This is a genomic window from Clostridium sp. UBA6640 (assembly GCF_002455975.1).
In the GTDB taxonomy this organism is placed as follows: domain Bacteria; phylum Bacillota; class Clostridia; order Clostridiales; family Clostridiaceae; genus Clostridium_J.
The window spans coordinates 1-44,786 of record NZ_DKLM01000140.1 but is presented as its reverse complement, the minus strand read 5'-3'; the positions used below and the strand labels follow the sequence as shown (position 1 = coordinate 44,786).

Here is a 44,786-nt window from a genome sequence, read left to right as displayed (position 1 = left end):
CTCATTCCTAATTGTCATTTATTCATTACCAATTGTCAATCAGTTAAAATTATTTTAATTTTATATTAAATAATCTTTATAAGGATCTATTAACAAGACCATTATAATAACTAGCCAACATGATAAAAAATGAGTTAGACTACTGATTAGCTATTATTTATCTTAAAAATTTTGATATTTATAACATAAAATATTAAAAAACCCTTGATTTACAAAACTTCATTTTTTGAAATCTAGCAATATCAAGAGTTTAAAATTCCATTTCTAAATGATATTTAAATCCAGGAACAATAAATTAATATTTAGCTCTATATAGCAAATTTTCTTCTCAAATAATTTTCTAAAGTTATTTCCTCAGCATTTTCCTTTAGATTAAATCTTAATTCTCCCCTTTTTACTGATATATCTTGATTAATTTTTAGTTTTTTCAACCCTAATATTTTTAAAGCCTCATTAAAATATTTTTTCTTATTAGCATAAAGCTTTGATATATCTTTAGGATTTATAGAAATACTTTCAACATCACTATGACTTTTAAAATATTCTACTATTAATTCTTGATATATAGAACTTTCTACTAGTTCTCTAAAAGCAGGATGAAATGGACCTTCCACTATTTCCTTACCATAATTTATCTCTTCTGTAGGCTGAAGTCCTATTCTTATAACCTTAATACCACTTCCTACATACATCCCATATATTATCTTGCTAATTTCAACTGCCTCTTCTAAATCATAAGGCTGATACTCTCCTCTTTCTAATAAAGTTTCCATAGGTGTATTTTTTATCACCAGCGATGGATAGATTCTGCATATATCTGGTTTCATCGCTATACTTTTTTGAGTAGTTAATATATCCTTTTCCCTATTATCCCCAGGTAATCCCAACATAATTTGATGCCCTAAAGTAAATCCATATTTTTTAATTAGCTTTGATGCTTTTACTACATCATCAGAACTATGTCCTCTTCCAGATTTTATTAAAACCTCATCATCAAGTGATTGTACTCCTAATTCTATTATATCAGCAGAATGTTCTTTAAGATTAGCTAATATCTTGTCATCTATGTAATCCGGCCTTGTTGATAACCTTATATAATCTATCTTATTACAATCTTTATAATTCTTTGCTACGGAAAGCAGCTCATTTTGTTTATTTATATCTATAGCTGTAAAAGTCCCCCCAAAAAAAGATACTTCTACAACTGAACTTTCTCTATCTATAGTTTTTAGATATTCTTTTATAGTATTTTCTACAAATTCTCCATTAATTTTAAAGCAACTTCCTGTAATGCTATCTTGATTACAAAATACACAGGTATGAGGACATCCTTCATGTGGTACAAATATTGGGATTATGTAATGAAGTTTATTCATATATTTCCTCCTTAGTTAAAAGCACTTCCCTGGCAGCATTTTGCTCTGCTTCTTTCTTGCTATAACCTACCCCACTACCTTTAGATATACCATTTATTAAAACTTCAACATAAAATAATCTTCTATGTGGAGGACCTTCATATTTAATTAGATTATAAATTATAGACACTTCTCCATTTTTCTGAAGAATTTCTTGAAGTTTCGTTTTATAATCAATAATTATTTGATTTTTTAAAGCCTTATAGATTATATTTTTAAAATTAGTTAATATGAATTCTCTTACATATTCTAAACCTTTATCTAAATAAATAGCAGCAATTATAGCTTCTACAGCATCTGCTAAAATAGATACTCTAGTTCTTCCACCAGTCATTTCTTCGCCCTTACTCATGGTTATATAAGAGCCTAAATTCCATCCTTTAGCTATTTCATAAAGAGAATTTTCACAAACAATTAGTGATCTAACCCTTGTTAAGTATCCCTCACTTTCATTTGTATTGTTTGAAAACAAATGTTGAGAGATTACAAGTTGAAGTACTGAGTCTCCTAAGAACTCTAACCTCTCGTTGTACTCTACATCTTTTTTTTGATTAGCATAAGAACTATGGGTAATTGCTATTTGTAATAATCCTAAATTATCAAAGTTTAATTGTAATTTATTCTGCAATTCTAATGTACTAGGTCTAATCTTCATTTCTTTGCTCCTTCTTAGGAGTTTATTCCTCAATTTATTACCTTATTAATAAATTCAAGAAAGAACTCCTTGATTTTATTTCTTTTATATGAAAATAAAGTCCCGCAATTAGCGGAACTTAGATTTTATTCTTCTACACGTGCTTTTATGTATTCGACTACATCACCCACTGTAGATATTTTTTCTGCATCCTCATCAGGTATCTCTATATCGAATTCTTCCTCTAATGCCATTATTAACTCAACTATATCTAATGAATCAGCACCTAAATCATCTACGAAAGACGATTCCATTTTAATCTCATCTTCCTCTATGCTTAATTGCTCTGCTATTCTCTCTCTTATTTTTTCAAACATAATTATTCAGCCTCCTAATAAATTAAAAACATTTCAATTAAATATTAATAGTTATATTGAAAGTAATCAATAGATTTTTAATATATTTTAATAATATACTTCAATTTAATAATATTATTCATGATATTTTATTCTTTTACTCTTTTTCTGTTCCTAAATTTTCAAGTTCTGCTTGTATTTTTTCAACAATTTTATTATCATATGCTACTTTTGCTTGTCTTATCGCATTTTTAAAAGCTTTTGCATTTGAACTTCCATGAGCCTTAACACAAATTCCATTAACACCTAAAAAAGCAGCTCCACCATATTCTGTGTAGTCAAGATCACTTTTAATCTTCTTAAAAACAGGTTTTAAGAGCATACCACCTAATTTTGTTGTAAAGGAACTCATTATATTTTCTTTTAATATTGAAAATATGCTAGCAGCTACCCCTTCATACATTTTAAGTACCGTGTTTCCTACAAAACCATCACATACTAGTACCTTAACATCGCCTTGAGTAATATCTCTCGGCTCAACATTTCCAACAAAATTATAACCTGTAGTCTTTAAGAGCTTATGAGCATTCTTAGTAAGCTCATTACCCTTTTCTTCTTCTGCACCAATATTTATAAGTCCTATAGTAGGCTCTTTAGTATTTAATACATTTTCAAAATAAATTTTTCCCATTAGAGCAAATTGAACTAAATAATGAGGTTTACAATCTGCATTTGCACCTACATCTATAATCATAAATGGACCATTAATTCCTGGCATTACTGGTGCTAATGCCGGTCTATCAATACCTTTTAATCTACCAACTATAAGGGTACAACCTGCTAAAAAAGCCCCTGTACTTCCAGCAGATATAATTCCATCTACCTTTTTTTCTTTAACTAATTGTAGTGCCTTAGAAATACTAGAATCTTTTTTTCTTCTAATAGCTCTTACAGGTTCTTCATTAGGGCTTATAATCTCTGTAGCATTCACTATAGCAATCTTTTCTTTATCATAGTCGTATTTGCTTAACTCTTTAGCTATCTCTTCTTCTGGACCGGTTATAATGAGTTCTATATCATTATATTCTTTTACTGCTAATACCGACCCTTCTACTATCGCTGAAGGTGAAAAATCTCCACCCATTCCATCTACTGCAAATTTCATTTTTAACCCTCACTTAATTTTATCAATTTTTCTATAAGTTACTAACTAAAAAAAATTATATATAAGTTCTCATTATAAATATTATATATTAAACTTTGTAAAAAATTCTACTTTATTCTTACATTTATAAAAATATTATATAAAAAATAAAAGAAAGTCAAGTGACTTTCTTTTTTATTTCTCAGTTGAAACAACTTCTCTATTTTTGTAGTGTCCACAGTTCTTGCAAACTCTGTGAGCAAGTTTCATTTCATGGCACTGAGGGCATTCAACCATTCCTGGTAAACCAAGTTTGAATGTTTGCGCTCTTCTTGAATCTCTTCTAGCTTTAGAAAATTTTCTCGCAGGATTTCCCATAGTAACACCTCCTTACGTGTTTGAAAACAATTCTTTTAACTTTGCCAACCTCGGATCAAGATCATCTTTTTCACAGTCACATGAATTATGATTTAGATTCGTTCCACAGTGTTGGCACAGGCCTTTGCAGCCTTCCTTGCAAAGTTTTTTTACAGGAAGCTCTACACAAAGATTGTTCTCTATTATTTGGTAAATATCTATTTTATCATTCTTAATTGAGATAATTTCTCCATCTTCATCTTTAATAGTATCAGATAACTTTTCATTTATATCCATATTTACATTATAAGAAAAGCTCTCACTACATCTTGAACAAGGTAATAAAACCTCAGTTTCAACATTTCCAGTTAATTCATAGATATTATCAATTAGCTTGATTATTCCTTTGAATTTTATAGGCTTAGTGAACTTTATAATTTCACCATTGTCATCAAAACTTTCTTTAGATATCTCTAAGTCAAGCTCTTTTCTTCCATGTTTCTTATTTTTTAATTCTGAAAGGTCAATGTTCATAATTTTTAACATTTTTAACGCTCCGAAAAAATATTACAAAATATTCTTCTCATATGAATAAATCATCATACATAATGCGAATTTAATCGCATAGCTTGAGCAAAGCTACTACGCCCCTCCTTATGTTTATTCAAGATTTTATACTATTTTCAAACACAAACTATTATATAAATTTTAACTTTAAAAGTCAAGAATTATTTATACGTTTAAAAACATATTAAGGAAAGGCAGTAGCTAATTATTATTTAAAAACTATTTAGAAGTTAACTCTTGAGTATCTCTTGCTATTACTAATTCTTCGTTAGTTGGTATAACGAAAGCCTTAACTTTAGCATCAGCAGCACTTACATCTACAGCTTTTCCTCTTACATTGTTTTTCTCAGAATCAATTTTAATTCCCATGAATTCTAAGCCTTTGCATATATCTTCTCTTGTAGCTGGAGAATTTTCTCCTAATCCTGCTGTAAATACAATAGCATCAACTCCGCCCATAGTTGCAGCGTAAGATCCTATCATTTGTCTTACTCTATAGTTATAAACATCTAATGCAAGTTTAGCTCTTTCATTTCCTTCGTCAACAGCTCCTTCTATATCTCTAAAGTCACTACTTACTCCTGAAATTCCTAGAACTCCTGATTCTTTGTTTAATAAGTTATTCACTTCATCAACACTCATATTTTCTTCTTTCATTAAGAAAGTAACTATAGCAGGGTCAATGTTTCCACATCTTGTTCCCATAGCTATTCCTTCAAGTGGAGTAAAGCCCATGCTTGTATCTACTGATTTACCATTTTTAACTGCTGATAAACTAGCACCATTTCCTAAGTGACAAGTAATAATTTTTATATCTTTTATATCTTTGCCCATCATTTCAGCAACTTGGCCAGATACGAATTTATGAGATGTTCCATGGAATCCATATTTTCTTATTCCATGCTTCTCGTATAACTCATATGGTAATGGATATATAAACGCTTCTTTTGCCATTGTTTGATGGAATGCTGTATCAAATACTGCAACCATTGGTGTGCTTGGCATTAATTCTTTACATGCATTAATTCCTATTATGTTTGCTGGATTGTGAAGTGGTGCAAGTTTTACACACTCTTCTAATTCGCTCATAACCTCATCATTGATGATAACTGATTCAGCATACTTTTCTCCGCCATGAACAACTCTATGTCCTACAGCATTGATTTCTGACATGTTAGATATAACTCCATGTACTTTATCAGTTAAGCTATCTATAACGTGTTGTATAGCCTCTTTGTGACTTTCCATTGGAACCTGAATTATGTATTTATCTCTTCCTGGAACCTTTTGAGTTAATATTGAACCCTCTATTCCTATTCTTTCTACTAAACCTTGTGCTATTGCTTCCTCATTTTCCATGTTAATTAATTGATACTTTAATGAAGAACTTCCGCAATTGATTACAAGTATTTTCATTAATAACTCCTCCTTTAATGACACCTTTGTTATTTAGTAATTCTTCTAAAATTACTTTTAATAAATTTTTTATTAAAAGCTCACAACCTTTAGTATATAATATAACTTTTACTTATTGCAAGACTGTTGAGCTTGTATAGCAGTTATAGCTACAACATTAACTATATCATCAACGCTACAGCCTCTTGATAAATCGTTAATAGGTTTTGCAAATCCTTGACAAACTGGTCCTATAGCTTCAGCATTTGCAAACCTTTGAACTAATTTATATCCTATGTTTCCTGCTTGTAAATCTGGGAATACTAGAACATTAGCATTTCCTGCTACAGAACTATTTGGTGCCTTTTGTTTAGCAACCTTATCCACAATAGCAGCATCTAATTGTAGCTCTCCATCAATTTGTAAATCTGGTCTTTGACCTCTAGCTGACTCTGTAGCTACTCTTACCTTGTCAACATTTTCATGTTTAGCACTTCCCATGCTTGAAAATGAAAGCATTGCAACTTTAGGCTCTATTCCACATAGTGCTTTAGCATTATCTGCTGTACTTATTGCTATTGAAGCTAATTCTTCCGCATTAGGATTTGGATTAACTGCACAATCAGCAAATAATAAAGTACCCTCTTTACCATATCCACAGTTTGGAACTTCCATTACGAAGAAACTTGATACAACTTTTATTCCTGGAGCTGTTTTTATTATTTGAAGACCAGGACGTAATAAATCACCTGTACTATGTACTGCTCCTGAAACTAATCCATCTACATCGTCCATTTTAACCATCATTGTTCCAAAGTATACTGGGTCTTTTACCACTTCAGTAGCTTTTTCTAGCGTTACTCCTTTGCTTTTTCTAAGCTCATAAAAAGCTTCAGCATATTTTGATGTTTTATCTGAAGTCTCTGGATCTATTATCTCTATGCCTTCTATATTTACACCAAATGTTTTAGCATTAGCTTTAACCTTCTCTTCAGCACCAACTAGAACTACCTCTGCTATAGCATTTTTTTTAATTAACTCAGCAGCTTTTAAATTTCTTTCCTCTTCGCCTTCTGGCAAAACTATTTTTTTCATATCTGCTTGAGCTAAATTCCAAATTTTGTCTACAAAACTCATCACGAAATCTCCTTTCGGTTTTAAACCATTAACATCCCTTATTAATATAACCCTTTTTTACTATAATTTTCAACCTAAAACGAAAATTTTATTAACATAATATAATTCTGAAAATTGCTACTTATAAAGCTTCCTTTACTAATACAATAGGTTTGAAATGAAATAATTAGTCAAGAATAAGTAAATATTCTCTATTAGATAAAAGACTAATATTTGATAATGGTTATAATATTTTAAAATTATGTTAATGAATTACTATATAAAATATAGTAACATAATGACTAGTTATTTTTTTCAAGATATCTTATAATACAAGTTAAAAATGTGATTATGGAGAAGTCTTGAATTGTTTTATTTTTGAAGTTACGCAATAACTTCTTATAAAAAACTAGCAATGGAATTGATAGCAAAAATCTATTTAAAAGAAATTAGTTTATTAAAACTAATTTAAACCATAATTATCAATTTTATTCTTAATTGATCTATAAGATATGAGGTGAAAATCATAATGAAAGTATGTGGAATTATAGTTGAATACAATCCATTGCATAATGGTCATGTTTATCATATAAATAAAACTAAAGAACTTACAGGTTGTGATATACTTATAGCAGTAATGAGTGGAAATTTTAATCAAAGAGGCATTCCCTCTATAGTAGACAAATATAATAAGACAAAGATGGCACTAGATAATGGAATAGATTTAGTTTTTGAGCTTCCTACTATTTATAGTGCTTCTTCCGCAGAATTCTTTTCTTTTGGGGCTATAAGCCTTTTAAACAGCTTATCTATAGTTGATAGTATTTGCTTTGGAAGTGAACATGGAGATATATCTATTCTTATGGAAATTTCAAAAATACTTGAAAGTGAATGTGAAGATTTTAAAATTATTTTAAAAGAAAATCTAAAAAAAGGTACTTTATATCCTAAAGCTCGTTCACAAGCTTTATTTTCTTATTTACAAAAAGAGAATTATAATATAGATAATCTAGAAGAAATACTAAATTCTTCTAATAATATACTTGGAATTGAATATATAAAAAGCTTATTAAAACTAAATAGTAACATTAAGCCTTACACAATTAAGCGAGAAGGTGCTTCTTACAATAGTATGACTCTTAATAATGTATTTTCTAGTGCTACATCTATTAGGGAATACATAAAGAGTGAAGCGTCCATAGAAAAGTTAAAGGCTCATGTACCAACTTCTGTTTTTAATCATCTTCAAAAACTCCAAAGTGAAGAATATAATTTTACTTTTGATGAGTCAATGTTACCTTATATTAAGTATAAGAGTTTCTTAGATAAAAATTCTTTAGAAAAAATTCCAGATGTTTCTGAGGGATTACATAATAAAATATATAGCTCTCTTTGTGAAGGAAATAACTATAATGACATAATAGAAAGGATTAAATCTAAAAGGTATACCCGTACTCGTATTAGTAGAATACTTTGTCAGTACTTTATAGGGTTTGATAATTTTGACTCCAACTTCCTTAGAAATGAACCTTGTAGCTATGCTAGAATTTTAGGTTTTAATGAAAAAGGAAAATCCATACTCAAATCTATAAAAAGTAATAGTAATATCCCTTTATATACAAAACTTCCTAAAAACTTAAATGAGACACTGAAATTAGAACTTCAGGCTTCTAGAGCGTATAGCCTATTAAATAAAAATTATAGATATAATGAAGATTATTTAACTAGCCCATTAAAAAAATCCTGACTTGTCTCAGGATTTTTTTGCTTGATTGCTAAATTAATAAACAATCATAGATTTATCTGCATCCTTGAAATGCAGTATGATGGAATAGTAAATAAAATAGTAAATTTATAATTTATTAAAATTAACACATAAGTTGTCCCTTTAATAAATATATTTTATATATGTATATTATACTTTAGGGAGTTGCATAATATTGAAACTTATGTATATTTTTCTTTTAATTATTTTATTATTTATACTTTATAAACTTATAAAAGGCTATGGATTTAATGCTATACTCACTATTTTAGCATCATTACTTATTATTTATATAATAGCTAATCCAAAAGAATGTATGGGATTTACTATAGATGGTGTTAAACTTTTTTTTAACTCTGTATTTCCATCATTATTTCCATTCTTAGTATTAATAAATATGATTATTTCTTTTGGTGGAATTCAAATTTACTCTAAAATACTTGGGAAAATAATCTCTTATCCATTAGGACTCTCAAAAAACTGCAGCTTAGCAATACTTATTAGCACCTTTTGTGGATACCCTTTAGGTGCTAGATATTCTAGCGATATATATGAAAGAAATTTAATAGATTTCAAAACTTACGAAAGGCTTTTAAATATTGCTTCTAACGGAAGTCCACTTTTTATAATAGGAGCAGTAGGGACAGCAATGCTCGGGAATATTTACATGGGATATTTATTGCTATTATCAAATTTTCTTTCTTGTATAGCCATGGGTTTAATACTTCCTAATAGGTATAAAAATAATAATTCTACAAGTAGTAAAAATGTATTTGTGTATGGCAATAATTTAAACATAGGTGTAGCCTTTAAAAACTCTATAGAAGATGCCATTAAAAATGCACTATCTATAGGTGGATTTATAGTTATTTTTTCAGTAATTATAAACATAATAAAAGGCAATGTTTTATTTAACATTACCTTAGAAAAGATATCTGCTCTTACAACCATTCCTTTTGAAGTCATTCAAGGCCTAATTTTGGGAATGATTGAAATAACAAATGGCTGCAGTATTATAACTAAGTCTTCTATTGATTTAAATACTAAATTGCTTTTATTAAGCTTTTTAATTACCTTTAGCGGACTTTCAATAACTTCCCAGGTTTACTCTTTAGTATATAAATTTAAAGTTTCTATGAAAAAATATTTGTTTTATAAAACAATACAAGGTGCTATTAGCTCCTTAATAACCTTATTATTATGTAAATTACCACTTTTTAATTTTTCTCAAGAAACCTTTTTACAAAATGGCTATTATAATATAAACAGCTCTCAAATATATTTGATAGTCATACTAGTTATATTATTTCCTTTAATTGTAACAAAAATAGAGTCTTAATTATTTCAAAGGATTAATAATAAAAACTACTACATCTTTAATATTTAAAAGTTTTAGTAATGCTTATAAATTGCAGCTGTAATTTATAAGCATTATTTCATATTCCCTAAATCTTTAATATTTTCTCTAACAATAGAAGTAGTACTTGTAATCTCTTTATGCATATTTCTAAGCATAGCATCTACTTCCTTGTTAATTTTTATAATTATAGCTTCTCCATTAATATCTATTTCTTTCTGAAGATTGCTTAAGGTTTCATCCGCATAATTTAACACACTAGCTTTTAACTCCTTAGCATATTTATTAGCTTCTAACTTCACTTCTCTTGCTTCAGCATTAGCTTCTTGAAGAATTTCATTTGCCTTATGTTCCGCTGCTCTTATTACATCAGAATTTTCAAGTTCTCTTTGAATTCTTCTTTTTGCATCCTCTCTTATACCCTCTGCCTCTCTTCTAGCATTATCTAATATTTGTTCTCTAGCTTCAACAATTTCCTTCGCTTCTAAAAATTGTTCTGGCAAGTCTGCTTTTAATTCACTTGTAATATTAAGCACTTCTTTTTTATTTAAGCTTACTTTTCCAAGTAAATTGCTAGAAGTTTTTACTGTCTGTTCAAGATAATCTATAAGTTCTAAAATGTTGTTAATCTTTTTGCCCACTGTTATCCCCCCTCTTAATTTTAGCTCTTTTCTTTAAATCTTCCTTAATTTCATCAGGAACTAAATCTTCAAGACACCCTCCAAATAGTGCAACCTGTTTTGTGGCAGAAGAACTTAAATAAGAATATTTAGAGTTCGTCATCATAAACACAGTTTCCTTTGTTTTATCTAATTTCTTATTCATAAGAGCCATTTGAAACTCATAATCAAAGTCAGACATAGATCTAAGTCCTTTAACTATTACATCAGCCTCTTCTGAATTCATGAAATCTACTAATAATCCGCTAAAACTTTTAACTCTAACATTTTTATAAGGTGCTATAACCTTCTGTATATGTGCTACTCTTTCATCAATTTCAAACCAACCTTTTTTATCAGGATTTATTAATACTGCAACTATTACCTCATCAAAAACGTAAGATGATCTTTTTATTATATCTAAATGTCCATTAGTTATAGGGTCAAAGCTTCCGGGATAAACTGCTCTTCTCATTTTTATTTCTCCTTATACTCATAGAAACATACTGTTGTATTCCCATACTTTCTTTTATCAATTAATATTATTTCGTCATTTCCCTCGTATATAATTTCACTTGAATCTATCTTTGTAACAATAAGTCCCTCTCTTTGAAGAAGATTATATTTTGAAATCAACTCCACTGCTGGTGGTATCATCTCCTTAGCATAAGGTGGATCTATAAATATAAGGTCAAAAACTTTTTTCTCTTTTCCAAATTTCTCAAGATACTGATAACAATCTCCTTTTAAAGTAGTACATATATCTTGAAATTTTAAATTTTCTACATTCTGCTTTAAAAGATTATAACTAATATCTCCTTTTTCTATTAAATAGCTATGTTTAGCCCCTCTACTAGCAGCTTCTATTCCTAAGCTTCCTGTACCTGAAAATATGTCAATAGACACTGCATCTATAACCCTATTTTGTATTATACTAAATATTGATTCTTTTACTCTATCTAAAGTTGGTCTGGTTCCCATTCCCTCTGGTGGTAATAACTTTCTTCCTCTAGCTTTTCCAGCAATAACTCTCATTCATTTCCTCCTTAGATTTTAATTAAAGATTTTACTTTAATAATCTTACTATAATTATAAATTATACATTATTTAAAGTCTTTATATAAGATTTAATAGTATTTTAAATCTTATATATCTTTATATTCTAATTTATTAAATCTAGTTTATATTACTCTATAAACAGATTCTATAACTTTTTATAAATCTTTATTTTTAACTTATATTTTCTTAATTTAGTTAAAGCAAATATATTTAGAACTTTTTTCAAGCATTTTTCTTATTTCTTCTTTAATTTTCAAATCTTCATCTTTACTACTAAATATTATGTTTTTAGCTTCTTTATTAGCTATCTTAAAGAGCTGAAAATCTTCTACTAAATCTGCAAGTAAAAGTCCACTTTCACCGGATTGCTTAAATCCAAATACCTCTCCGCCTCCTCTAATCCTTAAGTCTTCCTCAGCTATAAAGAATCCATCATTACTATTTTTCATAGTCTCCATTCTTCTTCTCGTAGTATCACTTTTTATATCTGCTATTAATATACAATAGGATTTGTAACTTCCTCTTCCTACCCGCCCTCTTAACTGATGAAGTTGGGATAATCCAAATCTTTCGGCATTTTCAATTATCATTAGAGTAGCATTAGGTACATTAACACCTACTTCAATAACTGTAGTAGAAATTAAAACTTTAATATTTCCCTCTTTAAAACTTTCCATTATTAAGTTTTTCTCTTTATTAGGCATTTTACCATGAAGTATTTCAATTTCAATATCTTTAAAGTATTTTTCTTTTATCTCTAAATATAAACTTTCTACAGAACTTAGGTTTAAATCTTCATTTTCTTCGACTAGTGGACATACTATATAAACCTGGCGTCCTTCTGCAATTTCTTTTAACGCAAAGTTATATACTCTATCTCTTTCTTTTTTATCTATATAATAGGTATCTACTTTCTTTCTTCCTGGTGGAAGAACATCTATGGTAGATACATCTAAATCTCCATAGAGATAAAGGGTTAATGTTCTTGGTATAGGAGTAGCACTCATTACGAGTATATCTGCATTTTCTCCCTTACTTCCTAGTTTATTTCTTTGATTTACTCCAAAACGATGTTGTTCATCAGTAACAATCATACCTAGTTTTTTAAATACTACATTATCTTCAATGAGAGCGTGAGTTCCTATTAAAAGGTCTATTTCTCCATTAGATAGTGCTTCCTTAATTAATTCCTTATTTTTAGCAGTAGTACTTCCTGTTAAAAGTTCTATTTTTATATTAAAACCTTCAAAAAGCCTTGTAGCTTCATAATAATGTTGCTTTGCTAAAATCTCTGTTGGAGCCATCATTGCCGCTTGGTATCCATTTTTGATAATATTGAATAATGATATCAATGCAACTATAGTTTTTCCACTTCCTACATCACCTTGAACTAATCTATTCATAACAATATTTTTCTTTTGATCTATTAAGATTTCTCTTACTACCCTACTTTGAGCTTCTGTCAATTCAAAAGGTAGTTTTTCCTTAAGAGTTGTGAGTTCATTACACATTTTAAATGGTACTCCGCTGCAGTTTTTATTAAGCTCCTTAAGTAATAAGACCTTCATAGAATATGTAAATAGCTCTTGAAACTTTAATCTTCTTTTAGCTTCTTTTAAGCTATTACTATCCTTAGGACTATGAATATGTCTTATTGCCTCATCTAAAGAAATAAAATTATAGCTTTCTATAATTTTTTCAGGTAAATTTTCAATAATTTTTGTATGAGATAAAATCTCGGTAATAGCCTTATTTAAAAAATTATTACTTAAATTATCCTTAAGAGAATATTTAGCTAATATTTTATTATCATCTAAAGTCACGTTTCTAAGTATCTTAGGACTATTCATTTTAACTTCATTATTAAACTTTTCAATTTTACCACTTAATATGTACTTTTCATTAATTCTAAAACTATTTTTAGCATAAGGCTGATTAAACCATTGGCCTTTGAAAGTTTTATTATTAGCTTTAAATATTATAGTAGAAAGAATTTTATTATTCTTAGTTCTTATATCTCTTAATATACTTACTACCCTGCACTCCAATATTACTTTATCTTTTTCATTAAATTCACTAATATCGCTTCCTACAGTTATTAATTCATAATCCCTGGGAAAATATAAAAGTAAATCTAAAACAGTATAAATTCCACATTTATTAAGTTTTTCGGCCATTTTAGGTCCTACACCCTTAACATAACTAATATCATTATATAAATTCACACCATTCACTCCATATATATAGATAAACTACTCTAAAATTTAATGTATGTCTGAATATACGTTACAGTTTGATATATTAATTCACAACTTTTAGATTAATGCACAATTCACAATGCACAATGCACAATTAAGGAAGAAATTATTTTTTAAAAAAATAATTTCCTAAAACATATTTTTGACTAGCAATATAAAATTGCTAGTGCTTATGACGAACGCCGCTTACCGCTACGGAATAAATTCTAAANNAAGCTTACTGCCCACTATAAATATATCATATATAGAAAAAAAGCCCTAAGGCTTTTTACTCTACAGATGTAATAAAATAATATAATGGTTGCTTTCCATCAAAGCACTGAACATCCATATCTGGATATTTTTCTTCTAACTTTTCTACAAGTTTATTTACCTCTTCAACACTACAATCTTCTCCATAGAATATAGTAATAAGTTCGCTATCCTCATTTATCATGCTAGAAATCAGCTCTTCACAAATATCATATATATCAGTTCCTATTTTACTAATTTTACCTTCTAGAAGTCCAAGAATATTACCTTCTTTTATAACTCTTCCATTATCTTCAGTATCCTTAACTGCATAAGTTACTGAACCTGATATAACATTCTTACTACATTCTGTCATATTTTCGCTATTTTCTTCTGGTGAGGCTTCGCTATTAAACATTGTTATAGCAGTAATCCCCTGTGGTATCGTAGTTGTTGGTATAACTATTACATTTTTATCTACTAATTCTATAGCTTGATTTGCTGCCATTATTATATTTTTGTTATTTGGAAGTACAAAAACATTTTCCGCATTTACTTTATTTATACTTTCAACTATGTCCTGTGTGCTAGGATTCATAGTTTGACCGCCCTCTATTACTACATTGACGCCTAAATCTTCAAAAATATTTTTAATACCTTCTCCTCTAGCAACGGTTACAAACCCATATTTTTGTGGTGGCTCTACAGGAGTAACTGTCTCAGCAGCGTCACCTTCTTCATAATCCATTAAACTTCTATGCTGTTCTCTCATATTATCAATTTTAATTTTTGATAACTCTCCAAACTGAACAGCTTTTGAAAGTATCCTTCCAGGATCATTAGTATGAATATGCACCTTAACAAAATCTTCAAGTCCTACTAATACTATTGAGTCCCCTTGTTTTTCAAGTTCTTCTTTAAACTCTGGAATATTAACTCTCTCAGATAATATTATAAATTCTGTACAATATCCAAATTTAATATCTGCAGAATCAATATGAACTTCTGGACTTGCAATTTCTACTACTTTATTTTCTAAAATTTTAGTGTTAAGGTCAACCTTAAGATCATCTTTTAAAGCTTCATGCATACCCTTGAAAAGGATTAATAATCCCATCCCGCCAGCATCCACAACTTTGGCTTGCTTTAACTGTGGTAACATTTCAGGTGTTTTGTTTAACATTTCTTCGCAATTCTTGCAAATTTCTTCAAATAAACTAGTTACATCTTTAGCCTTACTTGTTTTTATTCCTTCAGCTGCAGCTCTTATTATTGTAAGTATTGTTCCTTCCGTCGGTCTCATAACCGCCTTATAAGCAAAATTAGCACCTTGCACCATACTCTCTTTAATGTCTTCTACTGATGCCTCACTTTTGTCTTCAAGTCCTTTTGCTATGCCTCTAAATATTTGAGAAAGAATAACCCCTGAATTACCTCTAGCACCCATAAGTGCTCCTCTTGCTAACTTTCGAGATATCTCCCCTACTGTTTCTTTATCTAAATTTTCAACTTCACCCACTGCTGTTTTAAATGTCATAGACATATTTGTTCCTGTATCTCCATCTGGTACAGGGAATACATTGAGCGAGTTTACATATTCCTTTTGCTCCTCTAACTTATTAGAAGCATTTCTAATCATATTGCAAAAATCATGCCCATTTATTTTTAAGTATTTCAATGCGATACCTCCTAGACCCTCACACCTTGAACATTTACTGTAACTTGTGAAACCTTAAGTCCTGTAAAGTTTTCCATGTTGTATCTAACCTTCTGAATTATATTATTAGCTATTACTGAAATTTTAGTTCCATACTCTACTATTATATATAATTCTACTGTTAAGGATTCATTCTTCGTATTTATTTTGACACCTTTGCTTAGGTTTTCACCCTTTAAAAGCTCCCATAATCCATCTGTAGCATTTTTAGAAGCCATACCAACAACACCATAGCATTCCATTGTTGACACACCTGCAATGTTTGCCAAAACTTCTTCTGAGTAATATACGTTACCTATTTGATTTGTTATGCTAGCTTTCATAATAACTCCTCCTTAATAACACTATATAGATTATTCTATATTATAAAGTGAATTAATTCAACAATTTTAATTTGTAATTAATAGAATTTACGTTAATTATTTTACATTTTGCTTGCATAGTTCATAGCGACTATGTTAAAATATTGTATGTTTGATTTAAACAGTGTTGGTTATTTTAAGGAGGTGTTTATAATGTCAAGAAGATGCGATATATGTGATAAAGGTGTTGTATCAGGTTCTCAGTTCAGCCACTCACACCGCCAATCTAAAAGAAAATGGGCTCCAAATTTAAAAAGAGTTAAAGCTATAGTTAAGGGATCTCCTAAAACTATTCATGTATGTACTAGATGCTTACGTTCAGGTAAGGTTCAACGTGCTATATAAGCTTAAAAAATGCAACTCCAATAAAGAGTTGCATTTTTTTATGTTTATTTTTTTCTAACAAATATACTAACTATTTTAGATAAAAATTTCGGAAGCTTTATTGCAAATATTTTCATTATTTCCCCCCTATAAATTAATTACGATCCTCCATAATTTTCCAGCCTAAACCTATAATTATACATCCCATTGCAACAATCCATCCCCAAAATGGAATTAGCATTGCTAGTAGTATCCCAAGTCCTACAGCTACTACTATTGCCCCAATTCTCTTTCTGGTTTTCCTGCAAAAAAACTTAGACATTTCATCTCCCCCATAGTTATTACTACTATTTAATATATGTTATTTTTTTACAATTGATACAAGTATTCATCGAAGTAGCTTTACAGAAATTAAACGCGTTAATTCTATAAACAATAAATTCTAATTAATTTTTTATAATGTTATATTTTTAAAATAATTTAATAACAAAAGTGAAATACATATATAAATATGATAAAAAATTTAAGATGTTTTTTTAATTAGATATATGAAGCTTAAAGTTCTCCATAAGAGAAATCAAAATATCGCAATAGACCTTTTAATAACATTTCAATCTCATATTCTAATACAAAAATAATATTATTTAATAAGTATTTTAAAATAAAGCACTAGATATAAGGATATAATGCAAAAACTTAATATATACTCTGGAAATAATCTTTCTATAAAAATAGCTTAAATCCTTAGAAATTAAGGATTAATAATTAAAAATGAAAAATTTAGGATGAAATTCACTTTTAGTGAATTTCTAAAATGAAGTTTATTAAAAAAACTCCGAAGGCTTTGACGGTGGAGTTTTAACCATAATTCTTCATTATTCATTCTTAATTTTTAATTCATTGCAAAAATTTTATTATGGAGATTAAAATCATGTATAAGTTAAATTTTCATTAAATAATCCTATATAATTGCTCTAGCGCTTTATTTTAGAATAAATTTGCATTTTAAATTTTATTTTCAAACTTTATCACCATCTAAAGTCAATAATTTTTTATGATTTTGATTTATTTACCATTACATACTAAATTATACAATTTATAATTCACTTAAGTTGACTAATGCTTCAACCTCTCCTACAACTTTTATTTCCATGAATACATCTAGCGAAAAACAAAATGCATCTTTAACCAATATAGGAGCTTTTCTTATTTCAGAACGAGTTTTCAGAGCTAGTTCTAATTCACTTGTTTCAATAGAGTCCGGTATACATAATGTGACTTCTTCATTTTTTTCCACAAATCTTTTTATTCTTTTTTTCTTACGTTTACCATCTCTAAATTCAATATTATATGGAATTCTCAGTGTAAATTTCACTTTTGAAAAATTTGGCCTCTCTTTAATTTTTTCTCTTATTTCTGTTCTATTTACTATAAATCCATTATGAATTATAATTTTTTGAAAAGTAAAAGGTTCTCTATAAGTTTTAGGAATATTCACTATAACTTTTGGCAAAGATATATCTTCTTTATAACTTGAAAATACTTTTTTAACTATTATAGGAGACAATTCAACTTCATCTTTTTTTTCTTCCATATTAGTTGAATCAATGGCATTTTCATTTTCAATAAGTGATTCATTTAAAACCATTGTAATATCATAAGGTTGACTATTAATTTCTTCTATAAGAACAGTATTAACTATAGAATTAGTCGCTGTATCAATTATATCTAATGCTCCATGACCACCACAATTTCTATCAGTTACAAGAAGCTTATCTTTATTTGGAGTTAATAATATACTTTGTGGTTCTGGCAATGTAGTTGCAATAAATCCTTCTAATATATTAGTTGTAATATTTATTATCTCTACCCTATTAAGTCCTTTATTAGCAGCATATAAAATATTATCTTTAAGTGCTAAACTTGTTATAGAAGAATTTGTTGGTAGTTCTATTTGAAAAACTTCTTTTTTCTCAATATCTATTGTAGAGATACTAGCAGAGTTCTTAGCTCTTCCACCACGATTTGCTACGTATATAAATTTACTATCGTCATTTATTAAAATATAACTTGGTTTTACTCCTACATTTTTAATTCTTGTTAACAATTTAAAATTAGATGTATCATAAATCTTTAAATCTTTACGTAATGAATCTAGAACTACTAAATGTTTTCCATTTGAATCCAACTTCAAGCTCTCTATAGCGATAAACCCTAAGACTCTTGCTATTTTTCTTTCCGTAAATATATCGTATACCAGTATTTCTGAAGTGTTTGATATATATATTCGTCCATTTACTATATCTATTTCTAAATTGCCATTACTCAGGATATCTAATATTTTTATTTCATCATTTAAATTACATATAACTGCAACAGGATTTTTATCACTACCGACATAAATATCACCATTTTTATGCGCTGATATCCTAAAAGGTTTATACGGAAGATTAATAGTTCTTATTATAGTATTCACTTCTCCATCAATAGCTGTTATAGTGTTATTTCCTAAATTTGATACATAATAAATTGTTTCTTTTATCCTTTCTACCGTTGACATAGCATCTAGTTCTCATCCCTCCTGCCCCAAATTTTGCTTATAATAGATTTATTTATTTCAGCTTCTAAATCTCTTTGCAATTTATTTTTTTCTTTATTAACTTGCCTCAACATTAAATTAATCTTTTCCTTTTCTTCAGTTACCATGCTTAATTGCTTATCTACTGTTTCTAATGTATCTTGTAACTCTTCTTTCTCGCTAACTACATTCTGATAGTCTTTTCTCATAGTTTCATTTTCTATAGTTATCTGTTCTAAATTTTGTTCTAATTCCTTCCTTTTATTATTCATTACTTCTAATTCATTATTTATATGTTCCTTATGAAGATTAATTTTATTTAAAAATTCTTGTAATTTTTCTTTTTCTTTCTGTAATTTTTCTATCTCAAGATTTAAATTTTTATTTTCCTTAATTGTTTCTTCTAATTTTTCTTGTAAATCATCCAGTTGCTTCACTCTTTCTTTTAGTCCATCTTGAGACTCCTCATGTACTTGCTTAAAAATATTACATTTCTCTTGAACCCTTTTATTTTTATAAATTATATTACTTAATTGCTCTTCCAGTTGCCCAATAATATTTTCTTTTTGTTTTAGCTGTAATTTCAAGTTAGCTACTATACTTTCTAATTCTTTATTTTGCTCGCTTAAATTTGATATATCTTCATTTGTAAAATCTTTTTCCTCATTGATATTTAATACTGAACTATTATTCTTCTCACTTTCTTCTTCCTCTAAATTCTTTAAAGGACTTTCAGGTAAAAAAAATTTTATAGGATAAGAATTTGTGCCTAGAATTTTAGTACCCTTTATTTTTTCATCATCATATCCAAATATACAGTTGTACAATAAAATTTCTTTTTCTTCTTCAGTATCTAGTCTAAATGGTGCATTCCACTCATTTTCAAATGAAGAACAAATTATATCCTTTTCCTCTCTCCACATTGCCCATAAAATATTGTTTTTTTCAATTAATATAGGATCCGTAATTTCTGTTTTTCCTTCAAAAAGTTTATCATATTTCATTTCTTCGTTAAAATCTATATATACAGTTTCTAATGAATACATATCCTTTTCCTTAGATAGATTTAAAATATGAATCTTATTTTTTGAAAACATAGTGGAAAAATTTATTTTGCTACCTTTTATATCATATAATTTCTTAGGTAAAGTCCAATTAGACTTTTTATACACAAAATTTTTTACTTCTATTTCTGGTTCCTTATTATTGATAAAAAATATAGAAATATTATTTCCTTTTACTATCTCTGCATGATAGTGATTATCTGCATTTGGTATAAGCATAATGTTGTGAATACTATTAATTATGGCATTATCTTCTCTCCATATATAGTGCATAAGACTTCCTAGCGAGGGGTTATTTATATTTTTAAGTATGAAAAATGCATTTATATGATTTTCTACCATAATTAAAGTAAGTTCTCTTATTTCATTCTCACTAGTTTCAAAGTCATAAAGTACTTTTCCTAACCACTGATCTTTATTCCAAATACAATATTTTAATTTTCCTTTTTTACTATATATAATGTGAATATTTTGATCTTTATCTATAGCAATATTAAACTCTAATACTCCTGTAGCAATTTTACTTTCATTAGTCCATCTATCTTCTGAATACATAATATTGTAAGCTAAGTCCCCATTTTCTTTTAAAATAAACTTCCATAAATTATTTTCTTTATCATAAAAAATCCAAGTATTAGTATTTTCCATATATTTCACCTCTTTATAAAATTATATTTTTTTATTTATATATATATGACCACATTTAAACTATCACACAATTATTTAATTTACATACAATGTAATGTAAGTAAGAATATCCTATGTAAAAAGGAGGAAAATATATGGCAATTACTAGTGATAATTTCTCACCACGTCCTGGGCTAGTAAATAAACAAGGATACCTTCCTGACCCAGTTGAATTGGTATGTATCGAAGTACCTAAAGTATTTGACCAATGTTTAATTAAAAAATGTCTTGAATTTAAAGAAGGTCCTGATACAAGTTGTACTGACGAAGAACTAAGAAGTAATCCACTAAGAAATCCAAAAAGATTTTTAGGATGTAGAGATTTTAGTATTAAACTTTTATCTGTAGACAAAATTCCTATTAACGGTAAGCCAGGATATAAAAAAGTTATTATTTCTTTTATGATTTCATTTTTCGCAGATTTTTTAGATACATGTGGTACTACTCAATGTGAATTATTTGAAATAAATAGAACTGAAGTTATTTCTAAACTTTATTGTCCTGACTCAATAGCTAAAACCACTTCTAGCAGTATATGCCCTGATGAAGATGAAGATTTCGATCCTGAAATTATAAAACTTGAATTAGTAGCAGACTGTCTTGATGGAGTATTTACTAGAGATTGTGATTGCTGTGATGTATTGGATATAACTTTAGGCTTCCATTTAATAGTAAAATGTGAACTTATTGTTCAATTACTAATTCCTGCTTATGGTTACTGTCCAGTACCTAAACAATGTAAAGAAGAACAAGAGGAAAATCCATGTGAAATATTCTGTAAATTACCACCACCAAAATTCTATCCGGATCAAAAATTAAGACCATTGTTCTCTGACGACTATGATGATTGTTGCGATTAATTAAAAATAAGTTTTCTATAGTAAAGTAACACACTTGTCCAATGTCTCATATAATATAATGAAGAGTTTTAGATAAAATATTTTCAAATAACTTATAAAAAATAAAAATTATGTAAAAGTATAAGGGAGGCTTATTTATGAATTCAAAATCTAAATCTTTTAAATGCGAAGACAGATGTGAAGACAGATGTCATGACAGATGTGAAGAAAGATGCCACTGTGACAGATGTGAAGAAAGATGTCACCATGACAAATGTGAAGGCAGATGCCACCATGACAGATGTGAAGACAAATGCTGCTGCCATGAGCATAAATGGAACTGTAATATGGAGTGCTGCAACACTTGTCATTGTGTTCCAGGTCATCCTCTACCAGGTCCATCAATATTATCTTGCGGTACAGGAACTGGCTTAGCTATTCCAGCAGTTACTGGTACTGCTCCATTTAATCCTATACCAGTAGCTAGTCTTACAATTGATACTACTTGCTTATGCAGACCATCTGTAAAAATTGATTTTACTAGTATAATTAATTATCAAGCGCTTCTTACTTTAGGAGCAGGTCCATTACTAACTACTCCATTTACAGTAACTTTCCAATTGAGTAAGACTTGTAATGATGGATCTAAAATACCACTAGGAAGCTGGACCTTTACAATAGCACTATTAGCAGTTGCAGTAAATATTACAGAAACCTTTGCTTTCACTTTCTGTGAATGCAATACTTGCCCAGGCTGCTGCGTTTACACTGTAGATATAGTTCAAGCTCTTAGAAGTACACTAGCTGGTACTATTACTGTTACAAGTGAATCTGCTTCAATCGTTACTTCTAGCCTTACAGCAATAGCAGCTTCTTCTTGCTAATAATTTTAAACTTAAGTGTAAATAAAATGATATATTTTAAATTTATGGGAGTCCTCTACCAATGAGGCTCCTCATCTCCATTTATAATACAAAATTAATATAAATATTAAAATAAGCGGTATTTAAAATATTATAATTAGAGCTATACAATTTATAATTACAGATTTACATTTATCCTTATAGGTTATGTAAAAATTACAAACTTTTAGAATTAAAATTACTATAAAAATTAGCATATAGTTACTTGTTACCTAGTTCTTTGAAGTGCAATATAATGGCACAAAGATATTTAATATATTTACCGGTATAACTGTATTGCTTACCTCCCTTATTCAATTCATAATTAAAAATATTTATTAGATAAAGCTGAGAAATTTAGAATTGATTTATCTTTTAAGCGGCACAGTTACTTCCTATAAAGAACTATTAATTATATTGCTAGTAAAAAATTATCTAAAGAAATTAGTTTGATTAAAACTAATTTCAATTACAATTTTTAATTTTGAATTGTGTATTATTTTAAATACTCCATTAAATAAACTGTTCCCTAGAGGCTAAAAATTTAAAATTTATTAAAATATTAAGGAGGCATATTTATGAATTCAAAGTCTAAATCTTTTAAATGCGACGACAGATGTCATGATAAATGTGACCATGACAAATGCTGCTGCCATGAGCATAAATGGAACTGTGATATAGATTGCTGCAATACTTGCCACTGTGTTCCAGGTCATCCTCTACCTAGTCCATCAGTATTATCTTGCGGTACTGGAACTGGCTTAGCTATTCCAGCAGTTACTCCTGGTAGTCAATTTAATCCTGTACCAGTAGCTAGTGTTACAATTGATACTACTTGTCTATGCAGCCCAGCTGTAAAAATTGATTTTTCTAGTATAATTAACTATCAAGCACTTCTTGTTTTAGCAGCTCCTGTAATAACTACTCCATTCACAGTAACTTTCCAATTGAGTAAGACCTGTGATAATGGTAGTAAAATACCACTAGGAAGCTGGACTTTCACAATATCACTATTAACAGTTGCAGTAAATATTACTGAAACCTTTGCTTTTACTCATTGTGAATGTCATGCATGCCCAGGCTGCTGCGTTTATACTGTAGATATAGTTAACGCTACTAGAAGTGCACTACTTGGCGTTACTGTTACAAGTGAATCTGCTTCAATTGTTACTTCAAGTCTTACAGCAATAGCAGCTTCTTCTTGCTAATTAGTTCTTATGCTTAACTTATAGATAAAATGTTATATTTTAAATTTATGGGAGCCTTCTGTTAATAAGGCTCCTAATTTGTTTTTTATAATATATTTTAAAGTTAATACAGCTACTAATATTTTAATTGTATTAACTCTCTATTATCATACTTAATTAAATTGTCGCTAATGAAAACTATACTTTACCTCAAGAAAAATCTTCTATAATAAAAAATTTTAAACTTCTTAATTCATATATCAAGGTAACACAGTTATCTAATAATCCATATAATATACTACACATTTTAAAACAATTTACAAAGGTAAAATTTATTAAAATATTAAGGAGGCATATTTATGAATTCAAAATTTACTTGTGGTAATAATCAAAATTGCTGCAATACTTGTGCTTGTACTCCTGGGCATCCAATACCTGGACCAACAATGTTATCTTGTGGTACTGGAACTGGATTAACTATTCCAGCAGTTACTCCTGGTACTCAATTTAACCCTGTACCAGTGGCTAGTGTTACAATTGATACTACTTGTCTATGCAGCCCAGCTGTAAAAATTGACTTTACTAGTATAATTAACTATCAAGCACTTCTTGTTTTAGCAGCTCCTATAATAACTACTCCATTTACAGTAACTTTTCAATTGAGTAAAACCTGTGATAATGGAAGTAAAATAGCCCTAGGAAGCTGGACTTTTACAATAGCAATATTAGCAGTTGCCGTAAACATTACTGAAACCTTTGCTTTCACCCATTGCGAGTGTCATGCATGTCCAGCATGTTGCGTTTATACTGTAGATATAGTTCAAGCTACTAGAAGTGCATTACTTGGCGTTACTGTTACAAGTGAAACTGCTTCAATTGTTACTTCAAGCCTTACAGCAACAGCAGCTTCTTCTTGTTAATTAATTCTTATGCTTGACTTATAGAAAAAATGTCATATTTTCAATTTATAGGAGTCTCTATTAATGAGACTCCTAATTTGTTTTTAATTCAGTACCTTAAACTTATAGAACACTCCTTCAAAAGAGACTTCTAATTCTTCTTATTGTATTTCCTTTGATTTGGTAAAAAACTTCTGGATTGTGCATATAATGCAGTAGGCATTTGTATTTTTTACAAATGTAAAATTTATAAAATAGGGAGGAATATTTATGAATTCAAAATCTAAATCTCTTAAATGTGAGTATTGTAAACCTAATCCCTGCAAATGTGCTGCTGATAAAGATATAGATTTAATGCATCTACTATATAGCCCAATGCTTTTATCTTGCAGTAGTGGAAATGGGTTATCTATTTTTCCTAATACTTCTACTCCTATAACCATAGCTAGTATTACTATTGACACAACTTGTTTATGTAAGCCAGTTGTAAAAATTGATTTTAACAGTACTATTAATTATCAAGCATTTATATCTGGTGGTACAGAAATTACTCCATTCACATTAATCTTTGAGTTAAGTAAATTTTGCGATGACGGAACAAAAGTTTCCTTAGGAAGCTGGACTTACTCTATTGGATTTCTATCAGCAGCAACAGATATTACTAATTCCTTTAATTTCACTTATTGCGAATGTACTACTTGCTCTGCTTGCTTCGTTTATACTGTAGATATAGTTAAATTTAATAACAGTATATTATCTGGTGGAGGTAGCATTACAGAGAAGATTTCAATTATTACTTCAAACCTTTCAGCATTAGCAACTTCTTCTTAAAGAATTAATCTTAAAATTTATCTAATAAGTAACATATTATATTTAATAGAGTTTTCTCTATAATATAAAATAAACTTATAAAATTATTTTAAACACATATAAAGAATATCTTAATCTTAAACAATGATTCTAAGATTATAATAAACTCTTTAAAATTGTAAAATAATTACTATTTGTTACAATATATATTTGTAATATTTATATAGTACTAAAAACTATAAAAATACTAAAGAACAACATAGGTTAATATGACTATTTGCTATGCAAATAGTCATATTAACCGTTAAATAAAATTTAATTTTACAGATATATATTTTTAGTAGAGAAGCTATCAATACTGAAAACTTCCTTCTACTCGCGCAGTTATCTCAATTTCACCAGGCATTACTGGAGTACTAGCTGTATAAGTTTTCATCATAGCTCTACTTTCAAACTCTTGTATAGGAGCTTGTTCTTTTATGCTATTAGGAATTGTATTTACTGACACCTTTAGTGTATCTCCAATGATTATAGCTTTTTCTACTGCATCTATAACAGCTAATTGTAAAGCTTTATTATAATAATATCTAGGATCAGAAATTGTAAAACTTATGTTTCCCACATTGTTTGCTCCAATGCTAACTGAAGCATCAATTATTTCTCCTACTCTTCTTATATCCCTTATAGTCACATTAAAAATATTAGTTACCTTATAATTTCTAAACACCTGCTTACCTTCAATATAATCATATTGGGGCTCAATATTATAAATTGAGGTTTTTATGTCTCTCCTTGGAATTCCCATTTCTTCGAGTTGGTTTATGATCCTATTACTTATCATTATATTTTCTCTCTGAGCTATTTCTAAGTTTTTATCTTCTGTTATAACTCCTAAGTTGACAATAGCGATATCTGGTTCTGCTTGTATACTTCCAATACCAACTACCCTTATGTTCCCTTGACTATCCCTATTTTGATTATAATATGGTTCAGTATCATAAAAATTAGAATGCATCATAACCACTATTCCTCTTTATAAACTTGCTTATCTTATATAATATGAAAATATATAATCTTAGTTACATTTTTTTCCATACATATATCAAAATACAAATTATAAATTTTTTAAGCTTTTAATAGCTGATTGCAAAATATCTTACAAATAATATATTTTAAAAAGGTATGAAATAAAGAAATATTTTCTTTATTTCATACCTTAATATTAAGCTTTATCAAGTTTTTTACATTTATAAATTGAAATGATAAGCTCCCTTTTAAAACATAGTTTTATATATTATTTAATGAGAAGGAACTTTAATTAATATAATGCTCTATATAGCTCATAAATTTCTTCCTTACTAAGTTCTACATAGTTATTTGCTAAAAGTCTTTGCTGACTATTTATTACATTTTCAGTAAACTCTTTTATTTCCTTTTCTTCCATACCGTAATCTCTTAAATTCTTCCTACTAATCAAATTATTTAAAAGCATTTCTAATGAATTGTATACATCTTCTCCCTCTTTAACTTTTAATAAATCTGCAAGCAGAGTATTTACATCTTTTATTTTTCCCTCTGGATTTCTTTTATTATAATATTTAAACACTTCAATAAAGAACTCATAGTTTGCTTCCCCATGAGGCACATGATACTTTGCTCCAAGAGGATATGAAAGTGCATGGACAGCTCCTACACCTGCATTACCAAAGGAAATTCCTGCATAATTGCTAGCTATTAAAAACTCTTCTATAATCTCTGTCCTATATTCTTTTCCTTTTTCTATTATTTCTTTATAGCCATTTATTATCATTTTTATTGCTTCTGTGCTATACATCTTAGTATATGGATTAGCCTTTGGTGAAACTAAAGATTCCATAGCATGGATAAGGGCATCTATGGAGCTATAGACAAAGAATTCATAAGGTAGTCCCTTAACTAGTTCCGGTATAAGAACTGCATAATCCGCATATAGTTCTGGCACTGCTAATCCCATTTTAGTTTTCTTAGCTTTTATTTCAGCAATGGATATATTGGTAACCTCACTACCTGTACCACAAGTGGTAGGTATAATTATAAGCTCCTTGTTTTTAATTGCTGGTATCTTCTTTTCAAATAGTTCACTAACTTTTTCAACTTCTTTAAGTGCTAATAATTTTGATATATCTATAATGGAGCCTCCCCCTATAGCTATAACCCTTTTAAATTCTTTAGGAGCAATTTCTGCCATTATTTCATCTATTATATCATCAGAAGGCTCTTTTAAATTATAATCCTCTTGAAAAATATAAGGACATTTTAAAGCTAACCCTTCAAGGAAAGTACTGTATAAAAACTTGTTTGTAAATATTAAATCCTTATCTCCAATAGAAAAATCTTCAATAAAATTTTTACAACTATCAAATTTAATAATCTTTGGCTTAATTTCTAATAACATCATAAAATCACCTTCTTAATATATTATTGTGCCCATATTTCTTCATCTGTAGGTATCTTAGCATCTGCATTATAGAAACCTATTCTTGATATATTTATTAAATGTTTATAATCTAAGTTTTCTGATATACTGTTATTTCCCCAAGATCCGCATCCTAAAGTTGTAGTTGGTGCAAAGCCATTATATAGACTTCCTCCTGCAGTAGTTGATGAAGGCTCATTAACTACAAGTCTACTTACAGTTAGTTTTCCTCCTGCATATTCTATATGTTCTTTATTATTTGAGTGTATAGCACAAGAATGTCCCTTTCCTTCTACATTTAGATTAGCTTGAGCTATTTCTACTGATTCTTTAAAACTATCATATTCAAAACTAACCATTACAGGACACATTTTCTCTTTACATAGTGTATCTTCTGTACCTTTTCCTCTTGCTTTTAAAATTATTACCTTAGTATCCTTTGGAACCTCCACTTCAGCTAAATTTGCAATAAATTCAACACTTTGTCCAACAATTTTTCCATTTATAGTTCCCTGGTTAAATAATACCTTCTCAAACTTTTCTATTATTTCATTATCTTCAGTATAATAAGCTCCATTTCTTATAAATTCATCCATTATTTCTTTATAATTTTCTTTAGGAGCTATTATGCTCTGTTCTCCAGAACATATTATTCCATTATCAAAAGTTCTGCCTGCTATTATTTTAGGAACTACTTCTTTTATATCAACTTCTCTATCTATAATGCACTGAACATTTCCTGCTCCAACTCCATAAGCTGGTTTTCCACTACTATAGGCTGATTTAACCATGCCCATGCCACCTGTAGCTATTACTACATCTACTTGTTTCATAAGTTCTGAAGTTAAATCTATAGATGGCTCTTCTATAGTTTGTATCAAATTCTTTGGAGCACCTAACTTCTCTATAGCTTCATTAAAAAGTTCCACCACATATTTAGTACATTTCTTTGCTCTAGGATGAGGCGCTAAAATTATGGCATTTCCGCCTTTTAAAGCAAACATAGCATTACACATAGGAGTAACTATAGGATTTGTACAAGGTGTAACAGCTCCTACTATACCCATAGGTTTTGCTATTTTAATAAGTGCTTTCTCTCTCTCCTCCCCTATAATTCCTATAGATTTTTTATCTTTTAGATTATTCCAAATAACCTTAGACTTCCCTTTATTCTTTGTAACCTTGTGATCATATACTCCCATTCCTGTCTCTTCTACAGCCATTTTTGCTAACTCTTCAGCTCTATCATATATTACTTTTCCAATTTCTCTAACTATTATATCCACTCGCTCTTGAGTAAAATTTTCATACTCTTTTTGAGCAACTCTTGCATTACTTATTAGGTTTTCTATATATTTTTTATTCTCCATCTGAAGCTTCCCCTCTTCTTCTACTCTAACTTTATCTAATATTTCTTTAACATATGAACTATTTCCCATTAAACACTTCTCTCCTTATATTTTTTAAAATCAACTTGCAGCAACCATCTTTACCCCCGTATTAAAAGCTAATAGATTCTTTTCAATACTAGACTTTGGAACATTATCACATATGGCCTTTTCTAGATTTTCATAATCTATATCATTAGTTAGTGCAGCTAATATTCCAAGGCATAATATATTTATTGCTTGAGTATTCTCTAGAACTTCTTCTATACAATTAAAAATATCAAATTTTCGCACATTTTTTTCTTCAGAAATATCTATACTATTATCAGTTATAATCATGGTATCTTCATCACAAAAATTTTTAAATTTATCCAAACCACTTTGACTTAAAGCCAATATTATATCTGCTTTTTCTACTCTTGGATAACATATATCTTCATCAGAGATAATCACATCAGCTCTACAGCAGCCACCTCTAGATTCTGGTCCATAATTTTGAGTTTGAACTACATGCTTACCCTCTAGTACTGCTGCTTCTGCTAAAATTACTCCTGATTTTACAATTCCTTGTCCCCCTAATCCAGTGAAGATTATTTCTTTTTTATTCATTCTCTTCTCCTCCTAAAACTACTTTACAGATATTGAATACAAAATAGGCATTAACTATTTCTTTTCAAATTGTCTTATATATTCTTCTATATATTCAGGTTCTGCAGTATTCTTAAATATACCTATTTCATATGTTTCCTCCTGCTTATCACTGGCCTTTTTTCTTAAATGATTTATCATATCAGAAGGTCTTCTTAGTGAATTTCTTCTTCCGAACTGAACTGGACAAGGTGTTAAAGCTTCTATTACAGAGAACCCCTTTTTATCAAAAGCCTGTTTTATAACATTTACTAGATGTTTATAATGTCCTACAGTACCTCTTGCTATATAAGTTGCTCCTGCAGCTTCACACAATTTACATATATTGAAATCCCTACATACATTTCCGCTTTCTGAAGTAGTAGTTCTAGCATTTAGTGGTGTAGTTGGAGAACATTGTCCTCCTGTCATTCCATATATATTATTATTGAAAACAATTACCTTCAAATCTATATTTCTTCTACAACCGTGAATAAGGTGATTCCCACCTATAGCAGTACAATCTCCATCTCCAGTTAAAACTATTACCTCTAGCTCAGGATTGGCGAGTTTTATACCCTCTGCATAGGCAATAGCTCTTCCATGTAAGGTGTGTACTGTATCAAAATTCATATATTGAGCAGCTCTTGAAGAACACCCTATGCCTGATACTATACAAATTTTATTTTTATCTATATTTAGAGAGTCAATGGCTTCAACTAGTGCACTTACTATTATTCCATTGCCGCAGCCTGCACACCAAATATGAGGAAGACGATCTTCTCTCATATATTTTTTAACTAATGCTTCTTTCATATGTTCCCTCCATAATTGCACTTTCTAATTCCTTGGTCTTAAAGATTTCACCACAATATTTATTAATACCTATAACTTTGCATCTATCTCCCACAATTCTTTGAATTTCAAAGATTAATTGCCCAGCATTCAATTCTGGCACAAATATTTTATCAATGTTATTTTTTTCTATGATTGATAATAGTGCATTATCTGGGAAAGGCCATATGGTATAAGGTACAAATAAGCCTATAGTGTCCTTACTATCATTTTGAACTATTCCTCTACAAACTCTAGCTGTAGAACCAAAAGCTACAATTAGTGATTTGCATTTATTTGTTTTTACTTCATCATATTTAGCTATATCATCTTTATTTTTCTCTATTTTATTTAATAATCTTGAGGTTAACTTTTCCGCAACTTCATTAGAGTTAGAAGGATATCCCCATTCATCATGATTTAATCCAGTTACATGAAATTTATATCCTTCACCTATTGCAGCCATTGGAGGTATTAAATCCTCTGTATTTTTGTATTGCATATATCCTTCTCTTGCTTCTTCTAAACTAGGTTTCTTTCTATTTATAATTTCTATATCTTCCTTTAAATAAACACTTTCCCTCATATGTGCTATGACTTCATCAAGTAGTAAAATTACAGGAACTCTATATTTCTCTGAGTAATTAAAGGCTTCAATAGTTAATTCATATGTAGAAGCCACACTATCTGATGCCATTACTATAATTGGATGATCTCCGTGAGTCCCCCATTTACTTTGCATTATATCTCCCTGAGATACAGAGGTTGAAAGTCCTGTACTTGGACCTCCTCTCATTACATTCACTATCACACAAGGAATTTCAGCCATGGAAGCATATCCAATTACCTCTTGTTTTAAGGAAAATCCAGGACCACTAGTTGCAGTCATTGCTTTAACTCCAGTCATAGATGCTCCAACTACAGCAGCCATTCCTGCTATCTCATCCTCCATCTGTATAAATACCCCATCGACCTCAGGAAGCTTTACAGAACTCAGTTCCGCAATTTCACTAGCTGGACTTATAGGATATCCACCATAAAATTTCATTCCAGCCCTTATAGCGCCTTCAACACAAGCCTCATTTCCTTGTATTAATACTAACTTACTCATCACTGTCTCTCCTTATATTTATGGCAAAGTCTGGACATATGTCTTCACATATGCCACACTTTATACACTTTTCTTCTTGAATTACTACAGCCTTCATATTATTTTTTTCAAGTACCTTCTTTGGGCAATTGTCTATGCATAGTTCACAGCCCTTACACCACGCTTCATTTATATATATCATTATTCTAGCTCCTTCAATTATTTATGAATTTTATGATAAATAAAATAGTCAAATTGTTTATTAAATCTCTTCTCCCACTCTTTTATAAGCTGAGCTCTAAAATTAGGGTGGGCTATATTAATTAAGGCTCTTGCTCTTTCTTTTAAAGATTTTCCTTTAAGTCCAGCTATCCCATACTCAGTAATTACATAATGTACATCATTCCTAGAGGTAGTTACTGCTGTCCCTTCTTCTAAAAATGGAACAATTCTAGATATGGTACCCTTTGCTGCAGTGGACGGCATTGCTATTATAGATTTCCCGCCACTCGATATATTAGCCCCTCTTACAAAGTCTACTTGCCCTCCTACACCGCTAAATTGTTTTAAACCCATGGATTCAGCCGCAACTTGTCCCATTAAATCTATTTGTATACATGAGTTAATAGATACCATATTATCATTTTTCCCTATAATATAAGGGTCATTTACATAATCTACAGGATGCATTTCTATCATTGGATTATTATCTATAAAGTTATAGAATTTCTTTGTTCCCATGAAAAAAGTTACTATCATCTTATCCTTATGAAGAGTCTTTTTCTTATTGTTAATTACCCCTGATTCAACTAACTCTAATACTCCATCAGAAATCATTTCAGAATGAATACCTAAGTCTTTTTTATCTTTTAAAAATAATAACACCGCATCAGGAATAGAACCTATTCCAAGTTGGAGGGTTGAACCGTCTTCTATAAGCTCTGCACAATTTTTGCCAATGGCTTTTTCTACTTCTCCAATTTTACTAGGTTTTATCTCTATTAATGGATAATTAACCTCTACTATATAATCAATATCCTTTACATGAATAAAAGAATCTCCTAGAGTTCTTGGCATATTAGGATTAATTTCAGCTATGACAATATCTGCACACTCTGCTGCTGGTTTTGTGTAGTCATTAGACACACCAAAACTACAAAATCCATGTTCATCAGGGATAGATATTTGTATTATTGCTACATTTACTTTTAGGTACTCTTCCCTAAAAAGTTTTGGAATTTCTGAAAAGAAACAAGGGGTAAAATCAGCTCTTCCATCCGCTATAGCATCTCTTGTGGATGAACCAGCAAAAAGAGAATTATGTTTAAAATTGAATTCTTTTTCCTCTTTCACATATCCACCTGTACCCATTCCTATCATGTGAACAATTTCTATATTTGAAAACTTATCACTATCCCTTACCATAGCATCTATAACTTCTTTAGGTTCTCCAGCTGCATGACCTATTACAACTCTATACCCATTTTTTATTTTATCTGCTGCTTCACTTGCAGATACAACTTTTTCTTTATATAACTCTCTCCAATCCATTTTTTTACTCCTTGTGCTCTCAGTTTATTCTTTTATCTTTGCAATATTTTTAGCTAATTTCTTTTTATCTTCAAGGTTTCCTTGTCTTGAAATCATAATTCTCTGTGCCTGAGGTGAACCGGCACCATGCATAGATTCTGTTCTATAACCTACTGCTGCTGTTCCCAAGGTTATGTTTTCTATAAGCCTTAAAATTCTCATTCTGTCTTCAGTTGCTACACTTGCAACACCTTTTAAGTACTTTTCTACATAAGGTCCTATTTCTGGATCTCTAAGATCTTTTTCAGAAGGCATAGTTACCATAAGCCCACCAGCAATGTCTTCTGCTAGTCTAGATATTTCATAAGGGAATCTTGTTATATTTTGCTTGCATACATTGGCAAGTAATAAATCTATTTCGTAATTTCCAGATTTTGTTTTACAGCCTTCACAAGAACATGCTATGCCGCAGCTGTATAAAGTCTCATTTAAATGAATCATCTCTATAAGTTTATCCTTTATATGAGAAGCTTTATTTGCTCCATTATAATCTGCTGCTGTGGCTGCAGCTCCAATAAGTACATCTCCTACACCAACTTTACAGCCGCCATAACTTTGTCTATGATATCCTGCAAATCTTTCTACTAGCATACCTGCAAATTCAGTTTCTCCATTTAAGAAGATTCTCTCATTTGGTACAAATACATCATCAAAAATGGTTAAAGTCTCATGTCCACCAAAGTTTGAGTTTCCAATATCTATATCTGCACCTTCTTCAATTTTTCTTGTATCGCAGGATTGACGTCCATATATACTAAATATCCCCTCTGTGTCTACAGGTACAGAAAATGCCACTGCCCAATCTTTATCTTCTGGTTTCATAGATATAGTTGGCATAACAAGTATTTCGTGAGAATTTATCATTCCTGTTTGATGAGCTTTTGCTCCTCTCACTACTATTCCATCTTCTCTTCTTTCCACTACTCTAAGATATAAATCAGGATCCTCCTGTTTACTTGGTGATAATCCCCTATCTCCTTTTGGGTCCGTCATAGCTCCATCAACTACTAAATCATTTTCTTGAACATATATCATATATTCTTTAAATCTTTCATGATAATTAGTTCCATATGCTTCATCAATTTCAAAAGTACTACTATAAACTGCATTAAAAGCATCCATACCTACACAACGTTGAAAGCAAGAAGCGGTTTTTTGACCACATAATCTTTGCATTTTAACTTTATTTATTAAATCCTCAGCACTTTGATGAATATGGCAAAACCTATTTATTTTTTTCCCTGTAAGATTTGAAACTGCTGTCATCACATCAGAATATTCATCTTTCTCTGCTAGTTCATAAGTCATAGCCACTGAATTTAATGATGGTCTAATCATTGGATGATCTACTGGATTTTCTATCAATTCTCCAAATAAATACACTTTAGTTTTTAGTTTCCTCAAACTTTCTATATATTCTTCTTTACTCATTAAACCCATAAAAATTCCTCCCTTTCATTTATCTAATTAATATTAAGAGCAACTTCCGTGCCAACCTTAAATATTTGCACAAACCCTCTATTTCGCTCAATTCTTTCAATAAAAAAAATCATATAATCCATAATTATCACTGAAAATTTGCAATAATTATATTCTATATGATATAAACTCTATATTTATCAACATCTTCTATAGGTATATGCAATAATGCAACTATGCAAGATTGCATGTTAAAAAATTATTTATTGGAATCATTTTTCAATCTAATTTTCGTATATTTTTCTTTTCCTAATAAAAGTAATAAATGCATAGTTAAGAATTTTACTACAACTTTATATTCTTTAATCTATTAAAGGACTTATTATAATCTCTACTCTATCAATAGGCCACTACATAATTTTTTGTATGAATTCCATATTTCCATCAATTTCTTAAATAAAAAAATCATATAAAGTATAATTATCACTTAAAATTGGTAATAATTATACTTTATATGACGCAAACCCTGTATTTATCATTATTCTTTATAATTATATGCAATGATACAACTATACAGATTACATGTTAAAAAATTGTTTATTTAAAATCATTTTCTGATTTAATCTTCATATATTTTTGTCTTTTCCTAATAAGGGTCGATGGATCTATTTTTAAGGCTTTTGCTGCAATTTTTATATTCCCATATCTCGTTAAAGCATCTGTTATAATTTCCATCTCTACCTTATCCATAATTTCCTTTAAGCTATAGCCTTTTATGGAATAATTACTTATGCTAAGTATATAATCCTGCTCCACTCTTGTGTTGCTAATTTCCTCTGGTAAGTTCCTTTCCTCTACTATGGCATTTTCGTTCATTATAATTTGTCTTTCTATCACATTTCTAAGCTCCCTAACATTTCCTGGCCATTCATAGTTGTAAAGATATTCTAAAGTTTCTTCATTAAAACTACACTTAGAACTATATTTCTTATTTATGCACTCTGTAAAATGCTCTATAAGTAATAAAATATCTTCTTTTCGCTTTCTTAGCGGAGGAATTTCTATAGGAAATACACTGAGTCTATAATATAGATCCTCTCTAAATAGCTTCATATTTATTAATTCTTTTAAATCTTTATTAGTAGCTGCAATTATTCTTATATCTACTGGAATTAATTCTGTGCCGCCAACTTTTTCTATTTGCTTTTCTTGAAGTACTCTTAAAAGTTTAACTTGCGTTGTTAAAGGAAGTTCTCCTACTTCATCTAGGAATACAGCACCTCCATCTGCCAATTGAAATAGTCCTATTTTACCTCCTTTATTAGCTCCTGTAAAAGCTCCTGGCTCATAGCCGAATAACTCAGATTCTATAAGGTTTTCTGGTATCGCCCCACAGTTTATTGTTATAAAGGCTTTGTCCTTTCTTGAGCTATTATAATGAATATACTTAGCTATTCCTTCTTTACCCACCCCAGTCTCCCCTAAAATTAAAGTTGTAATATCTGTTTTAGAAATTTTTGCAGCATTCTTTAGAACTGCAACCATGGAGTCATCTTTTATTAGCATGCCGCTAATATCATAAAGCTTTTCCTTCATCTGACCTATTTTTTTATCTTCTACAAAATGCCCATTATAACATTTATCTCTTCTCATATTCCACCACCTCTAATTAATGATTGATACTTTTAAAACCATAGCCGAATACCTCATATACATTATTCACTGTTATAAAGGCCTCGTTATCAATCTCATTAATATAACGCTTTAATTTTGCAAACTCTCTTCTTCCTATAAGTACCACAATTATATTCTTCTCTTTATTTGTAAAACCACCCCTTCCATTATAGAAGGTACAACCTTTATTTAAATCCTTTATAATGAAATTGTTAATCTGATCATATTTATCACTAATTATAGTAACTTCTTTAGACATGTTAATTCCCTCTATAACAGAATCTACAACAAATCCATTTATAATTACTCCTAGCATTGAATACATTGATAATTTAGGCCCAAAAGCGAAAGCAGCAGCCACAGTAATACTCAAATCTGATAATAGTACACCTTTTCCTAAATCAATATGGAAAAATTTATTTAAAATTTTTGCTATAATATCTGTTCCTCCAGTAGATGCATCTTGATTAAATACAATACCCATGCCAGCACCAGATATTAAAATTCCAAAAATAAGCTCTAAAAATAAATCACCTGTAATTGAATGTGTAAGTTTTACTGTTTTCTCTAAAATTAAAACCATAAAAGACACTCCAAAGCTAGAGTATATAGTTTTAATACCAAAATTGCTTCCAATAAAAATAAATGCTACTATGAAAAGTACTATATTTATAGCTATCATTATAATTCCTACAGAAAGGTTAGGAATAAAATAATTAATAACTATAGCTAAACCATTAGCTCCTCCTATGGCTAAATTATTAGTCATTAAAAAAAAGTACATTCCACATGCCACCATGATAATTCCTAAATTCATTAACATAAATTCTCTAATTTTCCTCACCATAAAAAAAAACCTCCATTAACATTTTATTCTTTAACTTTGAAACATATTGCCCAAAATAACAAAACCCCTTAACTCAAGAGTTAAGAGGTTTAAAATCGCACAGAAGAAAACCTATATAAAAGCACAATAAATACGCTTTCATACAGCTATTCTTTTTATGACACCCCCCATCAACCGTAGAGTATTTAGTGTATAAATAAAGGCAGGTCTTCTGACTCTGGTTCATAGTTGCTTCAGCCTTCCCAATATAAATCAGTGGCGTCTCTCTAAGAAGCTTCTCCCCATTACAGCGGCGGGACCGTATAAGATTTTCACTTATTTCCCTTTTAAACAAAACTACTAAAGCTTTGTACCTCTATCTTATATATTAAATTTGCAATTTAAAACTCAACTTTTTTTTGCAATTCACAATTTTCTAATAAGTTTCAAAGTTGAAATACATATTCGTAAAATATCTCACCTATTTGAGTATATCTCTTCTATTATTTTAATTCAAGATATGTTTTAAATTTAAACTATGAATAATGCATATATCGAAATTAACCTTTTAGAACAATTTTAGCACTTTCATATTTACTTTTTATAATTTCTTTAGCTTCAGGGCATAGTTTGTTCCAACTTCTTTCAATCTTTTCGCTTACCCAATTTGCACCGTCTCTTACTTCCATATTTCTTTTATAGTAAACAAGATGTAATAAGGATGGTATTTGGTCTATATGAGCCATGGCATCAGCACTTGCAACACATATTGACTCTTTAGTAGTTTTTTCAAGTGGTACACTCCCTCTATGTTGAATAATACACTCTTTAACTTTATTTATTCTTTCTTCTGGATAATTAAAACCTTTTAATATTTTTTCCGCTTCTATTGCTCCATAGATATGATGTTCTTTATACATTGATGGATCTTTAACACTTGCATAATCATGTAATAAAGCTGATATCTCCACTATTTCTTTATCTGCTCCTAATCTTTCGGCCAACAATTTTGCATATTTAACTACAGTGGTAACATGATAAACCCATCCCTCATATCCAAATACATTGGTATCTTTCTTACTTTGTTCTTCTACAATATCTGAAACAGATTGTATTAATTCTACTGAATTCAAAAAATTCCCTCCCCTTTAATAGAATTTTTTTCATAATATGTATAAATAAAGCATACCAAACATACGTTCTAAGGTCAACCATTATAATGCATTACTGCCGATAGGACAGCATCTATATTATTGTAAGAGCTATAAAAAAAGAGTTCGTTGAACTCCTTTTTCTGATTCACAGTCCACAATTCACAATTATGGACATTTCTCAGTTGTCACTGAGAAATTTAGAATTGATTTTGTAGTAGCGAGCAGTGTTCTCCATATATTATTGAATTACTAGATATCCAAAAAAACTAGCAATTGCATTGCTAGTCAAAAAGTACATTAAAGAAATTATTTTTCCAAAAAATAATTTCCTCCTTAATTGTGAATTGTGAACTGTGCACTCTGCATTATTTAAGGTTGTGTATTGCTTCAAGTTATCCACAGATTTAACCTTTTATAATTTCCTATAGAACTAGAAAAACACCTAGTTCCCTAGATGCTTTTTTAAAATTAATTCTAACTTGTGCACTCTTTTATTACCAGAACTTTATTCTTCAATAAACTTCATCAATTCCTTGTTAAATTTGTCTTGTTCGTCATAGAATGTTGCATGGCCGCTAAATTTAAATGGTATAAGTTTTGAATTCTTAATACATTGATTTTGTATTTCACCTAGTGAGAATGGAACAACTTTGTCATGAATACCATGAATAATTAAAGTTGGAACATTTATTGTTTCTAGATCAGAAAATAATACTTCACGTATCCAAGTATTTGCAATACTTGCAGTTGCCCATCCAGCTGCCTGTAATCCCAATTGGAAAAACCAATCAGATAATGCCTCAGTTATATGCTGAAAGAAAAATATGTCTCCAAAATCTCGTAACATCTTAGGGCGATCAGTGTATGTTCCTTGAATAATTTTAGTTATCTCTTCCCTTTCTACACCATAAGGGAAATTAGGACGCTTGATAAGACTAGGTGCCGCTGCATCAAAAAGAGCAAGTTTAGATACTCCATGTCCTCTATGACGCGCCATATATCGAATAGCTATAGCTCCCCCGGTTGAATGTCCTGCAAGTGTGAAATTACATAATCCTAGTTCGTCAACCACGCATCTAACATCATCTGATAATCGATCATAGTCGTAACCTGTATAAGGCTTATCTGAGTCTCCAAATCCCCTGGTATCTATTCCGATGCATCTATAACCCATCTTTGGAAGCTGATTAAATTGATATTCAAATAAATTATGACTACCAGGCCAGCCGTGTAAAAACAAGATTGTATTCCTTCCCTCTGGGTTAAGATCCTCCACATAAATTTTTACATTTGGTTCTACTCTAATATAGTATCCCACTTATAACCTCCAATGAATAATCACTCTATTAATACATTATTCACCTAAGGGTAAATATATTCACGTGATTTCAGACATTTAAAAAGGCTTAACTAAAAACTTTTTAATTTTGTCAAGTTAATTAATAGTATTAACAATTAATATTTTTGTTGGCATTGAATTATAGGGATACAATGTGAAAACTTGATATATACTCCGGAGAATAAGTTTTCTATAAAAACAGCTTAAATCCTTAAAAATTAAGGATTGATAATGAAGAATGAAGAATTTAGGAAAAAATNNATTTTCATTAAGGAATCCTATAGAATCAAGCTTTGTGACATATTTAAAAAAATCGTGACTAAGTGCCACGATTTTCGATAGTTTAAAATTATAAAAATTATTGCCTATTATTTTTTATTGTACTTCTTTTATCATTCTAATATATATTTTCTTTCCTAAATGTGATTCTTCTACTACTTTATATCCAAGTACAGTGTAAAAATGAATTACCTTATGGTCATTAACGTCTACTAAAAGAGAAATTTTGTTTAAACCTTTCTCCTTAGCCATTTTTTCTGCTTCCATCATTAAAGCTCTTCCTATACCTCTGCCTTGATATTTTACATGAGTAGCTATATTGGCTATAAATAATTCTCCTGGTTCAGATTCCTTTAAATGATCAAGCATTATTATACTAGGGATATACCCTACTTTTTCTTTAAAGCCTTTTTGCCCTTTCATAAGTAACTTTGCAGTTTTTTTCTCAATACTTTTCATAGTACCATGTGGAATTGCAAATAATATTCCTGCTATCTCGTTGTTTACTACTGCAACTTTAGCATGTTGGTAACTAAATCTATTTCTACTTTCTTTAACTATATAGGCAAGTCTTTCTATTATTTCACCCTTACTTCCCGTTCCCCAAATAACTTCTGGATTAGTTTCTGTAATATAAAGTAAACTTGCTATTTTTTTAACGTCCTTTATTTCTGCATTTCTTATGTCTATTGAACTCATGATTCCTCCCAAATAAAAATTCTTAAGTTATTAGCCTAATTATAGACCATAATTGTGTCAATTATAAGTCGATATTATATTTAAGCAATACAGATTTTATTGATAAATAAGTTACTTCTTTTGTGCCNNATAAATAAGTTACTTCTTTTGGAAGCAATTCTTTTATAGGTTTTAATTTTTCTGCCCCTACATTTTTAATTGTTTCTATTATTAACTCCTCATATTCCTTTTGTATAAAATCATCCAGGTTTACATCTAACCCCTCTATCTTACACTTAAATAGATGTTCCTCAACGGTAACTTCAGTAAGTTCTCTTTCATTAGAGACTTCTTTAATAGTCTTGCCTTCTTTATACATATTATAAGTTATTATATGACTTTTTATCTTTTCAGTGCTATCAGCTTTTTCATTATCCATTGCCACTTCTTTAGTTATGTTATTTTCTTTAATATATTTTTTAATTTCTTCTGTAAATGCCTCACCATACTTATTATATTTGCTTTGCCCTACCCCTTTAATATTAAGAAAATCTTCCTTTGTAATAGGCATATATTCTGTCATTTCTTTTAAAGAAGCATCTGCAAATACTAAATAAGGTGGTATTTTCTCATTTAATGCAATATCTTTTCTTAAAAGTCTTAAAGCTTCAAATAAGGTATTATCAACTTTTCCTTTTTTACTTTCAGGTTTTTTATTTATCTTTAGAAATACTTTTTCTTCACTTCTTAGTACAGGAACAGCCTTTTGTCTTAATTTAACTACAGGAAATTCATCATCTGTAGTAATCATATAATCATCAGCAATAAGTTTATTAATTATATCTACTAACTCTTTTTTTGTATAATTCTTTACTATTCCATAGGTTGAAAGCTTATCAAGTCCTAAATTTAATATTTTTGCATTGGTTGAACCTTTTAAAACTTCTGCAATTACATTAGTTCCATATCTCTCTTTCATTCTATAAACACAAGAAAAAATCTTTTGTGCCTCTATAGTCATATCTATAGTTTCCCTATCATCATTACATACAGAACAATTGTTGCAGCTATCCTTTATATTTTCTTCTCCAAAATATTCAAGTATATATTTTCTAAGACACATAGATGTATAAGTATAATCCACCATAGCTCTTAAGTTATTATATTCCTGTGCTTTTTTAACAGGATTCAATTCTCTCATATCTATAAAATATTTTTGAGTTTGTATATCCTTAGGACTAAATAATAATATACACTCACTTGCCTCACCATCTCTACCTGCACGCCCTATTTCTTGGTAGTAGGCTTCTATATTCTTAGGCATGTTATAATGAATTACATATCTAACATTAGATTTATCAATCCCCATTCCAAAAGCATTAGTAGCTACAATTACATCTACATTATCATAAGAAAAATCTTCCTGTGCTTTTTCCCTATCACTATCTGAAAGACCTGCATGATAAAGAGCAGCTTTAATATTTCTCTTCTTAAGATTCATATGTACCGTTTCTGCTTCTCTTCTAGTAGCAGTATATATTATTCCAGTAGTATTGATTTTTTCACTAGCATAATCAACTACATAATCTAATTTGTTTTCTCCTCTTAATACTTTTAAATTTAAATTTTCTCTATCAAAACCACTTATAAATATATCAGGTTCTTTTAACCTTAAAATATTTATCATATCTTCTCTAACCTTATCCGTAGCAGTAGCAGTAAAAGCAGCCAAAATAGGTCTTTTTTCTAGTTTTCTTAAGAAGCTAGGTATTTTTTTATAACTTGGTCTAAAATCATGTCCCCATTGCGAAACACAGTGTGCCTCATCTATAGCAACTAAAGTTATATCTATATGTTTTAAAGCTTCACAAAAACTTTCGTTTTCAAGTCTTTCTGGTGCTACATAAATTAATTTGTATTGTCCATTTTTAGCATAAAATATTCTCTCTTCAATTTCTAAAGGATCTAATGAACTATTTATATATGTAGAAGGAATTCCACTACTATTTAATCCATCTACTTGATCCTTCATTAAGGATATCAATGGAGAAATAACTACTGTAACTCCTTGTAATATAAGCGAAGGAATTTGAAAACATATAGATTTTCCTCCTCCTGTAGGCATAATAGTTAAGGTATCTTGTCCTCTTAATATGCTCTCTATAGGTTTAACTTGCGCACTTCTAAAATCATCATACCCAAAATATTGTTTTAGAAGCATTTTTGCTTTTTCCATAACTTCAATTCCTTTCCCAATTAATGCACTATCATTAATTATAACCAATAATTCTAAAAAGTGTTATAAAAAATATTAAGTTTTTTGTCTACTGCTAGGCATTAGTCAAGACAATTCACAATACAAAATATAACCTTCACAAGTTAACGCGGAAATTAATTCCCTTAATTTTAAATTTTACTAGCAATGAATTTACTAGCTTTTATTATAAGAAATTACTGTTTAACATAAGAAGAAATCAACCGAAAACTCCTTCTATATAGAAGGAATATCAATAATTGTCCATCTTCAATTATTAGTTCTTATGTTGTATAAAATACTAATATAGTTATTAGTTACTTTTCTAAACACATCTTCTCTTACCATGTTAATTAGTAGTTTTTTTTCCATTTTAATAGCTCCATTCCATAACTTACATTACCAAATTCTATGATTTTAATTAGACAATGAGATTGTAATGTATATAATGAATATCATAGGCTTAAGCATCTGACACAAAATATTATTACAATCTTATTAGTAGTTATTTTCTGCCAGATGCTTAAATAATACTAATTTTCTAAGAAGAAGGGGGAACTACTTTAATGAATAAACTTAAAAAGAATTATATTATAATTCCCATTGCTATTTGCATTTTATCTTTAATAGCAATGGCTTTTATTAACTTTGGAAGTTCAAACTTATCTTTTAAATCTTATAAAGAATTTTTAAAGGATGCTCATAATGACCAACTCTCAACTGTATATATGGTTCCCTCTTCTAAAATTACTGTTGTAATGAAAGATGGAACGAAATATACTACGGATAACCCTAATAGTCTTACTTTAAAAGAAGAACTTTTAAGTAAAGGTGTAGAAGTAAAAGAAAACAGCAGTACCACATTTATGCAAACAGGTCTTTCTGCAGCTTTGACACTTTCAATTGTTGCCATTGTCTTTATGTCATTATCAAAGACTAAAGGCGCAAGAGGAGTTACTGCTATAGACGCAGTAGACGCTTCTACTCTAGTAAAAGATAAATTTAACTTTAACAGTTTAGCAGGAAATGAAGAAGCTAAAGAAAGTGTTAAAGATATAGTAGATTATTTAAAAAATCCTGAAAAATATAAAAAGTATGGTGCAAGAGTTCCTAAGGGAATTATACTATATGGTTCTCCTGGTACTGGTAAAACATTACTAGCTAAAGCAGTTGCAGGAGAAGCAAATGTACCTTTCTATGCTGTATCTGGTTCTGACTTTATTCAAGTATATGTAGGGGTTGGAGCTGGTAGAGTTAGAAATCTATTTAAAAAAGCAAAAAGTCATGGAAAAGCAGTTATATTCATAGATGAAATAGATGCTATTGGTAAAAAAAGATCCTCTAAGGGCACAGGAGGTTCTGAAGAAAAAGATCAAACTTTAAATGCTCTATTAACAGAGATGTCAGGATTTACCGAAAGTGAGGGAATAGTAGTTATTGCTGCTACAAATAGGTTAGATATACTTGATCCTGCACTTTTAAGACCAGGTAGATTTG

Annotated in this window: 41 protein-coding genes and 1 riboswitch; of the genes, 9 read left to right on the top strand and 32 right to left on the bottom strand. The window is 29.5% G+C overall.

The genetic code is table 11. From position 1 onward, the window contains the following. Window positions 1-308: 308 nt before the first annotated feature. The 8 genes from B2W91_RS15665 to pta form a co-directional block, all read right to left on the bottom strand. Window positions 309-1,376: an elongator complex protein 3 gene (locus tag B2W91_RS15665; protein WP_291582619.1), complete on the bottom strand. Its 1,068-nt coding sequence runs from the start codon at window positions 1,374-1,376 to the stop codon at window positions 309-311. Next, window positions 1,369-2,070: a ribonuclease III gene (rnc, locus tag B2W91_RS15660; protein WP_291582617.1), complete on the bottom strand. Its 702-nt coding sequence runs from the start codon at window positions 2,068-2,070 to the stop codon at window positions 1,369-1,371. The genes B2W91_RS15665 and rnc overlap by 8 nt, the downstream gene beginning before the upstream one ends. A 125-nt stretch (window positions 2,071-2,195) precedes the next feature. Next, window positions 2,196-2,429, bottom strand: a complete 234-nt coding sequence (acpP, locus tag B2W91_RS15655) for an acyl carrier protein (protein ID WP_291582626.1) — start codon at window positions 2,427-2,429, stop codon at window positions 2,196-2,198. Between the two features lie 133 nt (window positions 2,430-2,562). Next, complete coding sequence (plsX, locus tag B2W91_RS15650) at window positions 2,563-3,570, bottom strand: phosphate acyltransferase PlsX (RefSeq protein WP_291582614.1); 1,008 nt, start codon at window positions 3,568-3,570, stop codon at window positions 2,563-2,565. 174 nt (window positions 3,571-3,744) lie between these two features. Beyond that, a complete protein-coding gene (gene rpmF / locus B2W91_RS15645; RefSeq protein WP_291582613.1) occupies window positions 3,745-3,927 on the bottom strand; it encodes a 50S ribosomal protein L32 in 183 nt (60 codons plus the stop codon). A 12-nt stretch (window positions 3,928-3,939) separates the two neighbouring features. After that, window positions 3,940-4,452 carry a YceD family protein gene (locus tag B2W91_RS15640; RefSeq protein WP_291582611.1) on the bottom strand — a complete coding sequence of 171 codons (513 nt, stop codon included), beginning with the start codon at window positions 4,450-4,452 and terminating at the stop codon, window positions 3,940-3,942. 240 nt (window positions 4,453-4,692) lie between these two features. Beyond that, window positions 4,693-5,889 carry an acetate/propionate family kinase gene (locus tag B2W91_RS15635; protein WP_291582609.1) on the bottom strand — a complete coding sequence of 399 codons (1,197 nt, stop codon included), beginning with the start codon at window positions 5,887-5,889 and terminating at the stop codon, window positions 4,693-4,695. A 108-nt stretch (window positions 5,890-5,997) separates the two neighbouring features. Next, window positions 5,998-7,005, bottom strand: coding sequence for a phosphate acetyltransferase (pta, locus tag B2W91_RS15630; RefSeq protein ID WP_291582607.1), 1,008 nt, complete (start codon window positions 7,003-7,005; stop codon window positions 5,998-6,000). Between the two features lie 508 nt (window positions 7,006-7,513). Between pta and B2W91_RS15625 the strand changes: the two genes are divergently transcribed. Further along, on the top strand, window positions 7,514-8,731 hold the full coding sequence (locus tag B2W91_RS15625; protein ID WP_291582605.1) for a nucleotidyltransferase: 1,218 nt from the start codon (window positions 7,514-7,516) through the stop codon (window positions 8,729-8,731). A gap of 202 nt (window positions 8,732-8,933) precedes the next feature. Beyond that, window positions 8,934-10,088 (top strand): sporulation integral membrane protein YlbJ, encoded by a 1,155-nt coding sequence (ylbJ, locus tag B2W91_RS15620; RefSeq protein ID WP_291582624.1) that lies wholly within the window; start codon window positions 8,934-8,936, stop codon window positions 10,086-10,088. Window positions 10,089-10,180: 92 nt separating this feature from the next. Here the strand turns inward: ylbJ and B2W91_RS15615 are convergent, their stop codons facing one another. The 6 genes from B2W91_RS15615 to B2W91_RS15590 all read right to left on the bottom strand — a co-directional run bounded on the left by B2W91_RS15615 (window position 10,181) and on the right by B2W91_RS15590 (window position 16,353). Next, complete coding sequence (locus B2W91_RS15615) at window positions 10,181-10,747, bottom strand: hypothetical protein (protein WP_291582603.1); 567 nt, start codon at window positions 10,745-10,747, stop codon at window positions 10,181-10,183. Beyond that, window positions 10,731-11,240, bottom strand: a complete 510-nt coding sequence (gene coaD / locus B2W91_RS15610; RefSeq protein ID WP_291582602.1) for a pantetheine-phosphate adenylyltransferase — start codon at window positions 11,238-11,240, stop codon at window positions 10,731-10,733. Before coaD ends, B2W91_RS15615 begins: the two co-directional genes overlap by 17 nt. A gap of 2 nt (window positions 11,241-11,242) precedes the next feature. Continuing rightward, window positions 11,243-11,800 (bottom strand): 16S rRNA (guanine(966)-N(2))-methyltransferase RsmD, encoded by a 558-nt coding sequence (gene rsmD / locus B2W91_RS15605; RefSeq protein ID WP_291582601.1) that lies wholly within the window; start codon window positions 11,798-11,800, stop codon window positions 11,243-11,245. A 215-nt stretch (window positions 11,801-12,015) separates the two neighbouring features. Beyond that, the gene (recG, locus tag B2W91_RS15600; RefSeq protein ID WP_291582599.1) at window positions 12,016-14,049 is read right to left on the bottom strand and encodes an ATP-dependent DNA helicase RecG; all 2,034 of its coding nucleotides are present in this window, start codon (window positions 14,047-14,049) and stop codon (window positions 12,016-12,018) included. Window positions 14,050-14,350: 301 nt separating this feature from the next. Further along, the gene (locus B2W91_RS15595; protein WP_291582597.1) at window positions 14,351-15,991 is read right to left on the bottom strand and encodes a DAK2 domain-containing protein; all 1,641 of its coding nucleotides are present in this window, start codon (window positions 15,989-15,991) and stop codon (window positions 14,351-14,353) included. Between the two features lie 11 nt (window positions 15,992-16,002). After that, window positions 16,003-16,353, bottom strand: a complete 351-nt coding sequence (locus tag B2W91_RS15590) for an Asp23/Gls24 family envelope stress response protein (protein WP_039631800.1) — start codon at window positions 16,351-16,353, stop codon at window positions 16,003-16,005. A gap of 192 nt (window positions 16,354-16,545) precedes the next feature. On the opposite strand from B2W91_RS15590, the gene rpmB reads away from it, so the two are divergent. After that, window positions 16,546-16,737, top strand: a complete 192-nt coding sequence (gene rpmB, locus B2W91_RS15585) for a 50S ribosomal protein L28 (protein WP_039631798.1) — start codon at window positions 16,546-16,548, stop codon at window positions 16,735-16,737. A 133-nt stretch (window positions 16,738-16,870) separates the two neighbouring features. Here the strand turns inward: rpmB and B2W91_RS15580 are convergent, their stop codons facing one another. From B2W91_RS15580 to B2W91_RS15570, 3 genes are all read right to left on the bottom strand, one after another. Next, window positions 16,871-17,038, bottom strand: coding sequence for a hypothetical protein (locus B2W91_RS15580; RefSeq protein WP_291582594.1), 168 nt, complete (start codon window positions 17,036-17,038; stop codon window positions 16,871-16,873). 774 nt (window positions 17,039-17,812) lie between these two features. After that, window positions 17,813-19,276: a YncE family protein gene (locus B2W91_RS15575; protein WP_291582592.1), complete on the bottom strand. Its 1,464-nt coding sequence runs from the start codon at window positions 19,274-19,276 to the stop codon at window positions 17,813-17,815. 5 nt (window positions 19,277-19,281) lie between these two features. Continuing rightward, on the bottom strand, window positions 19,282-21,006 hold the full coding sequence (locus tag B2W91_RS15570) for a hypothetical protein (protein ID WP_291582590.1): 1,725 nt from the start codon (window positions 21,004-21,006) through the stop codon (window positions 19,282-19,284). 134 nt (window positions 21,007-21,140) lie between these two features. On the opposite strand from B2W91_RS15570, the gene B2W91_RS15565 reads away from it, so the two are divergent. The 5 genes from B2W91_RS15565 to B2W91_RS15545 all read left to right on the top strand — a co-directional run bounded on the left by B2W91_RS15565 (window position 21,141) and on the right by B2W91_RS15545 (window position 25,703). Continuing rightward, window positions 21,141-21,905, top strand: a complete 765-nt coding sequence (locus tag B2W91_RS15565) for a hypothetical protein (protein ID WP_291582588.1) — start codon at window positions 21,141-21,143, stop codon at window positions 21,903-21,905. Between the two features lie 137 nt (window positions 21,906-22,042). Continuing rightward, window positions 22,043-22,768, top strand: a complete 726-nt coding sequence (locus B2W91_RS15560; RefSeq protein ID WP_291582585.1) for a DUF4489 domain-containing protein — start codon at window positions 22,043-22,045, stop codon at window positions 22,766-22,768. A 596-nt stretch (window positions 22,769-23,364) separates the two neighbouring features. Next, a complete protein-coding gene (locus tag B2W91_RS15555; RefSeq protein WP_291582583.1) occupies window positions 23,365-23,994 on the top strand; it encodes a DUF4489 domain-containing protein in 630 nt (209 codons plus the stop codon). A gap of 338 nt (window positions 23,995-24,332) precedes the next feature. Beyond that, window positions 24,333-24,893 (top strand): DUF4489 domain-containing protein, encoded by a 561-nt coding sequence (locus B2W91_RS15550; protein WP_291582581.1) that lies wholly within the window; start codon window positions 24,333-24,335, stop codon window positions 24,891-24,893. A 249-nt stretch (window positions 24,894-25,142) separates the two neighbouring features. After that, on the top strand, window positions 25,143-25,703 hold the full coding sequence (locus tag B2W91_RS15545) for a DUF4489 domain-containing protein (protein WP_291582578.1): 561 nt from the start codon (window positions 25,143-25,145) through the stop codon (window positions 25,701-25,703). A 331-nt stretch (window positions 25,704-26,034) separates the two neighbouring features. On the opposite strand, the gene B2W91_RS15540 is transcribed toward B2W91_RS15545, so the two are convergent. From B2W91_RS15540 to recQ, 15 genes are all read right to left on the bottom strand, one after another. Beyond that, a complete protein-coding gene (locus tag B2W91_RS15540) occupies window positions 26,035-26,700 on the bottom strand; it encodes an SIMPL domain-containing protein (protein WP_291582577.1) in 666 nt (221 codons plus the stop codon). A gap of 300 nt (window positions 26,701-27,000) precedes the next feature. Further along, complete coding sequence (locus B2W91_RS15535) at window positions 27,001-28,119, bottom strand: 4-hydroxybutyrate dehydrogenase (RefSeq protein ID WP_291582575.1); 1,119 nt, start codon at window positions 28,117-28,119, stop codon at window positions 27,001-27,003. Between the two features lie 20 nt (window positions 28,120-28,139). Then, a complete protein-coding gene (locus B2W91_RS15530; RefSeq protein WP_291582573.1) occupies window positions 28,140-29,576 on the bottom strand; it encodes an aldehyde dehydrogenase family protein in 1,437 nt (478 codons plus the stop codon). 30 nt (window positions 29,577-29,606) lie between these two features. Further along, complete coding sequence (locus B2W91_RS15525) at window positions 29,607-30,134, bottom strand: 2-oxoacid:acceptor oxidoreductase family protein (RefSeq protein ID WP_291582571.1); 528 nt, start codon at window positions 30,132-30,134, stop codon at window positions 29,607-29,609. Between the two features lie 54 nt (window positions 30,135-30,188). Beyond that, on the bottom strand, window positions 30,189-30,968 hold the full coding sequence (locus tag B2W91_RS15520; protein ID WP_291582569.1) for a thiamine pyrophosphate-dependent enzyme: 780 nt from the start codon (window positions 30,966-30,968) through the stop codon (window positions 30,189-30,191). Then, the gene (locus B2W91_RS15515; protein WP_291582567.1) at window positions 30,949-32,097 is read right to left on the bottom strand and encodes a 2-oxoacid:acceptor oxidoreductase subunit alpha; all 1,149 of its coding nucleotides are present in this window, start codon (window positions 32,095-32,097) and stop codon (window positions 30,949-30,951) included. Before B2W91_RS15515 ends, B2W91_RS15520 begins: the two co-directional genes overlap by 20 nt. Beyond that, window positions 32,090-32,278 (bottom strand): 4Fe-4S dicluster domain-containing protein, encoded by a 189-nt coding sequence (locus B2W91_RS15510; RefSeq protein ID WP_291582565.1) that lies wholly within the window; start codon window positions 32,276-32,278, stop codon window positions 32,090-32,092. Before B2W91_RS15510 ends, B2W91_RS15515 begins: the two co-directional genes overlap by 8 nt. A 17-nt stretch (window positions 32,279-32,295) precedes the next feature. Further along, window positions 32,296-33,627, bottom strand: a complete 1,332-nt coding sequence (locus B2W91_RS15505) for an acetyl-CoA hydrolase/transferase family protein (protein ID WP_291582563.1) — start codon at window positions 33,625-33,627, stop codon at window positions 32,296-32,298. Window positions 33,628-33,651: 24 nt separating this feature from the next. Further along, on the bottom strand, window positions 33,652-35,106 hold the full coding sequence (locus B2W91_RS15500) for a 4-hydroxyphenylacetate 3-hydroxylase family protein (RefSeq protein ID WP_291582561.1): 1,455 nt from the start codon (window positions 35,104-35,106) through the stop codon (window positions 33,652-33,654). Between the two features lie 576 nt (window positions 35,107-35,682). Next, window positions 35,683-36,738 (bottom strand): sigma-54 interaction domain-containing protein, encoded by a 1,056-nt coding sequence (locus B2W91_RS15495; protein ID WP_291582559.1) that lies wholly within the window; start codon window positions 36,736-36,738, stop codon window positions 35,683-35,685. Window positions 36,739-36,754: 16 nt separating this feature from the next. Then, window positions 36,755-37,606: a YitT family protein gene (locus tag B2W91_RS15490; RefSeq protein ID WP_291582557.1), complete on the bottom strand. Its 852-nt coding sequence runs from the start codon at window positions 37,604-37,606 to the stop codon at window positions 36,755-36,757. A 184-nt stretch (window positions 37,607-37,790) separates the two neighbouring features. Further along, window positions 37,791-37,978: riboswitch (cobalamin riboswitch) on the bottom strand. 167 nt (window positions 37,979-38,145) lie between these two features. Continuing rightward, window positions 38,146-38,718 carry an HD domain-containing protein gene (locus B2W91_RS15485; protein ID WP_291582555.1) on the bottom strand — a complete coding sequence of 191 codons (573 nt, stop codon included), beginning with the start codon at window positions 38,716-38,718 and terminating at the stop codon, window positions 38,146-38,148. Window positions 38,719-39,244: 526 nt separating this feature from the next. After that, a complete protein-coding gene (locus tag B2W91_RS15480; RefSeq protein ID WP_291582553.1) occupies window positions 39,245-40,057 on the bottom strand; it encodes an alpha/beta fold hydrolase in 813 nt (270 codons plus the stop codon). A 396-nt stretch (window positions 40,058-40,453) separates the two neighbouring features. After that, a complete protein-coding gene (locus B2W91_RS15475) occupies window positions 40,454-41,056 on the bottom strand; it encodes a GNAT family N-acetyltransferase (protein ID WP_291582550.1) in 603 nt (200 codons plus the stop codon). Between the two features lie 61 nt (window positions 41,057-41,117). Further along, window positions 41,118-43,271: a DNA helicase RecQ gene (gene recQ, locus B2W91_RS15470; RefSeq protein WP_291582549.1), complete on the bottom strand. Its 2,154-nt coding sequence runs from the start codon at window positions 43,269-43,271 to the stop codon at window positions 41,118-41,120. A 584-nt stretch (window positions 43,272-43,855) separates the two neighbouring features. Here recQ and B2W91_RS15465 point away from each other — a divergent pair. After that, on the top strand, window positions 43,856-44,786 hold a 931-nt coding region (locus B2W91_RS15465; RefSeq protein ID WP_291582547.1), incomplete at its 3' end, for an ATP-dependent metallopeptidase FtsH/Yme1/Tma family protein.

Bases quoted from the DNA above. Each gene is read 5' to 3' on its own strand.
- B2W91_RS15665 (WP_291582619.1), bottom strand. From the start codon at position 1,376: ATGAATAAACTTCATTACATAATCCCAATATTTGTACCACATGAAGGA.
- rnc (WP_291582617.1), bottom strand. From the start codon at position 2,070: ATGAAGATTAGACCTAGTACATTAGAATTGCAGAATAAATTACAATTA.
- plsX (WP_291582614.1), bottom strand. From the start codon at position 3,570: ATGAAATTTGCAGTAGATGGAATGGGTGGAGATTTTTCACCTTCAGCG.
- rpmF (WP_291582613.1), bottom strand. From the start codon at position 3,927: ATGGGAAATCCTGCGAGAAAATTTTCTAAAGCTAGAAGAGATTCAAGA.
- B2W91_RS15640 (WP_291582611.1), bottom strand. From the start codon at position 4,452: ATGTTAAAAATTATGAACATTGACCTTTCAGAATTAAAAAATAAGAAA.
- B2W91_RS15635 (WP_291582609.1), bottom strand. From the start codon at position 5,889: ATGAAAATACTTGTAATCAATTGCGGAAGTTCTTCATTAAAGTATCAA.
- pta (WP_291582607.1), bottom strand. From the start codon at position 7,005: ATGAGTTTTGTAGACAAAATTTGGAATTTAGCTCAAGCAGATATGAAA.
- B2W91_RS15625 (WP_291582605.1), top strand. From the start codon at position 7,514: ATGAAAGTATGTGGAATTATAGTTGAATACAATCCATTGCATAATGGT.
- ylbJ (WP_291582624.1), top strand. From the start codon at position 8,934: ATGTATATTTTTCTTTTAATTATTTTATTATTTATACTTTATAAACTT.
- coaD (WP_291582602.1), bottom strand. From the start codon at position 11,240: ATGAGAAGAGCAGTTTATCCCGGAAGCTTTGACCCTATAACTAATGGA.
- rsmD (WP_291582601.1), bottom strand. From the start codon at position 11,800: ATGAGAGTTATTGCTGGAAAAGCTAGAGGAAGAAAGTTATTACCACCA.
- B2W91_RS15590 (WP_039631800.1), bottom strand. From the start codon at position 16,353: ATGAAAGCTAGCATAACAAATCAAATAGGTAACGTATATTACTCAGAA.
- rpmB (WP_039631798.1), top strand. From the start codon at position 16,546: ATGTCAAGAAGATGCGATATATGTGATAAAGGTGTTGTATCAGGTTCT.
- B2W91_RS15580 (WP_291582594.1), bottom strand. From the start codon at position 17,038: ATGTCTAAGTTTTTTTGCAGGAAAACCAGAAAGAGAATTGGGGCAATA.
- B2W91_RS15575 (WP_291582592.1), bottom strand. From the start codon at position 19,276: ATGTCAACGGTAGAAAGGATAAAAGAAACAATTTATTATGTATCAAAT.
- B2W91_RS15570 (WP_291582590.1), bottom strand. From the start codon at position 21,006: ATGGAAAATACTAATACTTGGATTTTTTATGATAAAGAAAATAATTTA.
- B2W91_RS15565 (WP_291582588.1), top strand. From the start codon at position 21,141: ATGGCAATTACTAGTGATAATTTCTCACCACGTCCTGGGCTAGTAAAT.
- B2W91_RS15560 (WP_291582585.1), top strand. From the start codon at position 22,043: ATGAATTCAAAATCTAAATCTTTTAAATGCGAAGACAGATGTGAAGAC.
- B2W91_RS15555 (WP_291582583.1), top strand. From the start codon at position 23,365: ATGAATTCAAAGTCTAAATCTTTTAAATGCGACGACAGATGTCATGAT.
- B2W91_RS15550 (WP_291582581.1), top strand. From the start codon at position 24,333: ATGAATTCAAAATTTACTTGTGGTAATAATCAAAATTGCTGCAATACT.
- B2W91_RS15545 (WP_291582578.1), top strand. From the start codon at position 25,143: ATGAATTCAAAATCTAAATCTCTTAAATGTGAGTATTGTAAACCTAAT.
- B2W91_RS15540 (WP_291582577.1), bottom strand. From the start codon at position 26,700: ATGATGCATTCTAATTTTTATGATACTGAACCATATTATAATCAAAAT.
- B2W91_RS15535 (WP_291582575.1), bottom strand. From the start codon at position 28,119: ATGATGTTATTAGAAATTAAGCCAAAGATTATTAAATTTGATAGTTGT.
- B2W91_RS15530 (WP_291582573.1), bottom strand. From the start codon at position 29,576: ATGGGAAATAGTTCATATGTTAAAGAAATATTAGATAAAGTTAGAGTA.
- B2W91_RS15525 (WP_291582571.1), bottom strand. From the start codon at position 30,134: ATGAATAAAAAAGAAATAATCTTCACTGGATTAGGGGGACAAGGAATT.
- B2W91_RS15520 (WP_291582569.1), bottom strand. From the start codon at position 30,968: ATGAAAGAAGCATTAGTTAAAAAATATATGAGAGAAGATCGTCTTCCT.
- B2W91_RS15515 (WP_291582567.1), bottom strand. From the start codon at position 32,097: ATGAGTAAGTTAGTATTAATACAAGGAAATGAGGCTTGTGTTGAAGGC.
- B2W91_RS15510 (WP_291582565.1), bottom strand. From the start codon at position 32,278: ATGATATATATAAATGAAGCGTGGTGTAAGGGCTGTGAACTATGCATA.
- B2W91_RS15505 (WP_291582563.1), bottom strand. From the start codon at position 33,627: ATGGATTGGAGAGAGTTATATAAAGAAAAAGTTGTATCTGCAAGTGAA.
- B2W91_RS15500 (WP_291582561.1), bottom strand. From the start codon at position 35,106: ATGGGTTTAATGAGTAAAGAAGAATATATAGAAAGTTTGAGGAAACTA.
- B2W91_RS15495 (WP_291582559.1), bottom strand. From the start codon at position 36,738: ATGAGAAGAGATAAATGTTATAATGGGCATTTTGTAGAAGATAAAAAA.
- B2W91_RS15490 (WP_291582557.1), bottom strand. From the start codon at position 37,606: ATGGTGAGGAAAATTAGAGAATTTATGTTAATGAATTTAGGAATTATC.
- B2W91_RS15475 (WP_291582550.1), bottom strand. From the start codon at position 41,056: ATGAGTTCAATAGACATAAGAAATGCAGAAATAAAGGACGTTAAAAAA.